The 57,671-nt window shown below is 48.3% G+C and carries 42 protein-coding genes (1 of these 42 only partly in view); 31 read left to right on the top strand and 11 right to left on the bottom strand.

What is annotated here, in order from left to right; translation table 11 throughout:
• Positions 1-258 precede the first annotated feature (258 nt).
• A complete protein-coding gene (locus tag BCF53_RS13670) occupies positions 259-1,239 on the bottom strand; it encodes a helix-turn-helix transcriptional regulator (protein WP_165901921.1) in 981 nt (326 codons plus the stop codon).
• 703 nt (positions 1,240-1,942) lie between these two features.
• Between BCF53_RS13670 and BCF53_RS13675 the strand changes: the two genes are divergently transcribed.
• From BCF53_RS13675 to BCF53_RS13730, 11 genes are all read left to right on the top strand, one after another.
• Positions 1,943-3,370: an RCC1 domain-containing protein gene (locus BCF53_RS13675; RefSeq protein ID WP_132702302.1), complete on the top strand. Its 1,428-nt coding sequence runs from the start codon at positions 1,943-1,945 to the stop codon at positions 3,368-3,370.
• A gap of 270 nt (positions 3,371-3,640) precedes the next feature.
• Positions 3,641-6,040: an RCC1 domain-containing protein gene (locus BCF53_RS13680; RefSeq protein ID WP_207902739.1), complete on the top strand. Its 2,400-nt coding sequence runs from the start codon at positions 3,641-3,643 to the stop codon at positions 6,038-6,040.
• A 78-nt stretch (positions 6,041-6,118) separates the two neighbouring features.
• Positions 6,119-8,656 carry an RCC1 domain-containing protein gene (locus BCF53_RS13685; RefSeq protein ID WP_132702304.1) on the top strand — a complete coding sequence of 846 codons (2,538 nt, stop codon included), beginning with the start codon at positions 6,119-6,121 and terminating at the stop codon, positions 8,654-8,656.
• 63 nt (positions 8,657-8,719) lie between these two features.
• Positions 8,720-11,215 carry an RCC1-like domain-containing protein gene (locus BCF53_RS13690; protein ID WP_132702305.1) on the top strand — a complete coding sequence of 832 codons (2,496 nt, stop codon included), beginning with the start codon at positions 8,720-8,722 and terminating at the stop codon, positions 11,213-11,215.
• Positions 11,216-11,444: 229 nt separating this feature from the next.
• On the top strand, positions 11,445-13,919 hold the full coding sequence (locus BCF53_RS13695) for an RCC1 domain-containing protein (protein WP_132702306.1): 2,475 nt from the start codon (positions 11,445-11,447) through the stop codon (positions 13,917-13,919).
• A 232-nt stretch (positions 13,920-14,151) separates the two neighbouring features.
• Positions 14,152-16,560 carry an RCC1 domain-containing protein gene (locus tag BCF53_RS13700; protein ID WP_132702307.1) on the top strand — a complete coding sequence of 803 codons (2,409 nt, stop codon included), beginning with the start codon at positions 14,152-14,154 and terminating at the stop codon, positions 16,558-16,560.
• Positions 16,561-16,963: 403 nt separating this feature from the next.
• Complete coding sequence (locus tag BCF53_RS13705; RefSeq protein WP_165901922.1) at positions 16,964-19,444, top strand: RCC1 domain-containing protein; 2,481 nt, start codon at positions 16,964-16,966, stop codon at positions 19,442-19,444.
• 90 nt (positions 19,445-19,534) lie between these two features.
• The gene (locus BCF53_RS13710) at positions 19,535-21,982 is read left to right on the top strand and encodes an RCC1 domain-containing protein (RefSeq protein WP_132702309.1); all 2,448 of its coding nucleotides are present in this window, start codon (positions 19,535-19,537) and stop codon (positions 21,980-21,982) included.
• Positions 21,983-22,006: 24 nt separating this feature from the next.
• Positions 22,007-22,561, top strand: a complete 555-nt coding sequence (locus BCF53_RS13715; RefSeq protein WP_132702311.1) for an alpha/beta hydrolase — start codon at positions 22,007-22,009, stop codon at positions 22,559-22,561.
• 459 nt (positions 22,562-23,020) lie between these two features.
• Positions 23,021-24,157, top strand: coding sequence for an efflux RND transporter periplasmic adaptor subunit (locus BCF53_RS13725; protein ID WP_207902740.1), 1,137 nt, complete (start codon positions 23,021-23,023; stop codon positions 24,155-24,157).
• 9 nt (positions 24,158-24,166) lie between these two features.
• Entirely contained in the window at positions 24,167-27,394 is a 3,228-nt protein-coding gene (locus BCF53_RS13730) for an efflux RND transporter permease subunit (protein ID WP_132702313.1), read from the top strand.
• 75 nt (positions 27,395-27,469) lie between these two features.
• Here the strand turns inward: BCF53_RS13730 and BCF53_RS13735 are convergent, their stop codons facing one another.
• Both BCF53_RS13735 and BCF53_RS13740 read right to left on the bottom strand, forming a co-directional pair.
• Positions 27,470-30,175: a zinc metalloprotease gene (locus tag BCF53_RS13735; protein ID WP_132702315.1), complete on the bottom strand. Its 2,706-nt coding sequence runs from the start codon at positions 30,173-30,175 to the stop codon at positions 27,470-27,472.
• Positions 30,176-30,493: 318 nt separating this feature from the next.
• Positions 30,494-31,444 (bottom strand): SDR family oxidoreductase, encoded by a 951-nt coding sequence (locus tag BCF53_RS13740; protein ID WP_132702317.1) that lies wholly within the window; start codon positions 31,442-31,444, stop codon positions 30,494-30,496.
• Between the two features lie 332 nt (positions 31,445-31,776).
• Here BCF53_RS13740 and BCF53_RS13745 point away from each other — a divergent pair, with 332 nt between their 5' ends.
• Positions 31,777-32,142, top strand: coding sequence for a DUF4345 family protein (locus BCF53_RS13745; protein WP_132702319.1), 366 nt, complete (start codon positions 31,777-31,779; stop codon positions 32,140-32,142).
• 25 nt (positions 32,143-32,167) lie between these two features.
• Here BCF53_RS13745 and BCF53_RS13750 read toward each other — a convergent pair whose 3' ends face one another.
• Positions 32,168-33,031, bottom strand: coding sequence for a LysR family transcriptional regulator (locus BCF53_RS13750; protein WP_165901923.1), 864 nt, complete (start codon positions 33,029-33,031; stop codon positions 32,168-32,170).
• 103 nt (positions 33,032-33,134) lie between these two features.
• Here BCF53_RS13750 and BCF53_RS13755 point away from each other — a divergent pair, with 103 nt between their 5' ends.
• Positions 33,135-33,722, top strand: a complete 588-nt coding sequence (locus BCF53_RS13755) for an FMN-dependent NADH-azoreductase (RefSeq protein ID WP_132702323.1) — start codon at positions 33,135-33,137, stop codon at positions 33,720-33,722.
• Here the strand turns inward: BCF53_RS13755 and BCF53_RS13760 are convergent.
• The 3 genes from BCF53_RS13760 to BCF53_RS13770 form a co-directional block, all read right to left on the bottom strand.
• Positions 33,712-34,614 carry an AraC family transcriptional regulator gene (locus BCF53_RS13760; protein ID WP_132702325.1) on the bottom strand — a complete coding sequence of 301 codons (903 nt, stop codon included), beginning with the start codon at positions 34,612-34,614 and terminating at the stop codon, positions 33,712-33,714. The genes BCF53_RS13755 and BCF53_RS13760 overlap by 11 nt on opposite strands.
• 144 nt (positions 34,615-34,758) lie before the next feature.
• The gene (locus BCF53_RS13765; protein WP_132702327.1) at positions 34,759-35,700 is read right to left on the bottom strand and encodes a DUF808 domain-containing protein; all 942 of its coding nucleotides are present in this window, start codon (positions 35,698-35,700) and stop codon (positions 34,759-34,761) included.
• Between the two features lie 16 nt (positions 35,701-35,716).
• Complete coding sequence (locus BCF53_RS13770) at positions 35,717-36,478, bottom strand: alpha/beta fold hydrolase (protein WP_132702329.1); 762 nt, start codon at positions 36,476-36,478, stop codon at positions 35,717-35,719.
• A gap of 147 nt (positions 36,479-36,625) precedes the next feature.
• Here BCF53_RS13770 and BCF53_RS13775 point away from each other — a divergent pair, with 147 nt between their 5' ends.
• Complete coding sequence (locus tag BCF53_RS13775; RefSeq protein WP_132702388.1) at positions 36,626-36,880, top strand: YkgJ family cysteine cluster protein; 255 nt, start codon at positions 36,626-36,628, stop codon at positions 36,878-36,880.
• 24 nt (positions 36,881-36,904) lie between these two features.
• Here BCF53_RS13775 and BCF53_RS13780 read toward each other — a convergent pair whose 3' ends face one another.
• Entirely contained in the window at positions 36,905-37,738 is an 834-nt protein-coding gene (locus BCF53_RS13780; protein WP_132702331.1) for an HDOD domain-containing protein, read from the bottom strand.
• Between the two features lie 35 nt (positions 37,739-37,773).
• Entirely contained in the window at positions 37,774-38,601 is an 828-nt protein-coding gene (gene ygfZ, locus BCF53_RS13785) for a CAF17-like 4Fe-4S cluster assembly/insertion protein YgfZ (protein WP_132702333.1), read from the bottom strand.
• Positions 38,602-38,669: 68 nt separating this feature from the next.
• On the opposite strand from ygfZ, the gene BCF53_RS13790 reads away from it, so the two are divergent.
• Together BCF53_RS13790 and BCF53_RS13795 are read left to right on the top strand one after the other, a co-directional pair.
• A complete protein-coding gene (locus BCF53_RS13790; RefSeq protein ID WP_481404357.1) occupies positions 38,670-38,936 on the top strand; it encodes an FAD assembly factor SdhE in 267 nt (88 codons plus the stop codon).
• Positions 38,920-39,360 carry a protein YgfX gene (locus tag BCF53_RS13795; RefSeq protein WP_132702335.1) on the top strand — a complete coding sequence of 147 codons (441 nt, stop codon included), beginning with the start codon at positions 38,920-38,922 and terminating at the stop codon, positions 39,358-39,360. Before BCF53_RS13790 ends, BCF53_RS13795 begins: the two co-directional genes overlap by 17 nt.
• Before the next feature lie 11 nt (positions 39,361-39,371).
• Here BCF53_RS13795 and nadB read toward each other — a convergent pair whose 3' ends face one another.
• Complete coding sequence (gene nadB / locus BCF53_RS13800; RefSeq protein ID WP_132702336.1) at positions 39,372-40,979, bottom strand: L-aspartate oxidase; 1,608 nt, start codon at positions 40,977-40,979, stop codon at positions 39,372-39,374.
• Between the two features lie 193 nt (positions 40,980-41,172).
• On the opposite strand from nadB, the gene rpoE reads away from it, so the two are divergent.
• The 12 genes from rpoE to acpS all read left to right on the top strand — a co-directional run bounded on the left by rpoE (position 41,173) and on the right by acpS (position 51,471).
• Positions 41,173-41,784 carry an RNA polymerase sigma factor RpoE gene (gene rpoE, locus BCF53_RS13805; RefSeq protein WP_132702338.1) on the top strand — a complete coding sequence of 204 codons (612 nt, stop codon included), beginning with the start codon at positions 41,173-41,175 and terminating at the stop codon, positions 41,782-41,784.
• A gap of 7 nt (positions 41,785-41,791) precedes the next feature.
• Positions 41,792-42,301, top strand: a complete 510-nt coding sequence (locus tag BCF53_RS13810; RefSeq protein ID WP_132702340.1) for a sigma-E factor negative regulatory protein — start codon at positions 41,792-41,794, stop codon at positions 42,299-42,301.
• Positions 42,298-43,257, top strand: a complete 960-nt coding sequence (locus tag BCF53_RS13815; RefSeq protein ID WP_132702342.1) for a MucB/RseB C-terminal domain-containing protein — start codon at positions 42,298-42,300, stop codon at positions 43,255-43,257. The genes BCF53_RS13810 and BCF53_RS13815 overlap by 4 nt, the downstream gene beginning before the upstream one ends.
• A gap of 43 nt (positions 43,258-43,300) precedes the next feature.
• Entirely contained in the window at positions 43,301-43,780 is a 480-nt protein-coding gene (locus BCF53_RS13820) for a SoxR reducing system RseC family protein (protein ID WP_132702344.1), read from the top strand.
• 97 nt (positions 43,781-43,877) lie between these two features.
• Entirely contained in the window at positions 43,878-45,263 is a 1,386-nt protein-coding gene (locus BCF53_RS13825; RefSeq protein ID WP_132702346.1) for a DegQ family serine endoprotease, read from the top strand.
• Between the two features lie 171 nt (positions 45,264-45,434).
• Positions 45,435-47,246 carry a translation elongation factor 4 gene (lepA, locus tag BCF53_RS13830; protein ID WP_132702348.1) on the top strand — a complete coding sequence of 604 codons (1,812 nt, stop codon included), beginning with the start codon at positions 45,435-45,437 and terminating at the stop codon, positions 47,244-47,246.
• 75 nt (positions 47,247-47,321) lie between these two features.
• A complete protein-coding gene (gene lepB / locus BCF53_RS13835; protein WP_243645837.1) occupies positions 47,322-48,437 on the top strand; it encodes a signal peptidase I in 1,116 nt (371 codons plus the stop codon).
• A 15-nt stretch (positions 48,438-48,452) separates the two neighbouring features.
• Positions 48,453-48,818 carry a DUF4845 domain-containing protein gene (locus BCF53_RS13840; protein ID WP_132702350.1) on the top strand — a complete coding sequence of 122 codons (366 nt, stop codon included), beginning with the start codon at positions 48,453-48,455 and terminating at the stop codon, positions 48,816-48,818.
• A 1-nt stretch (position 48,819) separates the two neighbouring features.
• Positions 48,820-49,497, top strand: a complete 678-nt coding sequence (gene rnc / locus BCF53_RS13845) for a ribonuclease III (RefSeq protein ID WP_132702352.1) — start codon at positions 48,820-48,822, stop codon at positions 49,495-49,497.
• Positions 49,498-49,501: 4 nt separating this feature from the next.
• A complete protein-coding gene (era, locus tag BCF53_RS13850) occupies positions 49,502-50,410 on the top strand; it encodes a GTPase Era (protein ID WP_132702354.1) in 909 nt (302 codons plus the stop codon).
• 3 nt (positions 50,411-50,413) lie between these two features.
• Positions 50,414-51,103: a DNA repair protein RecO gene (gene recO / locus BCF53_RS13855; RefSeq protein WP_132702356.1), complete on the top strand. Its 690-nt coding sequence runs from the start codon at positions 50,414-50,416 to the stop codon at positions 51,101-51,103.
• Positions 51,100-51,471, top strand: coding sequence for a holo-ACP synthase (gene acpS / locus BCF53_RS13860; protein ID WP_132702358.1), 372 nt, complete (start codon positions 51,100-51,102; stop codon positions 51,469-51,471). The genes recO and acpS overlap by 4 nt, the downstream gene beginning before the upstream one ends.
• Here the strand turns inward: acpS and BCF53_RS13865 are convergent.
• Positions 51,468-54,329 (bottom strand): response regulator, encoded by a 2,862-nt coding sequence (locus tag BCF53_RS13865; protein ID WP_132702360.1) that lies wholly within the window; start codon positions 54,327-54,329, stop codon positions 51,468-51,470. The genes acpS and BCF53_RS13865 overlap by 4 nt on opposite strands.
• 273 nt (positions 54,330-54,602) lie before the next feature.
• Between BCF53_RS13865 and cysM the strand changes: the two genes are divergently transcribed.
• The 3 genes in view from cysM to relA are tightly spaced (at most 16 nt apart) and all read left to right on the top strand, a layout consistent with a single transcriptional unit that may run on beyond the window.
• Positions 54,603-55,493 (top strand): cysteine synthase CysM, encoded by an 891-nt coding sequence (cysM, locus tag BCF53_RS13870; RefSeq protein WP_132702362.1) that lies wholly within the window; start codon positions 54,603-54,605, stop codon positions 55,491-55,493.
• Positions 55,494-56,741: a class I SAM-dependent RNA methyltransferase gene (locus tag BCF53_RS13875; protein ID WP_132702364.1), complete on the top strand. Its 1,248-nt coding sequence runs from the start codon at positions 55,494-55,496 to the stop codon at positions 56,739-56,741.
• 16 nt (positions 56,742-56,757) lie between these two features.
• Positions 56,758-57,671, top strand: the beginning of a protein-coding gene (relA, locus tag BCF53_RS13880; RefSeq protein ID WP_132702366.1) for a GTP diphosphokinase. It continues 1,330 nt past the right edge of the window; only the first 914 of its 2,244 coding nucleotides appear in the window; it begins with the start codon at positions 56,758-56,760; its stop codon lies beyond the right edge, outside the window.

Here is a 57,671-nt window from a genome sequence, read left to right on the forward strand (position 1 = left end):
TTTGCGCGTCTGGTAAGTTGAGTGGTCATCTCTGGGCCCCTGGAATTAACGCCAGGCTTTGAAAGGTGCTTCAAAGGAGTAGTCCTATTTGTAAAAGAGCCTACTGTAAATACTCTAATCTTCTGGTATGTCGTTGGAACGCTTTTCATTGACTTGGCATGGCGTTTTCGCGGGTAAGCGTGTGTATTGCATTAGAAAATATATAAATGTGGTGTTAGATACGATGGTTGATCACGTGGCTCGGTGCAGGCTGTTTTATCATGACAGAGCTCTGTTATCTTCTGATGAGTTAGCTATTGGTATGCGCTTTTGCAATTGAAGAATAAGCGTGCTGGGTGTTATGCCAAACTGTTTTTTAAATGCAGTCACGAAGTTAGATGCATGGGTGTATCCAGCAAGGTACGACGCCTCACCAATACTCAGGTTGTTAAACAATAGGCCAGACCTGGCCATTTCCAGTTTCTGCGCTCTTACATACTTAATGACAGTAATGCCATGTTCTTGTTTGAATCTTCTTTGTAATGTACTGACACTCAGTTTGAGTTTGTCTGCAATGTCTTCAAGATTATCGCATTCGGGAATGCAAGTATTTACAGCTTGCTTTAATGTTGTTCTGCCTTCTTCCAGAAGGTCTCTATTTGATGTAATGATTTTAGTTTTCTGTTCTTTTAACGAATCGATAAGAATTTTGACACACATTGATACTAATTCAATAGCTCGATATTCGTTTTGGAGGGTTTGCTCTATATCGATATCATCATTGTTCATGAGTAGGTTTGCGAGTTCAATAACGCGGTTGCATGCGGGCCAATGATGAATAACGGCATGTTGTTTAAATAGTTTATTAATTTGTTGGTGTTGGTGTTCAGAATGACATCTGGATATCAGCCAATCGTAGCCAACTGAGACATTCATTTTTGAGATTGTCATACCATCTTTTAGATATCGTGTGAACGTTTCCTCCCGTTCTAATACATAAGCTGAACACTCTACAGCATGATTATAGCGGTTTCCTATGTGGTGTATTGTGCGGCCTAAGGAAAAATCTATTTCACCTTCAAAGAGAATGCTAAAGCTTAGCTGAGGTGAAAGTTTTGATGATATGCTTAAATTCTTTATTTCGGTTGATCTATTTATGTGTATTTCTACTCCACCTAAATGATAGTGGAGGTTGAAACTGCCAAGAATCGTTTTTTTATTGGGGTCCTTGCTCTTTAAGCCTTTGAATGGAGAATCCATCAGGCTTGATTCCAATATAGGCGTTAGGCTCTTCTCGTATTTTATCTCGGTCATAAAGTGTCTACAGTGATTTCGAATCAACGCACTAACTTGAAAGGACCTTCCAATAAGTCACTCTTAAAAACTATTGAAGACTAAACTTTAGTTACTTCTTGATGGATAGGGGCGTTAGTAGCTTTCTAATATAGAAAATAATCTAAAGATGGGCTATCTCTGGGGTCTTCTCAAAATATTTAAAAATTACTTCCATTATATTCTGATTAAATTTCTATCGTACAGCGTTATTTGTTCTTTTTCTTCCTAAGCGCCTATTACTTCACAAAAAAGTTTGCCTTGGTGATCTTATAAGTCATGTGATTGCTTGTCAGTCATAATCTTGCCCTTCTTGCGCTGCTTGATTGTTTTTTTTGAAATCACCCTTCAAATTACAAGAATTTAATGAGGTGTTTAACTGCTATGGGCTGATGACCCTATTTTTAGTCGCTTGTGGGTATTCCTATTGAAACCTGTATGCAACATCCAATGCGATAATTTTATAGGGTTTATTTATGCGAGCGCGAATTATTTTGTGATCTGACGATTTTTAATAATAGATTGCTGATTTAGCATAGCATTCTCTTCATCTTCACGTGAAAACATGCCGTATTATGTTTTTATTTGATGTTCATGTAGATAGATTATTGAAAGCTTTGGAGTAAACCGTATGAAAAGGGTGATTGGTTTCTTGTCACTGAGTGCATTACTGGTTGCATGTGGTGATGTGGGTACATCGTCAGGCTCAACAGAGGGCGTTGGAGATACAGGCGGTACCAATGAAGACTCAGGCGAAACTGAGGCGGCTTCGCCCTCTATCTCGTCAATATCGGCAGGGTCATTCTATACCGGGAAGCGTGTTGTTATATCGGGTGAAGCTCTCGCTGAAGCAGAGCTTATTATTAATGGGGAGCCTGTGGCGGTCTTGTCTCAGTCAAATGATAGCTTGAGTTTTTTAGTCCCGGATTGGCCTGCAGGTGAATACAGCTTGGTTCTTGAAAATACATACGGCTCAATGACTAGCGCAGTCTCTTATATAGATGCCCTGAAAGTTGATAAGCTGGTATCCGGTGGTTATTCCAGTTGCGCCATCGTGAGTGATTCAGGTGGTTCTGTTGCTTGTTGGGGCAAAAATAGCAATGGCCAGCTTGGTGGGGGCAGTTATGATGATATCCAAACCCCTGTGTTTGTTTCAGGTTTAACCAATGTTATTGATATTGATGTTGGTTATGTGCATAGCTGCGCAGTTATGGGCACAGGAGAGGTCGTTTGTTGGGGCGATAATCGGTTTGGGCAATTAGGTAATGGCACTGAGTTGAATTCTTCAACTCCTGTTACTGTATCAAGCCTTAACGACGCGGTGAGTATTAGTGTCGGTTTTTTTCATAGTTGTGCTTTAAAGTCAGATGCTACCGTTGTTTGTTGGGGCCAGAATGATAAAAATCAGCTGGGTGATCGTACCCTGATACATAGGGATGAACCGGTTGCCGTTGATGCGCTGAGTGATGTTGTTTCCTTTCATTCAGATGAAAAAACAAATTGTGCCGTAAAGACAGATGGATCAGTTGCGTGTTGGGGGCAAAACTATCAGGGCCAGTTAGGGCGAGGCCATAACGATCAATATGATTATATTCTTGCCGATGTGAGTGCGTTAGGTGATGCCACAGCGGTAGATGTTGGGTCATCTCAAGCGTGTGCTATTAAAGCAGACGAATCTGTCGTCTGCTGGGGTGATAACGGAGATGGCGAATTAGGAGCGGGCTTAGAGGCGTCCAAAAGTACGGTCCCTGTTCCTGTCGTAAATCTAGACAGTATTGCTAGCGTTAGCTTAGGTGCAAACGTGAGTTGCGCATTGAGTGATGCGAAGCAAGTATTTTGCTGGGGTAGCAATGCTTATGGTCAGCTTAGAAACGAGACAACAGAAGACGAGATGAGTGTTCCTATTGCGATTTCTAGTATAGAAAATGTTGAATCGATCAGTGCGGGTGCTTTTCATATTTGTGCGTTGCATCAAGGCGGTGCGGTTTCATGCTGGGGAGATAACCAATACAGTCAAATTGGTACGGATACAGATGGTGATTACGTATTAGCCCCTTAACTTATTGATTTGTTTTTAAATAGCCTCGAGGCGCAAAGATTTCTTTGCGTCTTTTTTTTGCCCTTCTTTTGACGATTCCTAATAGCAGATTGACGATTGAGCATAATACTTAGACCAAAAAAAATCCCTATATAGCAGTATCATTTGGCGCTTAAATTTCTGGTTACAAGCATCACTTAAAGGGTTCGTTTAATGAAGTTTAGTAGGGTTTTAGTTCTGATTTCACTATTTGTTATGGGTTGCAGTAGCTCATCTTCTGATTCGAATCACTTGGATTCCAATTTAGGTGATGACTCTGGTAAAGATAGTCCGGTTGAAGTCATTGTTCCCGTAGCAACGTCCATTACTCCAAATACGTTGTATACAGGTGTTCAGGTTAAGGTTTCTGGCAGTCATTTAGGTGATACCAGTATCACGCTTAACGGCGCGCCTGTTGAATTAACCTCGCAAGCTGAACACGAAATTATATTTACCGCTCCTCAATGGCCGGCAGGTGAATACAGCATAGTGGTAGAAGGGCCTGAAGGTCATTACATTCAAATGCTCGAGTACGCTGATAACTTTAAGGGTGTTTCTGCGAGCCCAGGCAACAATCACACGTGCGCTATAACAGAAGATACCTCTGTTGCCTGCTGGGGCGGCAATAGCTTTGGCCAATTAGGCGATGGTACCGGCGTGGCTTCAGTAAGCCCAGTTGCGGTATCTGGGTTGACCGATATTACAGCAGTTAGTTCATCACAATATTTTACCTGCGCACTGAACAGTAGCGGTTCTGTTTACTGTTGGGGCCGTAATAATTACGGGCAGCTTGGCGATGGTGAAGTTATTTCCAGTTCAGCAAAAGAGTTGGCTCCTGTTCAGGTTGCAAACCTAACCAACGTGAAAGAAATTAGCACGGGTTACTCGCACGCTTGTGCGCTGACTACTGACGATGACGTATTCTGTTGGGGGCAAAATAACATCGCTCAATTAGGTAATGGCAGTGGTGAGGATACAAGCACGCCGAGTTTGGTGCAAAACTTAGGAGAGGTCACCTCATTAAGTGTGGGTTTAAGTCATAGCTGCGCACTCATTAGTGACGGCAGTATGAGCTGTTGGGGATCAAATTATTACGGTCAGCTTGGTGATGGTACTAAAGATTATCCGACTACAGCCGTAGCTGTTGTAGGTCTTACGGATGTCAAAGCGGTTAGCGCTGGCTCAGTTCATAGTTGTGCTATTAAGAATGACGATACCGTAGCCTGTTGGGGGTATAACAATCCTGGAACATTGGGTAATGGCACAATAGTCGATAGTTTAACGCCTGTTGATGTTATCAATTTAACGGATGTGACTGCTCTTGAATCCGGTAGGTATCATAATTGCGCACTTAAAAGTGATGGAACCGTTGCTTGCTGGGGTAAGAATATTGACGACCAACTGGGCGACGACACGATACGCAGCTATAGCACAGAGCCTGTTGTTACTTCAAATTTGAATAATATTAAAAGCATTCATGTTAACCAGGAGCACAGTTGTGCGGTTACGAATGACAACGATGTGTTTTGCTGGGGTCAGAGTTCAAGTAATAGGCTGGGTTACGAGGCGGTTGACTATCCTACCGCCACCAGCGTTAGCGGTTTGACAGATGTTAAAGACGTTGGCTTGGGAGGTGCTCATAGTTGCGCACTTCAAGACGATATGAGCGTAACTTGTTGGGGCGATACTAGGTATGGCCAGTCAGGTAATGGCACAACCACGGGTACATACACGCCTACTACTCCTGTTTTAGGGTTAGACGATGCGATTTCTGTTCATGGCGGTTTATATCATACGTGCGCTTTACGCGACACTGGAACGGTCGTCTGTTGGGGTCGCAATGATGTTGGTCAGCTTGGTAATGGCTCAACAGAAGATGCTTTATTCCCGGTTGAAGTGTTGGGTCTAAGTAATGTTATCGCGGTTGATCTGTATGAATCACAGGGTTGCGCCCTAAAAGATGACGGAACCGTGTGGTGTTGGGGTGATAACGAATACGGCCAGCTTGGTGATGGTTCAACTGACGGCCAATTAACTCCTGTCGCGATTGATGGCTTGACTGATGTTGTTGATATTAGTGTTGGTGGTCGACACAGCTGTGCGCTCAACAATGACGGAACAGCTGCTTGTTGGGGCAGCAATAGTTATGGTCAGCTTGGTAATAACTCGTTAATCGATGCGTTAACGCCAGTTACTGTATCGGATTTAACTAATGGGGTAAATATTGACGCAGGCGACTACCACACCTGTGTTTTATATGAAGACAATACAGTTGGTTGTTGGGGGCGCGGCAGTTCTGACCGTTTACATAATGGCTCGACAGATGACGCCTTAACACCAACGCCTGTTTTAGATGTTTCCGATGTTTCTTCAATCAGTGTCGGTGGTAATTTTAGTTGTGCATTACTGCTTGACGGTACTGCAACTTGTTGGGGGGATAATAGCGATAGCAGTCAACTCGGCAATGGTTCGGATGGTTTCACGGATATTCTGTTGCCAGTATTTGAAGTAGAAGGTATCACGGATATTTATGCCAGTTCTTATTTTGCCTGTGTTCGTTATGTCGATGAGTCGTTAGCTTGTTGGGGTAATAATTCAGCAGGGCAGTTGGGGCAAAATTTTATAAAGTCGCCTGTGTTATTAACTAATTAATTAAATTTTTTCAAATATATAGAGATCATCAAATTAATTTGATGGTTTTTAATTCTTATTGAGTGAAAGGTTTAACAGATGAAACAAGTTGTAGTATTGCTATTGCTAAGTATTTCTTTAATCGGTTGCAGTGGTTCAGCTTCTGATTCTGAAGAAGTTGAAGTACCTGATTCTGATGAAGAGGTTGTAGATGATGATCTGAGCGGTGACGACGACGGTATAATTTATACCCAGGCTCCGTTGCTGGCCAATATTAATCGAACACTTTTGTTTGGTGGTACAGAAATTACTATTTCAGGCTCATACTTTGAAGATGCAACGGTATCTCTAAATGGCACTATTATCGAAACCACAGAGCAAACCGATAACATAGCGGCTTTTATTGCCCCTGATTTAGAAGCCGGAAATTATATATTGGAGCTGCGTAACGACTACGGCAGTATTGAAATTGATGTTCAATACAGTGACTACATCTTAGCTAGCGATGTTGCGACAGGTGAAAATCATGCTTGTGCTGTCACTAAAGATAGTACTGTTCTGTGTTGGGGTGAAAACGAGTACGGTCAGTTAGGTGATGGCACCCTTATCAATTCAACGACGCCTGTTGCGGTAACAGGATTAACCAATGTAACCCGTGTTGCGGTAGGTGACCTTCATTCTTGTGCTTTAAAATCAGATAAAAGCGTTGCTTGCTGGGGTAACAATTCTTATGGCAATTTGGGGAATGGTGCAGACCTTGGTGATGATATTAATGATGATTCTACTGTACCGCTAACGGTAACTGGCTTAACCGATGCAATCGGTATCTCGGCTGGCGATATTCATACTTGCGCCATAAAAGAAGATGCCACGGTTGTGTGCTGGGGGTTCGGCGGCTATGGGCGTTTAGGCAATGGCGGATCAACATCGACATCTGTGCCATCGGCAGTGGTTGGTTTATCTGACGTTGTTCAAGTATCCGCAGGTAGGCTATCTACCTGTGCGGTTAAATCAGATGGAAGCGCAATGTGTTGGGGGAATAACGGTTACGGTCTCTTGGGTGATGGGACGTCGGATAATTCTTTGGTACCCGTCACGGTATTGGATTTAGACAATGCCGTTTCAGTCGCGACAAAGGGAGATCATGCTTGCGCGTTAAAAGATGATAATTCCATTGCTTGCTGGGGGCACAACGGGTACGGCCAGTTAGGCGAGGGAACTGACATAACCCAATCAGCTACACCTATTGCGATGGCTAATATTGATAATGCCATCAACATTAGTTCTGGCTATCGACATAGTTGTGCCACATTGGCCGATGGTACAGTTAAATGCTGGGGTGCTAATACTTATGGTCAATTAGGTTCTTCTGACTTTGTCAGTTTTAGTGCTCAACCTCTGGATGTGGTTAATTTAACCGGAGTGTCATCCGTTAGTAATGGTAAGTATTTTAATTGCGCGTTGTTAGAAAATGAACGTATTAGCTGCTGGGGTGACAATAATTCAGGCCAATATGGTGATGGAACGATAACAGATGATTCATTACCGTCAGCTGTCTCGGGTGTGGAAGCGGCTGTTTCTATAGCCGCAAATGAAAACAACACCTGCGCTGTTAGCATTGGTGGCACGGCTGATTGCTGGGGCGAGAATCTGAACGGTCAGCTGCTCAATGGCAGCACGGATTCTTCTAATGTGCCTGTTACTCTCTCAACTATTGGTTCGGTCAGTCAGATTGATATGGGTGGTATTTACGATATCAATGGTTGCGCTGTTACCGAAAATAAAACCGTTATGTGCTGGGGCGATAATGATAGGGGTCAGCTTGGCAACGGCACGACTGAGGACGTTTCTGAACCCGTTGTGGTTAGCGGTCTTACTAATGCCATTGATGTGAGTCTTGGTATTGGATCTTCTTTTGCTTGTGCGTTGAAAGATGATCAGACAGTCGCCTGTTGGGGTCGTAATTACAATGGAGCGTTAGGAGGCGATGTCTTTAATGATTCTTCAGTGCCTATTACGGTGAGTGAGCTTGATGATGCCATCGCTATCACCACAGGTAATTTCTTTGGTTGCGCATTAAAAGCAGACGGCACCGTCGCATGCTGGGGAAATAACAGTAATGGTGAATTAGGTAATAACAGCACAACTAGTTCTTACACGCCAGTGCTCGTTAATAATTTGGATGACATCGTTAATATCAGCGCCGGAGAAAATTTTGTCTGTGCCGTACATGCAGACAAAACCGTGAGTTGCTGGGGACGAAATAGTTACGGTCAAATCAACGATAGCGCTGACGCAAGGGTTCTGACCCCTGTGCTTATCGATAGCTTAAGTGATATCACCAGTGTTCATCTGGGTGAGCAGCATGCTTGCGTTTTGCACGATGACAAAACCGTGAGTTGTTGGGGGCGCAATAATTATGGTCAATTGGGCAACGGCACAACAGTTGATACCAGCACGCCATCTCCCGTTTTAAATTTGAGTAACATCGTGGATGTCTCCGGAGGCGTTCGTCATACCTGTGCTCTTTATGAGAAAGGCACCATGGCCTGTTGGGGACGTAATAACAGTGGTCAATTAGGTTTGGGTAATCCGTCACCTACCTATGTATTGCAAGTTCCTACTAGCAGTCTTTGAAGGTCGTTATATTTAAAGGTGCGCTTGACGCCTTCATTTTGGAATAGATAAGGAAACGTTTTAATGAAGCCTTTCATTGCTTTATTGTTTGTTAGTGTATTGTTAGTGGGTTGTGGTAGCTCAAGTTCTGGTTCTAATACGAATGAAAATAGCGAACCAGAAACTCCGGTTAATGAAGTAGATGATCCGGTTGAAATAGATGACCCAGTAGAGGTTATTATAGAACCGTCCACGTTTGAGCCAATTATTAGTTCATTAAATCCAAGCCCATTGTACTTTGGCGCAGAAGTTAAGGTGTCAGGCTCAGGATTATCAGACGCACAAATCACGCTGAACGGTGCCTTGGTTGAAGCCACTTCGCAAAGTGCTCACGAGTTTCGTTTTATCGCGCCGCAATGGCCTGCGGGTGATTACAGTTTGACCATTGAAAACCCATTAGGTCAGCTTACTGAAACAACTCAATATATTTCGTTATTAAATGCAGAAACAATCCATTTAAGTGAGCGTTTTGGTTGTGCGTTAGAAGTCAGTGGTTCGGTTGCTTGCTGGGGGGATAATTCTCGAGGTCAGCTAGGCGTTGGTACGAGTACAAGTTCTGCCAGTCCTGTTCATGTTACAGGATTGAGTGATATTCGTGCCGTCAGCACAGGTTCGGCACATGCGTGCGCACTTAAAAACGATGGCACGGTCGCGTGTTGGGGATACAACTACCGAGGCCAACTTGGGGATGGAACAAACTATAGCGTTTACACGCCGAAAGATGTCCCGAATCTAGAAGGTGTCATTGATATTAGTTTAGGAGATCAGCATAGCTGTGCATTAAAAAATGATGGTACGGTGCTTTGCTGGGGGTGGAATGCTTTAGCTCAACTTGGGAGCGGTGATACAAGCTATACCGAATCAAACGTGCCTGTCAGTGTTTCTGGTTTGACAGATGCGGTTTCAATCAGTGCGGGTCCAAACCATAGTTGCGCTATCAAAAGTAACTCAACTGTTAGTTGTTGGGGGTTCAATGGAGAAGGGCGACTCGGTGATGGCACGGAGACACAAAGCTCAGTGCCTGTTAATGTTCTCAACTTAACGGGCGCCACTAAAGTTGCTCTAGGTTATGATCACAGTTGCGCAATTAAAAACGATGGTAGCTTGGTGTGCTGGGGGAGTGATGATTATGGAAAAGTCGGTGATGGATCTAATCGAGACACATTAACCCCAGTGAGTGTAACAGGATTGAGCAATGTCATAGACATGAGTTTAGGTGAGTATCATACCTGTGCGCTAACAGAGGATGGTTTGGTTTATTGTTGGGGCCAAAACTTAGATGGACAGTTCTATAACGCCATTGATAGGTTTGATGATACGAATGTTCCCGTGCTTATCTCTAATTTATCTGACATCCGAGAAATTGAAGCTGGCGACAACTATAATTGTTCAATCAATACAAGTAACGCAGTAACTTGTATGGGTGAAAACGATTATGACCAACTAGGCGCTGCCATTATTGACTACGTATCAACACCTGTAAGCGTATCGTCAATTAACGATGTTTCTTCAATGAGCCAAGGCATTTCTCATGCTTGCGCCATTCAAACAGACGGAACAGTTTCTTGTTGGGGGCGAAACAATCTAGGAGCCTTGGGTGATGGAACAAAAGTAAATAGTGCTACACCTGTTTCGGTTTTGAATTTGACTGACATTCAACAGATCGACTCAAGTTATCATCATAATTGCGTGCTGGATGTGAATGGAGCCGTCTCCTGTTGGGGTTGGAATGGATACGGCCAACTGGGTAACGGTGAAACGCGCAATACTGGTTTATCAATACCCGTGAATGTAGTAGGCGTTAGCGACGCATTGGCTGTTGCTGTTGGCTTTGGGCACAGTTGCGCTATTACAAGTGACACCAATGTTGTTTGCTGGGGCAATAATGAATACGGCCAGCTTGGTAATGGCACAAGCGAAGACTCATTAACACCCGTTCAAGTATTAGATTTAACCGGAGTAGTTGCTTTAAGTCTTGGTGATCAGAGTTCATGCGCCGTTAAAAATGACGGGACAGTCGCATGCTGGGGTGATGATGAAGTGGCCACCACATCCTTGACGCCAGTTACTATTGCGAACCTAGAGAATGTAATCGATATAGATCTTGGCTCTGGTCACAGTTGTGCGTTGAAAGAAGATGGCACAGTGTCCTGTTGGGGACGCAATAATGATGGGCAGCTTGGTATCGATTCACGTATTGATGAAACAAGCCCTGTTAGTATTTCGAGCTTAAGTAATGTTCAATCGATTGCTCTTGGCGAAGAGCACAGTTGTGCGCTGACAAATGACGGTCTTACTTATTGCTGGGGAAATAACAATCAAGGTCAACTGGGTAATGCCACTGCTGGTATTTTCCTTAACCCTGTTCTCGTTAAGGATCTTGCCAATACGGCAGCAATTTCCGCTTACGCTGAAAACACCTGTGTGTTATACGAGGATGGTATCCTGGCTTGTTGGGGAGCTAATTCTTATAGCCAAACAGGTGCTGTTAATCGGTTGGCGTATATTGTAAGCCCTTAGCTTGATACCTTTGATATGAATAATAAAAGCGTCGCGTTAACCTGCGGCGTTTTTATTTTTGTAAACAATTACCTATTGTTCATGAATTGCTTTTCTTTCTCTCTTTTTTGACGATTTCTAATAGTAGATTGACGATTTATCATAGTAGCTTTGTCAGTCTCAAGCTTATCCTTTCTCTATAATACGCCACTGATTTTTAAATATTTCGTGATGAAATAAGGAGTGCACAATGAAGCACCTAGTTGCTTTGTTATTGGTGAGCGTATTTATGGTGGGATGCAGTTCTGGTTCTGGGTCTGAATCAGAGGCAAGTGAGCCAGAAATAACCGAACCTGAAGAAGCTATTAATGAGCCATTGGTACCATCAACCACTGAGCCCTTAATCAGTTCTATTTTTCCCAATAGCTTATTTAGCGGTGCCAGCGTTAAAATTTCTGGCACAGGGCTATCTGATGCGCAACTAAGCATTAATGGCGCGCTTGTCGAGGTTTCATCGCAAAATACTCACGAACTTTATTTCACCGCGCCACAATGGCCAGCGGGTGACTATAATGTTGAGATTGAAACGCCTCTTGGTAGTGATACACAAACGATTTCCTATGGCTCTCTCTTAGTCGCAGAAGACATTGGGTTGGGTTTCGAGAATGCCTGTGCCCTCACAACGGCTGGTGAAGTTGCATGCTGGGGTCGTAATAACTTTGGCCAGCTTGGTGATGGTACGACAATAGATTCGCAAGTTGCAGTGCTCGTTCCTGGTTTGACCGATGTTATTGCTGTAGATGCGAGCGGCTACCATAGTTGTGCTGTTAAAAGTGATGGAACGGTTGAGTGCTGGGGTCGAAATGGCCAAGCGCAACTGGGTGATGGGTCAACCGAGGATGCGTTGACGCCACAACCGGTGAGCAACTTAAGCAATGTAGAATCCATTAGTTTGGGTGCTAGCCATAGCTGTGCACTTAAAACGGATAGTACAGTCGCTTGTTGGGGGCGTAATATCGAAGGCCAAATAGGTGATGGATCGAATGACGATGCACTCACACCACAGACGGTTAGTGGGCTTACTGACGCTGTTGCTATTAGCATTGGTGATTACCATAGTTGTGCTATTAAATCAGATGCTAGTGTCGTGTGCTGGGGTTCAAATAGCAGCGGTGCATTAGGCAATAATAGTGAGGTTGATAGTGCTGTTCCGGTTTCGGTATCTGGCTTAACCGATGTAATAGAGGTTGCTTCTGGATATTTTTTTAATTGTGCATTAGAAGCCGATGGCTTGGTGTCATGTTGGGGAGAAAACCATGAGGGTAACCTTGGCAATGGTGGTTTTACCAAAAGCTTAATTCCTGAACAGGTTGCCGGGCTTTCAGGTGTTAAATCCATTAGTGCGGGAAGTCAACATAGCTGTGCATTGACGCAAGAAGATGCCGTTTTTTGTTGGGGCAGTAATTATTACGGTCAACAAGATAATGGCGTTTCTTCATCAAATCCAACACCAATTGCCGTTGCATCATTTACGGATATAGGCGCCATTGAATCTGCAGGTAACTACAGTTGCATACTTAATAAAAGTGGTTTAGTTAGTTGTCGAGGTGCAAATAGTTATGGTCAGCTAGGCGGAACTGATCCGCGTGATGCTTATATTTCTCAGCCGGTAAACCACACGAATGTAGCGGATGTTACAGCCAGTAGCATAGGGCGAAGACATAGTTGTGCTGTGAATTCTGATGGCATAGTAAGCTGTTGGGGGGCTAACACCGTTGGTCAGCTTGGGAATAGTACAACCAGTAACAGCACGACACCTGTAGACGTTACCGGCTTAACTAACGTGACGGCTATTGCTTCAAATTGGGATCATAATTGCGCGGTTAACGCTGACGGAACCGCTGCTTGCTGGGGGTATAATTTAAGTGGTCAATTGGGTAATGACGATACTCTATACGGTGGAGAGTCAACACCGGTTGATGTCGAAGGACTCACTAATGCCGTTGATATCTATACCGGTTATAACCATAGTTGTGCGTTAAAAAGTGATGCAACAGTCGCGTGCTGGGGTTCGAATAGCTTTGGCCAGCTTGGTAACGGTTCCATCGAGCGTTCACTCACGCCAACACAGGTGACGGGGTTAACTGATGTGGTTGCTCTTAGTTTAGGTAATTACACCACTTGTGCATTAAAAGATGATGGCACTTTGGTATGTTGGGGTCGGAATAACCTAGGACAGATCGGAGATGGCACAACGACAGATGCACTAGAGCCGGTTGATGTATTAACTGAGGTTATTGATATTAGCTTAGGTGCTGAACACAGTTGCGCAGTGAAAACCGATGGTACGGTGTCATGTTGGGGTCATAACGATTATGGCCAGCTGGGTGATGGTTCTGAAACAGATAGTTTACTGCCGATTGCTCTTAACTCGCTTAGTGACATCAGTGCCATCAGTTTGGGCAACGATCATAGTTGTGCATTGGCTGAAGATGGCGCTGTATCGTGCTGGGGATTGAATAGTTCTGGGCAACTGGGTGATGGCAGCCTAGAAAATTCAAATGCGCCACTGGGCATTCAAGGTTTAAAAGATATAGTTGCGATTAGTTCTGGTGTGAGCAATAGTTGTGCGTTATATGATGATGGTGCTCTAACTTGCTGGGGAGAAAATATCTATAGTCAAGTAGGTACCATCAGTTCATTAAAGTATGTTGCCAGCCCTTAAATTAATTTGTTGATATAAATAATAAAAACGTCGCGTTAACCCGCGGCGTTTTTTTATTTTTGTGAACAAGTCTCCATTGTTCATTAATGATTTTTCTTGCTCTCTTTTTTGACGATTTCTAATAGTAGATTGACGATTTAGCATAATAGCTTTATCAGTCTTAATATCGGTTTTTCCCTATAATACGCCACTGATTTTTTAGATATTTTGTAATTAAAATTAGGAGTGCACAATGAAGCAAATGGTTGCTTTATTCTTAGTGAGTTTGTTTTTAGTTGGTTGTGATAACTCTGGTTCAGCAGACTCGGTAGCAGAAGTTTCTCAAAATCTTCCAATAGTAAACAATATGTTGCCCGCAAAGCTGCTTAGTGGCGATGAAGTTACTCTGACGGGTTACAATTTAGTAAACGCTACGATTACATTAAATGGTGCACCGGTTGATGTGATCGAACAATCAACCTATGCACTAACATTCATGGCACCTGATTGGCCTGCTGGGCAGTATTCTCTTGAAATCACCAACAGTGACGGAACAAGCCAACTTGATGTGGAATATGGCACGGTTCTATTAAATACTGGTTCCGTGAGTATAAATACCTCACATGCTTGCGCATTGATGGATGACGGCACTATTCAGTGCTGGGGCAGTAATAATAGTGGACAGCTTGGTAATGGGTCGACAGAGGAGACCTCTTCTTCTTCGGTGCTGGTGTCAGGAATAACCAATGCGATTGATGTGAAGGTTGGCGGCGGGTTTAGTTGCGCGCTATTAGAGGATGCTTCAGTTGCTTGTTGGGGGTCAAACGATAGCGGGCAGCTTGGTAATGGTTCTTCAGTCGATTATTCTGCAACTCCTGTCGCAGTAACCGGTATTGATAATGCAACGGCTATTAGTCTGGGTATTAGTCATGCTTGCGCGCTTTTAGAAGATAAAACCGCCGTGTGCTGGGGCGTAAATAGATTTGGTCAACTTGGCAGCAATGAAGCCCCAGAGGAGGCGACACCTGTTACTGTTTCTGGCTTAGCCGATATATCCATGCTGAGTGCAGGATACCAATCAAGCTGTGCAGTACTAACCGATGGTACTGCAAAGTGCTGGGGCTATAATCACGTTGGTCAGCTTGGGGATGGTACGACAGCATCCTCCTCAGTGCCGGTAACGGTAACGGGCATTACTGATGCAAGTGCGATTAGTATTGGTGATAGGGCTAGTTGCGCCCTCATTGCAGACGGTACTGTGAAATGCTGGGGCGCAGACTGGGATGGCACATTGGGTGATGGTGTAGATGAAACGGAATCTACCGTCCCCGTTGTTGTCAGTGGGCTAACAACGGCAACGTCAATTTCATTAGCGTACCGACATGCGTGCTCTGTGTTAGAAGACGGTTCAGCCGTATGTTGGGGGAGTAACACAGATGGTGAGCTTGGGAATAGCTCTATTGCTGAGTCTTTCGTGCCTATCTCTGTGCCTGAATTAACCGATATAGAGAGTATTGTTGCAGGTAATAACGTTACCTGTGCACGTCTTAATAGCGGGCAAATAAACTGCTGGGGTGATAACAGCTCGGGCCAACTTGGGCAGGGGGCAGCCGATACTTTTCCGTTATCAATTGTTGATGGGATAACCGATGCAATGGCTATCGATACTTTATATAGCAATACATGTGTGCTCAAAGAAGATGGCACAGTGGCCTGTTGGGGTGAAAATGTCTATGGCCAATTTTTAAATGGTACAACAGATAAAGTAATAGCTCCTATTACGCTTGATGGTTTCATCAACATAACTGAGATAGGGGTAGGTGCATTTAGTGTATGTGCTTTAACTGAGAGCCGCGAGGTGAAGTGTGCGGGTCGTAATATTGAAGGGCAGTTAGGTGATGGCACTAATGATAATGCAACAGAGACCGCTGTTACGGTCAGCGGGTTAAATGATGCAACTTCAGTTATTAGTGGTGCTGGCTACAGTTGTGCCATTAAAGCAGACGGTTCGCTGGTGTGCTGGGGTTATAATCTTGATGGTCGTTTGGGCAATGGTACAACGGAGAACTCCAATGTTCCGGTCCCAGTGACTGGGTTAACAAACGTCGCCAAGGTGGCGTTGCATTTTAACAGTTGCGCTATATTGGAAGCCGGTACCGTTTATTGCTGGGGTGATGACTATGGTTCAACACCTGTTTTAATCGACGGCATAACCGATGCGATAGATATAGATATTGCGTCTAGTCATAGTTGCGTACTTCTCAGTGATGGTCATGTGAAATGTTGGAGTGATTCTTATGGTAATGGTTCAGGTCAATTAGGTGATGGTACTGATATTTCTAGTTCTACACCGGTAGACGTATTAGATGTTGATGACGCCGTTAGCGTTGAGCTAGGCATCAATAGCAGCTGTGCGGTCAATGCTGATGAAACGGTTAAATGCTGGGGTGACCTTTATTATGAAAATAGCGGCGTCTCAACAGAAACTACATCAACTGCCATCGAATTTTTAGAAGGTGTGGCTGATCTGAGTATGGGCAGTAGCCACCGTTGCGCACGCTACTTAGATGGTGCAGTTGCCTGTTGGGGTAAGAATGATGATGGCCAGTTAGGTTCAGGTGAAAATAATGATGTAATAACACCCGTGTTTTTATCAAATTAAATAACATGGCGTTATCAATAATGGTACTCAGTAGCAGAGTGTTATTAAGAATCGAGTAAAATTAAAAAAACCAGCTTTTGCTGGTTTTTTTAATTGTTAATAAACTCTACCTTTTCATCGCCTCGTAGGCTGCGTACCTTTGTTATCAGTCTGAAACCAGCTTAGGAGTGATTCACTGAGCAAGGCAATAAGCTTGGTTGTCAGGTAAACGCCCTTACCACATGGCTGTGATTTCTACTCATGCTGATAACCATTATATAGCTAACTTATCGTGTGTCTTTTTTGACGATTATTAATAGTATATTGACGATTCAGCATAGTAATTCCAACAAATCTTTCACTGAGATATCCGTATAATTCGACTCACTAAAATTTAAAAAAATCTTTGGAAAGGGGCGTGTTTGTGAAGCATTTTTTTGCTTTATTATTACTGAGTGTATTTATTTCAGGGTGTAGCAATTCTGGTTCTGATAGCTCAGATTTTGAGCCTGAGGAGGGTTCTTCTGAACCGGATACGAGTGAGCCCGAAGCAACAGTTGCACCTTCAATTACCACCGTCTTTCCTGATGTTTTATTCGCAGGTGGTGAAATTCAGGTTTCTGGTAGTGGGTTAGATGTTGTCGATGTCATTCTCAATGGTGAACTGCTAGATGTTGCATTGCAAAGCGCCCACGAACTGACGTTTATAACCCCTGAGTTACCGGCCGGAAATTATGAATTAACAGTAGAAAACTCATTAGGTTATCAAACTCAAACGCTTGAATACGCCAATAAACTACAGGCCAATTCAATGGCGACAGGTGAGTCGCATAGCTGTGCTATTAAGTCAGATCAAACAGTTGTTTGTTGGGGACATAATGATTATGGCCAGCTCGGTAATAACAGTGATGAAGATTCAGGTGTGCCAGTACAGGTTGTTGGTCTGACTAATGTTGCCGCATTAAGTTTAGGCGCAAGCCACAGCTGCGCCTTGAAAGATGATGGCACCGTTAACTGTTGGGGGCAAAATGCATTTGGAATGCTTGGTAATGGTTCAACCGATGAAAGCTGGGTGCCGGTTGTTGTGTCTGGTTTAACGACTGTAACTGTTTTGACTTCAGGTGCAACGTTTAATTGCGCTTTAAAAACAGACGGTACAGTGGTGTGTTGGGGGTATAACAGAATTGGTCAACTGGGTGATGGCACGACAACTAATGCACTCGAGCCTGTTGAAGTGTTGGGCTTAACCAATGTAATTGCCATTAATTCAGATTCGGGGCACACATGTGCATTAAAAGATGATGAGACCATGGCGTGTTGGGGCTATAACGCTGAGGGCCAATTAGGTGATAGCACCACAACAAACGCTTCAACCTTCGTCTCTATTGCAGCAGAAAATGTGCAAGCCATTGAGGTAGGTGGTAACAGTACTTGTGTCATTAAACTGGATGGAACCGTTGATTGCTGGGGTGATAACAGTGACGGAAAACTCGGTAATGGTACGCTAGATTCGACTCTAACGCCTGTGGCCGTAACCGACTCCACAGGTTTAGCGCCTTTAGAAAATGTCGCAACGTTGAGTATGGGAGATTATCACACTTGTGCTACGACCCATGATAATAAAGCCTATTGTTGGGGTTATAATGAGATTGGACAATTGGCTAATGATTCACAATTAAATTCAGCTACGCCGGTTTTAGTGACTCAAGATACAGACTTAGATTCAATGCATGCAAGTATAGATCACACCTGTGGATTGAAAAAGGACGGCTCAATTGCTTGCTGGGGGTATGACTTCTACGGTCGTCTGGGTTATGACTCAATTTCAGAAATTCCAAGCCCAGTTTCAATTCCAGATCTCAATAATACGATCCATCATGATTTAGGCAATGACCATAGCTGTGCGGTAGAAGATAACGGCACAGTAGTGTGCTGGGGAAATAATTTTAAAAATAAATTAGGCACGGGGAGCACTATTTACGCAAGCCATGAGCCAAGCCTTGTTATCGGTTTAAGTGACGTAAGCCAAGTGAGTCTAGGGGAACATCACAGTTGTGCAATGCAAAGCACAGGAGGTGTTTTTTGCTGGGGCGATAATGGCACAGGTCAACTAGGAAATGGCAGTGAAACCGATTCAAGTACGCCAGTTGAAATATCAAATCTTACGAGCGCCACTGCCGTTAGCTCTGGTCGTGATCATAATTGTGCATTGAAAGAGGATGGAACAGTCGTTTGTTGGGGCTATAACTATTATGGTCAGCTGGGTAATGGTACCGAAATAGATTCTTCCACTCCTGTTGTTGTCTCAGGCTTGACCGATGCGGTGGCTATCGGCTTAGGTGATGTTCATAGTTGCGCAATTAAAAGTGACGCGAGTGTTGTTTGTTGGGGGAGCAATCGCAATGGTGCTTTAGGTAATGGTTTGAGTGATGACTCTTCTATTCCTGTTGCCGTTGTCGGCTTGGTTGATGCAGTGGATATTGACGGTGGCAACCTACATACCTGTGCAGTTAAAGCCGATGGTACAACTCAATGCTGGGGTGATAACTCTTATGGTCAATTGGGTAATGATCAAATGATTGAATCTGAAGAGCCCGTCATTGTCACTAACTTAACCGATGCAGTGAAAATCAGCTTGGGTAATAACGACAGTTGCGTAATAAAAGCCGATGGAAGCGGCCAATGCTGGGGCCAGAATAATTATGGCAAGTTAGGTGACGGAACATTAACTGACTCATCTATTCCGGTTGATATAAAAGGACTCACCGGTGCCAGTGATATTAGCCTGGGTGTCTACCATAGTTGTGCCCGTTATGAAGATGGTGCATTAGCCTGCTGGGGGCACACGGGAAGCGGTAAATTAGCCAGTGAGTTTTCTTATCCTTATGTGCTTGAACGTGATTAACGCCAAGCATGCCTAAGTAATACTTTCTAATTTTTATTGATCGTCACCAAACCTGAATGCCTTATGCGTTCTGGTTTGGCAGGAGTATAAATGAAGCAGTTTATTATTTTATTGTGCATTGGTTTACTTATTACTGGTTGTAGCGGCGGTAAAAGTTCAAACCTAGATGATGTAGCCGATGTTATAGAAGAAGAGATAGATTCTGAATCGCCGATATTATCAACGACGGCACCATCTGTGACGTCTCTTTCTCTTGGTGATTTGTATTCCGGTGCGCAAATAAAGGTATCAGGCATTGGTTTGGCTGATGCCGAACTTTCATTAAATGGTGCCTTAGTTAATGTGGACTCACAAAGCGCACATGAGTTGTTTTTTACCGCACCACAATGGCCTGAGGGGCAATATAGCTTAGAAATTTCCAACCCGCTGGGTGATCAATCGCTTGATGTAAATTATTTGCCTTTACTCGAAGCCCAGCAACTTTCGGCAGGTGATAATTTTAATTGTGTAGTGACTATCGATAAAAAAGTCGTTTGCTGGGGTTGGAATGGATCGGCTCAGCTTGGTACTGGCACAGGTAGTCAAGCAAAAGCATCTGTAACGGTCGTTGGTGTGGAAGATGTCAAACTTGTTCGTACTTCTGAGAATTATGCTTGTGCACTGAAAGAAGATTCGTCTGTCACTTGCTGGGGTTCAAATACAGATGAAATATTAAGTGAGGAGTTGGGTGTAATCACGGATATGAGTTTGGGGCTAAAACATATTTGTGTGCTTAAGAGTGACAACACAGTGAGTTGTTGGGGGGAGAACGAATACGGGCAATTAGGTAATGCTTCTTATGATGATTCTGACGTTCCAGTTGATGTTCATAATTTAACGGGCGTTGTGGCCCTGAGTTCAGGCAATCATCATACTTGCGCTATAACAAGCGACGGTAACGTATCGTGTTGGGGCTTGGGCTTACAAGGTCAGCTAGGAAATGGTGTAAACGATAATTCAAACGTCCCGGTTGCTGTGACAGATTTAACCGGCGTGACAGCTTTTGCTGCAGGGTATAGTCACAGCTGCGCGCTTACTGAGGATAAAACCTTAAGTTGTTGGGGGAATAATAGTAAAGGGCAGTTGGGTAATGGCACCAATACGTCATCTTCTGTTCCGGTTGACGTGTTAGAACTAAACGATGTTGTTGCAATAGCAGGAGGAGGGCAGCACTCATGCGCAATATTAACCGACAATTCTGTCTTTTGCTGGGGCTTGAATAGTCATTCTTACGGCACATCATGGGCAGGGCAACTTGGTGATGGTACATATAATGATTCCGCCACGCCGGTTCAAGTGACTGCTGTGAACGAAGCAATCGCAGTGAGTTTAGGTGAGGCACATAGTTGCGCCATTAAATCTGACAATACCATTAAGTGCTGGGGCAGTAATGTCTACAAGCAGAAGGGTGTTGATGTATTGCAAGCGACAAGCCCGACGACGATTTCTGCTTTAGTGACTACGCCAGTTAATCACTTTGACATTGCTGGCAGTCATAATTGCACAGTATTAGAGGACTCCACAGTTTCTTGTTGGGGCCGAAACAATTATGGGCAACTAGGTGATGGTACATTCGGGGATAAGAGCATTCCAACGCAAGTTATTGGCCTATCGAATGCAAAAGAGGTTGCCTTAGGTGAACGTCATAGTTGCGCACTGAAAGAAGATGGAACGGTTTCGTGTTGGGGGAGCAATTATGGTGGTGCGTTAGGCGATGGTACAACCACTGCCTCAGCGACTCCGGTTAGCGTTAAAAATTTAACCGATGCTACGGCCATCTATGCTGGCGGTGCATACTCGTGTGCCACGAAAGAGAGCGGTCAATTAGTATGCTGGGGGTACAATGAGGATGGTCTGTTAGGTGTGGGTTCAACCAGTAATGTTCTCACTCCAGCCGAGGTTTTAAACGTCTCGAACATTATTGATATGAGTATTGGTTATCACATCTGTGCGATTAACTCAGATAGCACATTAGCTTGCTGGGGTTACAATGAGAATGGTCAATTGGGTAATGGCACAACTGAAAATGCATCTGCGCCTGTTATTGTGAATGGTTTAACCAATATTATCGATGTGAGTGTTAATGTAGAGCATAGCTGTGCCGTGAATAATACTGGAGAAGTGTTTTGTTGGGGCAATAATTCGTACGGCCAATTAGGTGATGGAACAACGAATGACGCACTGGTACCTGTGCAGGTGTTAGATCTAAACAACGCCAAGTCCGTGAGCATGGGAGAGCAGTTTAGCTGCGCGCAGACAACAAACGATAAGGTTGTCTGCTGGGGTTATAATGATCGGGGTGAATTAGGTGATGGCACAACGACGAACTCACTGGTTCCTGTAGAGGTAAAAGGGTTGATTAATGTTGCTACTATTTCCTCTGGGTATAATCACAGTTGTGTTCAATACAAGGATGGTGCATTAAGTTGTTGGGGGAGTAACTACAATGGTGAACTTGGGTTTGAAGCACCAGAGCCAAATGTTTTTGTACCAGAGTGATATTTAATTTAAGGGGGTATCGATGTGCTTACTAAAGAAAAATCATTTACTGTTTTTAAAGAAAAGTACGGTGCCGAGAAATATCAAGAGGGTGATTTGTACCTTCCTAATTTAACGGCAAGGGCAATTATATGTTTGTTTCATGGTGGATATTGGCGTATGCCATATAGCCGTGAACAGCTGGATTCAGTCGCAGAGGCGCTGGTAACGCAGGGCTTTGTTGTTTGGAATATTGAATATCGCAGGGTTGGTTCAAAAGGTGGGGGCTGGCCTGGCACATTCGATGACTCAATCCAAGCGTTAAACTATCTCCAAAAAGTTAAAAGAGACCACCCAGAACTCGAATTATTGGACATTGTATTGATGGGGCACTCTGCAGGTGGGCACCTTGCTTTGTGGTGTGGTAAGCCCAATCAGGCATCAAGTCAGTATGCCTTAAAAATAAAACCTAATGTGGTAATTGGGCTTGCACCTATCGCTAACCTGGAAGTAGCTTTCGACGCTCAATCTGGTAATCAGGCCGTATTAAATCTCATGCAGGGTGCGCCTTGTGATCTACATGAATGCTATTCGGGCTAGGGATGAAGCTGGAAGGCGTTATTACCAATTGCGAAATTGTTGGCGGCCAGATTTTGAACCATGCCATCTATGGGGTTCATAAATCTTAGTTTGCTCAGTTAACTCCATTCCCTCTGCCTCAGCAGGCTCCTACCGCTCAGCCATCCAGAGCAACTCCCGTTGCTCACTTGGCGCCAGGCCACCCGAACGGCTAATTGTATGTTTCCTGTCGAAAACTCTATATTAGTTATATTAATTACCTATTATATGTAGGCACTTTGCAGAATTAGCCCGAACAACAAACCGCAAATTAGCAGCATTAGCGGCATGTTGCGCAAGTTAGACTGCTGACTCTATTTAACATTAGAGAATACTAATATTTATCTTGCATCCTGCGCCCCGCGACTTATATTAGGGTAATCTAATGCATGCAAGGTGGATTCTCTTGCTTTGCCCGGCGACTCAAAAGGGGAGTACAAAATGCGTTCAACAAAATCTGTTATGCCTGTGTCTGCAGCGCAGCCTGGTGTCAATGCTCTAAAGCTGGCGGCAGCCGGGCTGTTTTTGGCTCTGTTAACCGGCTGTCATGCTGATGCACCCGGTGGCGAGCCGGAAAAGTCTTTCGATGCCAGTACCGTAACCACCCAGCAGGTTAAGCGCGTTGCTATTGCGACTGAAATCAATTTCGATGGCATTGTTGAAGCCGTGAATCAATCGGTGGTTTCCGCTCAGGTGTCGGGCAGGATTTTAGAGCTGCCTTTCGATGTGGGTGACTATGTTGCTCAGGGTGATGTGATTGCGCGCTTTACCGATACCGAACAACGTGCGGCTGTTTCGGCAGCACAAGCCGGGCTGGGTGAAGCCAGGGCTCGCTTTACCGAGGCCGATCTGCAACTGAAGCGAGTATCGGATGTTTACAAGCAGGGGCTGGTGTCTCAATCTGATTTTAATCAGGCTACGGCTGCCCAAAAGGCGGCTGCTGCGCGGGTTGATTCGGCCTCGGCTGCGTTGAATGATGCCGAAGAACGGCTCTCCAATACCGTGGTTATCGCGCCGTACAGCGGTATTGTAGTGAAGCGCCTCACCGATATTGGCTCTGCCGTGAGCCCCGGCTCTCCGCTCATTCAGGGGTTGTCTTTAGATCAGTTGCGGGTTCAGGTTGATATTCCGCAGCAGCACATTGGCCCGTTGCGCCAGCACAAGCAGGCGAGAATCCTGCTCGATAGCGGCGAAAGCATTGAAGTGACCGAATTGCGCATTCCACCAAGCGCCGACCCATCCACGCACAGTTTCCGTGTCTTGCTGTCTTTGCCAGAAGGCGAACATGCGCTGCCGATATTCCCGGGTACTTTGGTGAAGGTGGCCTTTGTTAATGGCAGTGAAGATCAACTATTGATCCCGGCAGATTCCGTTGCTCATCGCGGCGAGGTGACCGGCGTTTATGTGCTTTCTGAAGATGCCAGCAATCTTGAGTTTCGTTATATCCGTACCGGGCGCGAATTACCCTCGGCGGAAGTCGTGGCGTTGTCGGGCCTGAGTGCGGGTGAATTGATTGCGGCAGACCCGGTTGTTGCGGCCATGGCCTATAAAACGCAAAACTTTTCAGCTGAGAAATAGGGGCGCGCGATGACAGATTCCAATACAGAAAAGCGCCTGGGTATTTCCGGGCGTTTAGCCAAGGCCTTTCTGACGTCCGAGATCACGCCGTTACTGGCATTAGTCGGCCTGTTGCTGGGCTTATTCGCTGTTTTAATAACGCCGCGCGAAGAAGAGCCGCAAATTAACGTCACCTTTGCCAACGTTTTTATCGCGTTCCCCGGGGCGACCGCTAAAGAGGTGGAGTCACTGGTTACCGCGCCGGCCGAACAGGTCGCGTCTGAAATTGAAGGCGTGAAGCATGTTTATTCGGCCTCTTCGCCCGGTATGTCTATGCTGACCATTCGCTTCAAGGTGGGCGAGCCCCGAACGGACGCTATCGTTCGCTTATACAACGCCTTCTTCTCTAATCAGGATTATCTGCCAGCTAACCTGGGCGTTGGCCAGCCCCTTATTAAGCCGATGGGCATCGATGATGTCCCCATTGTCTCCGGCACACTGTGGAGCAAAGACCCGGATATGACATCGGCAGATTTGCTGACCATTGCGCACTCGATTGAATCGGAGCTGCAGCGTGTACCCGGCACGCGGGATATCGAAATTATCGGTGGTAACGCCCGCATAGCAAGAGTGCAATTCGATACCGCACGGCTTGCGGCTTACCAGCTCTCGCTGAACGATATTCGCATGAGCCTGGCTGCCGCGAACAGCTCCGCCGATGCCGGAAGCCTGGTGAACGGTAATGCTGAAATTCAAATTCAGGCCGGTAATTTCTTAACCTCTACAGAGGATATCGGCGAGCTGGTGATTGGTATTAAGGATAACGCGCCGGTGTTTTTAAGCGATGTTGCTGAGATTAGCTTCACCTCGGAAACACCCAGTGCCTATGTCACTTACGGTGTGGGAGCCGCCAATAAGGAAGCGCCGGGTCGCTATGCGGCGGTCACACTGTCGGTTGCGAAAAAGCCGGGCGAGAATGCGGTGGATGTCGCCAACGCTGTGATTGAGCGCTTTGAACAGATTCGCGGCGTTTACTTCCCGGATGGTGTCGAGGCAACCATCACCCGAAATTACGGCGCAACGGCTGAAGAAAAGGCGCAAACCCTGATTAAGAAGCTTATCTTCGCGACGATTTCAGTCATCATTTTGGTGTTGTTTGCGTTGGGTCGGCGCGAATCCATTGTGGTGGGTATGGCGGTGGTGGCGACTTTGGCCATTACGCTGTTTGCTTCGTGGGCGTGGGGCTTCACGCTGAACCGGGTGTCGCTGTTTGCGCTGATTTTCTCTATTGGTATTTTAGTAGATGATGCCATCGTGGTGGTTGAGAACATTCACCGGCGCATGACGCTCGACAACATGCCGCTGAAAGAGTCGATTCCGCTGGCGGTCGATGAAGTGGGTGGGCCGACCATTCTGGCCACCTTCACCGTCATTGCAGCATTGTTGCCAATGGCCTTCGTCACTGGCCTGATGGGCCCGTACATGCGGCCCATTCCGATTAATGCCTCTACCGGCATGCTGATTTCTTTGGCCATCGCCTTTGTGGTAACGCCGTGGCTGTACTTAAAATTGTTTAAAAACCATGATCACCCTAGCCATGCAAGCGATAACGAAGGCCAGGGGGGTGGTAAGTTAGATCGCTTCTTCCACAGGCTGCTTACGCCTTTCTTAAACGCCAGAGCCGGTCGCAGAAACCGGGTATTGCTGCTGGTGATTATGCTCGGTTTAATTGGTTTTTCCGTCAGTTTGGTTTATTCGCAGGCGGTGATCATGAAAATGCTGCCGTTCGATAACAAGAGTGAGTTTCAGGTGGTAGTCGATATGCCCGAAGGTACGCCGCTGGAACAAACCCACCGGGTATTGCAGGCGCTGGCCGACGATCTGGAAAGCATTCCTGAATTGCTCGATTACCAGCTCTATGCCGGCACCGCCGCGCCCATTAATTTTAATGGCTTGGTGCGTCAGTACTATTTACGGGCTGAACCACACATGGGTGATATTCAGGTCAATCTGGTCCACAAAAAGAAACGTGACCGTAAAAGCCACGATATTGCCCTGGAAGCTCGGGAGCTGATGGCTGCAACCGCAAAGCAATACAATGCGAATGTGAAGGTAGTTGAAATGCCGCCGGGGCCGCCGGTAATGGCACCGCTGGTGGCGGAAGTGTATGGCCTGGATTACGAACGCCAGCTGGATGTTTCCGCGCGAATCCAAGCCATTTTTGCGCAAACAAACGATGTGGTCGATGTCGACAGTACTATTGAAGCGCCACAGGAAAAATGGATTCTTGCGGTTGACCGGGCGCGTGCCGCTAAATTGGGTGTCAGTCAGCAGGCCATCGTTGCCGATATAAATGCGGCACTGAATGGCGAAGATATCTCTTACCTGCACGATGAACACGCCCGCCAGGCGATTCCTGTTCGGCTGACGTTGCCGGCGGCCGATAAAGCCGACCTTCTGGCGCTGCAGAATTTGCGAATTCAATCGCAAAGCGGTGCGCTGGTCGCGCTTTCGGAAGTAACTAACGTTATAAAAACCCAGCGTAACCAAACCATTTACCACAAAGATTTACTACCGGTGGTTTATGTTACCGGCGATGCGGCGGGTAAAACCGACAGTCCACTCTATGGCCTTGCTGCCATTGCCTCTGAAATTTCGGATGTTGAAATTGACGGTGCCGGCATTACGACCGCTTACATTGAACAGCCGAAAAACCCGTACAGCTGGAGCATGAAGTGGGACGGAGAATGGCAGGTAACCTATGAAACCTTCCGTGATATGGGCATCGCCTATTCTGTGGGGCTGATAATGATTTACCTGCTGGTGGTGGCTCAGTTCCGATCCTATTCCATACCGCTGATCATTATGGCGCCCATACCGCTGACGATTATCGGTATTCTGCCAGGGCATGCTTTATTGCAGCAGCAATTTACTGCGCCTTCTATGATCGGCATGATCGCGCTGGCTGGCATTATTGTGCGCAACTCCATTCTGCTGGTCGATTTTATTCAGCAACAGGTTGCCGAAGGTGAAAGACTGCAGGAGGCAACGATTAACGCCGCCGCGGTTCGTTCAGTGCCCATTGCGTTAACGGCCATTGCCGCAATGATGGGTGGCTTCTTTATTCTGGATGATCCGATCTTTGGCGGGCTGGCTGTATCGCTAATATTTGGTTTGTTGATCTCTACCATCTTAACGCTGCTGGTGATTCCGATTGTTTACTATGCGTATCAGTACAGGCAGTTTGAGGGGGAGTGAGGTTGATCTTAATGGGTTACCACCTATGAACTGGAGGTAACCCGATTTCGTTTGTTTATCTATTATTTAAGCAGATTAAAGCTCATCTAAGTACGATTGCGCGTAAAGAGCCTCTTTGAGGTCTTTGAATTCTCTTTGATTAATAGTTTTTCGAAGTTTTGCATACCATGTATTGAAGGTGAAGCTAATCCCATGTTGGTCATATAAGTCCGTAGGGTGGCTGGTTGCGTTTTGGATAATGTAGGTAAAGCTATTGATTAGATAAGCTTCATTTGAATCAATGGATCGAGCAAGGCTATTTATATACTCTGCGGATTCTTGGTCTTCTTTTCCATATAGAAAGTACTTTGTTGTTTCAAGTTTTAGCTGGTTAGCAATGCCTTCAGTTTTGATTGTATTCAGCAGATCTATTGATGCTTCGGGATCGTGATCTGAGAGTAGCCAGGCATGGATGTAGAAGAGGTTCCCTTCCAATGGCTGTTCAGTATTGCTATCTGTTTCTACCTTACCCTGCCAATTTGCTACTAGAGATTCAGCTTGGCCTTTTTTACCCCAGTAGACCAGCGAATTTGCTAGCTCGATAACATAGGTTGCCGTCATTTCCGGAGAAAGCAAGCTAGACTGAACGATTGCTTGGTTGCCTGCTTGGAAGGCTAAATCAAATTCATTGAGTTTATTGTAGATATACAATTGCTCTGAATGAAATATCGGGATTAAGTACGGTTCAGGTAAGTTGTCGATAAGCGCCCCAGCTCTATTCAGCATCGTCAATGCTTCACCTTTTTGAAGGTCGTCATATTCAGCCAGGAAATGGTAAATGTCTATAAATTCCTGAGGGAAGTCTTGTGGGCTTGCATTAAGGTTGAGAATTTCCCTTTTGTACGCTATTGAGCAGTTTTTCGTCTCGTTGTAGAGTTCGCAAAGGCTACTCATATTGTTGATGTGAGATATCTTTGTGCCAACATCTAAGCTATTACTTTGAACTAGTTCTTTGTATCTGCCCCAGTAGTAGTTCCCTTTTTCGATATTTTCATAATGTAGTCTGGTTAGTAGCTCAGCCAGAGCTTCTATTTTCTGCAGATCAGTCGTTGCTTCTATATAGCGTTTTTCGAGGTCCTCGATAGCTACCATTTCATAGGAGCTACCCATAAAAATGGAAAGAAACTGAGTTGCTAATAGTCGTTGATTGGTATCCGTTGTTAAATACACCGGCGCAGCAATCGATGCTCCCCATAAGCATAAAATAGCGAGCATCGTTACTGGATTGCTTTGAGCGTGCTGAATGCGGTGATTGAGAGAGTCTAAAATCTGCCATCGAGCCGCGCCTGTCGTACCTATCCATGCGGGTCTGGTTGATATCGCCTCAATAATAGAGAGAGGGCTGGCGTAATTCAGATGAGCTTTTTGAGATAGTAAATAGCTCATAAGCTGAGTTTCTTTGACGAAAAATGGCAGTGAAATAAATAATATAGCAGCAAGTATGTAGGCTACTGTTTCGCCCCACCAGCCAATTATTGTAAAGGAGATCAGGCTCAATATGTAAAACGAAAGCTGTAGCTTTGGTAGCTTATTGAATAACGCTAAGTTCAGGATTTTGCCACCATCCAACGGCATAAAAGGGAGTAGATTTATACCGTTTAAAATTACTGAGATTAGAGCGTACTCGAATACCCATTGAGGAGTTGGGCCAGAGTATTGTAGCAACAGGTATAGCCCTAAGATATAGCCGGGAAGAGGACCTAGCACAAGTATGATAGCTTCCTGCCAGGATGATATTTTCTCTTTCTTTCCGCTTGCCAGTGCTCCCAAAAAAGGAACGAACAACATATTTAAGTCTCGATATCGAAATAGCATCATACCTATGAGGTGGCCGGCTTCATGTACGAATATCACTACAACTAAAATAATTAAAGACTGTATGGAAAGCCCAAAGCCAAATTTAAAGCTGGCAGCGAATAGAATTGTACTGGCAACTAATAATATAGCTTTTAATGATTGGCTGGCTTTCTGTGTTTCCTTTAGTTTGTGATGGGCCTTGTACTCTTCATATAAGTCGATGGCTGAAAGTGAGCTATTTTTATTGCCTATTTCCTGGCTTTGCCTTTTCTTTTTTAGCTTTATTAGTTTCTGGTTTTTTGTGTTGGAATACTTAACTATCGTAAATGCAGACTTTAGGGTGAATTTGTAGTAATCCCCCTGTTTCTTTAAGGCGCCTGAATCTTTCATGCCAGAAAAAAATATCTTTTCCAGCAATATTAGAAGATCAGTCATTTGTAATTCGTTGCCAGTCTTCTCATTCACTTCTGATATGAGCTTTTTATGCGAATTCCATTGTTCTTCAAAGGTAACGGTCATTGAGTCGTGAATGATAAGTTCAGGGTTTGGTTCTTTGTTAAAAGTAATAGACCCGGAAAGGGTAATGTATTTTTTAGAACCAAAATAATTGATTAGGTAAAGTTGATGGTCAAGAGCTGGGTGCCCAAATGGCTCAATAAAGGCAAAAGCATATGTTTTAGTGGATGAATTATAGTAGATAACCCCATAAAGCCCCCATTCCTGATCCTGCACTGTTTTCTGCCGAGTGACATTTTTGAGTCGTTTGAAGCCAAGTTTGTGAAGCTGTTTTTCGGCTTGAATGATTTTTTCAACCTGGGGTTCCGGAACGTCTGTCGGCGATATTTCAGTAATTGGACTATCGAGTAGTCGGATGGACAGTATTTTGAAAATGTTTAATCCGATAAACACTGTTGCTAATGTTAACAAAATGATTAAGACGGTCATCCTAAATCCCTTTAAGTATTTCCTTGAGTACCAGCTGCTCAAAGGCTTCAGCAGTTCTATGTTAATTGAAAAGTTTAGGTTCGGATGTTAGCGGATAGCTTATGGAATAGGAAGGCGAAGGGTTCCACTATGGAATTCCAAAAGATGTATAAGAAAGTACTTGAATTTAGTATTCGTAATGGCTATGGGAATAGTACAGATTAAAGTAAGTTTGGTGCTTAAAATATTTTCTGAGTTAGGTCGCGTATTAAAGTGTGGAATGCCCTTTGACTAATCTATCCCCTTAATACGCGCCTTACTGAGCTGTTTTTAGTGAGCTTACAGCGGCCAGGCAAATGATGTCTGCGCCTCAGAAAGCCCCCAAAGTTTTTTCAGAACTTTGCTTTCCAGTACAAAGTCTTCCAGTTTACCTTCGCCCACCGGGCCGCCGAAGTTCATAAACCCAGTTGGGCCATAGTAGGCTCGCTCTTTCAGGTTTTGTTCAGTGGCACACATCACTTCAGGGTAGGCGCCTTGCTCAGCGGTTTGCGCCAGGCCAATTTTAACCATGAAGCCCCAGCTGGCTCGGGTGGCAAAACTGGCGGAGTCGCGAATAAGCGATGTATTGGAAGCCCCAGGGTGACAAACATAAACCTTGACGTTTTTATTGGCCGCCTTCACTTTATTTTGCAGCTCGTAAGCGAACATCATCTGTGCCAGTTTACTCTGACTGTAAACTTTATTCGGGTGATAGTTTTTATCCCAGTTCATGTCTTCAAACTGCATGGTGCGCAGCCCCATTTTATGACCTTCGCTGGAAACAACGACGATACGCCCTTTGGATTCTTCAAGGCGCTCAAACAGCAGCCCGCACAGCAGGAAGTGGCCGTAGTGGTTGACGCCCAGCTGGCTTTCAAAACCGTCTTTGGTGAATTCCTGTTTGGCAATTTGCGCAATCGCACCGTTACACATCAGGGCGTCGATCTGCGGTACTTTCTGTAATATCTCGGTCGCGGCTTTGCGTATGGAAGCCAGATCCGCTAAGTCCATCTGAATGAAGCTGACCTCTGCCTTCTGGCCGAATTCTTTTTTCAGCTCGGCAATCGCAGCCTTCGATTTAGCTGGGTTTCGGTTCAGCATGACCACCTTTGCACCCTTGCTAAGAAGGATGCGCGTAGCCTGGAAGCCCGCACCGGTGTTTGCGCCGGTAATAAGGAAGGTTTTACCTGCCTGAGGCTTAAGAAGTTTAGGTGTCCAGCCTTCAGGGCCAAATTGAGTGTCTTTCGCCATTGTTTTAATTCCTGTGTTCATATTCTGTTTTTGTCGCTGGGCAGTGTTTGTTGCCGCCAGCGGCGAAGGGTTAGCTGTGGTGCTTGTGTATTTTGTATGAGAGGTACTATATATATCGCTTGTAACTATAAATAGGCGCTATAGTCGCTAAAATATGCCTAATTGTATCAGTCGGTAGTTTGGTGCTATTTGGGGTGCTAATTTGAATGCATCAGTAAGGCGCAGTTAAAACGCTTTAAAACAATCAGGTAACCCATGTTGTGAGAGCCGCTATAGCGATGAGCGGTTCGCTAAGCTGCGGTTGCCTCACAGATTCAAGTCAGGAGTGATCAATGGAGAGCAGCGTTATTTTACGGTTGGTTGGCGGGGTGTTGATTCTTGCGGGCATTTTGCTGGCCGCAAACCCTGAACTGGTCAGCAATAAGCCCGTGCCGGAAGATACCTTTGCAGCGGTAGAGCGAAGAATATGGTGGGGCCTGATCATTGGCGTTGGTTTTTTGCCGATGTTTCACCAGCAGTGGGGGCCTTGGGGAGCAACCCTTGCTGCGACAGGTTCGTCACTGATGCTAGGTCTGTTGGTTGCCCGCCTGATCGGTATTGCGCTGGATGGCTCAGTGGCTAAGCAATGGCTAAACGTGGGCATCGAGCTGGTTATTATGGTGCCTTTGGTATGGTGGTATTTTAGGGCGCGCGCATGAGCCTTCCGCATCTGTTGCTCGCGAGTTAACCCACCGTAAATAGCGACTGCTGTTCATTTTTTTCCAGCACGAAATCCCAGAACGCTTTGATGCGGGCAGATGAACGCAGCTCTTTATGAGTCAGCAGCCAAATCCCGGCGCCAAACTCATCCGGCAGCTGGTACAGCTCTTGTAAGCCTTCTGTTCCCGAATGAGGGAGCAATGCGATGCCCATTCCAAGTTTTGCGCAGGCGAGGGCGGTTTCAATACCTGAACAGGTTACCGCTTTAGGAATCCCTTTGAATTGCTGGGCGTACCAGCGCGCAGCCGGCGCGTTGAAATCGCGGTAGCCAATCAGCGGCAACTGGGCGAGCTCTTCCAGTGACGATGTATTTACCTGCATAGAAGGCTGTGCGTATAGCGACCATCGGGAAAACCCAAGCTTTCTTCCAATCAGGTTTGCCGGCACATTGTTGGTGGCGCGGATGGCAATATCGGCCTCTCTGCGCTCGATATCCAGGGTGTTGTTTTTAGACAGTATTTCAAACTGAACGGCCGGGTGCTGCTGTTGAAATTCCTGCACTAACGCGGGAATGGTTTGACTGGCCATTAACAAGGGCGCAGTCAGGCGGATCAGTCCTTTCATTTCCGTTGTCTTGCCGGACGTAATTCGCCCGATGGCATCGACATTTGCCGACATCGCTCTGGCGTAGGCGATCACTTCTTCGCCGGTATCGGTTAAGCGATAGCCTTGTCTGTCGCCGATTAGCAGCTGACTGCCAATAGACTTCTCCAGCGCCTGAATGCGCCGCCATACGGTCGTGTGGTTTACGCCTAGCTCTCTTGCCGCAGCCTGCAGCGTACCCTGTTCGGCCACGGCCAATACAAACCGAATGTCATTCCAATCCATTATATGCACCATTGCAATTTTCAATTGCATTTATAAGTATTTATATGCAATTAAGCAATCTTATACTGGTGCTACACGATCAAAAACAGTATTGGAGTACCCTATGAAAAACATCCTTGCCTTGTATACATCCATCAGCGGCGACAACTCTTTGTCTACCCAGCTGGCCAAAGAATGGCTGGCGAAACAGGATGCGAAGGTCATAGAACGAGACCTTGCGACCAACCCGGTGCCTCACCTGACTATGGAGACCTTTTCCGGTTTTATGACACCGGAAGAGGGGCGTTCAGAATCACAGCAGGCGCAGGCGGCACTTTCCGACACCCTGATTAAAGAGCTGAAAGAAGCCGACACGCTGTTGATCAGTATTCCGATGTATAACTTTGGCATTCCAAGCACGCTGAAGTCCTGGATAGATTATATCTCCAGAGCGGGTATGACGTTTCAGTACTCCGCAAATGGCCCCGAAGGCTTGGTGAAGAACACCCGCGCAGTTGTGGTTTTAACCCGTGGCGGCCTGTATCAGGGCACCGAGGCCGACGTTCAGGCGCCTTTCATTAAACTGGTGCTGGGCTTTATCGGCATTACCGATGTTGAGTTCATCTATGCAGAGGGCGTGGCAATGGGTGAAGAAGCGAAGCAGGTGGCCATTTCCTCTGCCAAAGAGAAGCTGACCGCCGTTACTGCATAGCCATTAAACCGGCGGGTATTTGCCGGGCCTGGCTCCATTGCCTGGGTGATTGCCCGTACATACGTTTGAATTCGCGGCTGAACTGGGAGGAACTGACATAGCCTACTTCCATCGCCGCGACGTTGACGTTGGTGCCTTCGGCAATCTTCATTGCTGCATTGTTAAGCCGCATCGACTTCATGAATTGAATCGGTGACATGGTGGTTGCCTGCTTAAACTTGCGATGAAACACCGCCCGGCTCATGCCAACCTGCGAGGCCATATCGTCAATAGTGACGGCCTCGCTGATATGGGAAGATAAAAATTCAATGGAGCGGGCTATTTCATTGCCGACGCCAAATGCGCGCCGGGCAGATTCACCGGCGTCGCCTTTTAACACGGCATAGTAAAGCTCGCGCAACCGGCTGCTACCCAGAATTGCGGTGTCTGCCGGGCTGTTGGTCAGTTGCAGCAGTCTGTACAGGGCATCGGTGAAGCTATCATCCCAGCGGGCCAGGGCAACCCCTTGCGGCACCGGGCCGTTTCTCGGCTTGCGAATGGCGGCACGGGTGCTTTCCATTTCAATGGCCAGCTCGGTCATGGCGCGGGTATCCAGAGCGATATAAACACCCAGCAGTGGGTTCTCCGGTGAAGATAGCGGTGTACCGGCTTCAATCGGCATCGACAGGGTACAGCACAGGTAATGGCTGCTGTCGTAATGGTAATTGCCGCCTTCGAGAATGGCTTCTTTGGTACCGCTGACAATAGCGGTGACAGAAGGCTCGTATACCGCCGGGGCACAACGAATAGACTCGGTGACGCGGAACAGCTTAACGCCTTTGATTCCGGTTTCGATCATGCCGTCTTCGCTGACTCTGCTTTCGATCAGTTGTTTTATCTGCTGTTTATCCATGCAGGAAAATTAGCACCGGAAACGGGCCTTTACAACCCTACTGATACAATTGGGCAAGTTTTAGCGATCATACGGCCTGCTTTGATTGCCGGCTGATAGCTATTCTGCTGTAGCCGGGGCGGGTGGTGTCGGTTGGAGTGCGACTCAGGCGTGTGCTTTATTGCCACGAACCTTTTGAGCAAGCTCAGCAATCAGCACCAGTACACAACCTGCGAACAGACCGAACAGTGCACTGCTCAATGAGCCAATCAGATGCGCCGACCAGCTAATGGCTGCGGAGCCATGAGCCACTATTTCTTCCATCTGTTCAACGGCATGATGCAGGCCGCTGAAGCCGTGAACAAGAATGCCGCCACCCACCATAAACATGGCGATGGTTCCGGCGATAGACAAGAACTTCATCAGCTTGGGCGCGGCGTTGATCAGCGCTAAGCCCGTTTTCTTTTTCAGTGCACTGGCGTTTTCGGCATTGAACAGGTGCAAACCAAGATCATCAATTTTCACCAGCCCACCGACCAGGCCATAAACCCAAAGGGTGATGACAACGGCAATAATCGCAAGCACTGCAATCTGAGAGCCGATTGGGGCTTCGGCAACCGTGCCCAGCGTAATGGCGATGATCTCTGCAGACAGAATGAAATCGGTGCGGATTGCACCTTTGATTTTCTTTTTTTCATAGTCCACAAGGTCAATATTGGGGTTGGCTACTGCTGCCAGTTCCTGCTCGTGCTGATGACCTTCCTGTTCTTTATGAAGAAATTTATGCGCCAGTTTTTCGGCACCTTCAAAACATAAATAAGCGCCACCCAGCATCAGTAGTGGGGTGATTGCCCAGGGGATGAACAGGCTGATCAGAATAGCGGCCGGTACCAGAATGGCTTTGTTCACCAGAGAGCCTTTGGCAACGGCCCAAACGACGGGGATTTCCCGCTCGGCACTGACGCCGGTTACCTGCTGAGCATTGAGTGCTAAATCGTCCCCCAGAACGCCGGCGGTTTTTTTAGCCGCCACTTTCGACATAACCGAGATGTCGTCTAGCAGTGTGGCAATGTCGTCGATGAGGGCAAGTAGGCTGGTGCCGGCCATATCTGGGTTCCGTGGTTTATTGGCTTAAAAAATTAGCGAGAATTTTAATGAAGGCTGTGGGTTTTTCTGCGTGTGGCCAGTGGCCGGCACCTTCAATCACCTTTGCCTGCGCTTTCGGGAACAGTTCCATAATCAGGCTGCGGTCTGCTTCAGTAATGTAATTGCTGTTCATCCCTTTAATGAACAGGGTGGGCTTTTGCCACGGTTGGGTGACTGTTGGTGCACAGGCCACGGCCTGATACTTTTCTTCCAGAGTCTTAAAATTAAACCGCCAGGCCAGTTGGCGGTCTTTTTTATACAGGCTTTTCAGCAGAAACTGGCGGACGCCGGTATCGGTGACCAGGTGTGCGATGGCGTCATCAACCGCTTTTCGGTCTTTCAGCTGAGAAAGGTCGGCTTCGCGCAGGGCTTTGAAAATATCCTGATGGTGCGGTGGGTATTCTTTGGGAGAAATATCAACAATGATCAGCTTTTGCAGCTCGCCATCGTGTGGGTTCAGTGCCAGTTGCATGGCGACCTTGCCGCCCATGGAGTGACCGAGCAGGTGGTACTGCTGAATGCCCTGTTGCTTAATCCAGTCGTTGACGATGCTGGCCAGAGTGCTCAGTTCCGGTTCGTCCAGCCAATCGGAACGGCCGTGGTTGGGCAGGTCTATCAGGTGAACCCGATAGTGCTCACTGAGTGCGCGGCCAACCGAACGCCAGTTGTCACCGGCACCAAACAGGCCGTGAAGAAAAATAATATCGGGGCCGCTGCCCAGGGTTTCGGTGTGTAACATTGTATCTTTAGCTTTCTGAAAGGGTTGCCGGAGTTTATCGGTGAGGCAGATTAAATGCTATTGGGGCGGTATCGTTATTTCTTCTGACTGATTCTATTTTCGCAAGTTATACTGTTGGCCGTTTCTTATCAGAGTATGCCTGCCGATATGCAATGTCGCGATAAATGCGGTGCCTGCTGTATTGCACCTTCCATTAATAAACCTTTTTACGGCATGCCACAGGGCAAGCCCGCCGGCGTTGCCTGTATTCATTTGGATAAGCATATGCGCTGTGTGCTGTTTGGTGACCCCAGGCGGCCAAAGGTGTGTGAACAGTTTACACCGGAGCCCGATTTCTGCGGTGAGAACCGCGAGCAAGCGCTCGCTATTATGCTAGATATGGAAGGCGTTCAGGTTAAGTGAGTGGCAGGTTGATTCAGTCATGACTCAAATACCAACTTTATGGGCCTGAACTTTCTCGGCCAGTTCATCCCACAGTTCGGCATCTCTGTCCATTGGCAACTGAAAGGTCTTGAACATAGGGACCTTCTGCCAATCGATACTGCCCCAGCCGGTCGTCTGGTCTTTGTTTGCTACCAGGTTGGCAATGGTGATCAGCCCGGCACAATCTGGTTCCAGAATTTCGCGGTCGGTTTTACGGTAGAGCTTGGGCACTGCAGCCAGGCCTTCAGAGAACTCCCATTTTTCCAGAATGGCAGTGCCCAGCGGGCCATGGAGGCGATCGATGATTTTACCTAGGGTGATGTTGTCCTGAATCAGGTCGTCGCGTTCTTCGGCATACGTCAGAATAGGCAAAGCGCCGATCCGGTGAATCAGGCCGGCGAGCATGGCTTCATCGGTAGGCATCAGTTTGGTGTGTGCGGCGATCACCGAGGCCCAGCTGGAAATTTGACCGGTCAGCTGCCACAGCGAGCGCATGCGTTTCTCGATCATTTCACTGGTTGCCTGGAACATCTGCTCCATGGCCAGGCCAATGGCCAGGTTGGAGGTGTAGTTGATGCCCAGCCGGCTGACGGCCATGGGCAGGCCTTTTACATCCTGAGCAGCACGCAGCAGCGGGCTGTTCACAACACGGATAATTCGGGCAGAAAGCGCCGCATCGCGGCTGATGACCTGAGTAAGCTGAGCAACCGTTGAGTCTTCCTGTTCTGCTATATCTCTAACCTGTAAGGCAACCTCAGGCAGGCTCGGCAAGGTCAGCTGATCATTTTTCAGTGCCTGAATAATATCGTTTGAAACGGTTTCTACTATCGTGCTCATGTTGCCGAAGGTTTCCTTTGAACGGTTGTTGAAGCTCAGTTTAGCAGCTCTACTGTAACTTGACGGTTTTCATCTGCGAACAGCTTATCAATACTGCTGGTCTTTATCACTGCCAGCGCTACAACCTGATCACCGTCTGCTGCGGATTGTACAACAGTGCCGGCTATTCCCTTATCGTCGTAAAGATTCGCATCTGATTTGTTGGCAGATTGCGGCCAGCTAAGCTTGTATAGCCGCTTTTTACTCTGCCCCTTGAAGTGTAGTCGCGCAATCACTTCCTGGCCGGTATAACAGCCTTTTTTATATGAAATGCCGCCCAGATCGTCCAGGCTGAAGTTCTGGGGAATAAACTCTTCTGCCATGTCCGCGCTTAGCCAGAGAACCCGGTTCAGAACATCCTGTTGCTGCCATTGGTGTGCAGGCTGCAGTTCCAGGCCGTCGATGGGCTCAGCGTATGCGGCAATGCTGCGGCCATCGGGCAGGTCTGCTGTAAACATGGGCTCTGCAGGCGTTGCTGCGGAGGTCTGTTGGTTGCTGCCAATCAGGGTAACGGTGTCACTCAGGTCGGTGATGGTGGTGCCGCGGAAAAACGGAATGTACTTTTTAAGGTGCGCCAGCAGCAGGGCGGCACTGGTTCGGTGGCACAGCAGGTGAACGCATTCATTGCTCTGAGTTGGCCTGACCAGCCAGACATTTGTTACGGTGCGGCCTTTGGCTGTACAGAAGGCGCCGGCAGTTAGCTTTGCTGTTTCCAGCTTGCTGATATCCTGCGTGCACTGGCCCTGCAGAAACTTAACGGCATCTTTACCGCTAACACTGAGCAAGCCCAGGAATTCGAGATTGGTGTAGGTAATTTGGCTCATAGATGTGGCCTGGCTTCATGTTACTGTTAAACTTCGAACCATAATAAGACTGAAATGGATAATTAAAAGTGGATGCTACCGAAAAACAATTAGAAGAGCTGCGTCGTCTTACCTGGCATAGTCACCGTGGCATGCTGGAGCTGGACATTCTGTTGCTGCCATTCACCGAGCAGCAGTTTTTAACGTTGAGTGAGGACGATAAAAAGGCTTACCGCCGGCTGATCGACTGCGAAGATCAGGATCTGTTCAACTGGTTTATGGAGAAATCCACCTCGCCGGATGCTGAAATTCAGCGCATGGTGCAAGCTGTTTTAGCACATGCCCGTCAGGGTTGATGCAACCCTCAAACCTTCCCGCTGGCGCTGGTGGGTGCTATTTATTTTTTGTCTTACCGGCGCTGCAAGTACCTTTATTATCTCGAAAAATATCTGGCTGACCCTGAGCTGGGTTCTGTTGGTTTGGGTGATTTATGCAAGCCGCCGAAGTGAAGAAGATATAAACCGAGTAACCTTTGAGGCCGATTACTTTGCCTTATGGAACCCGCAGGGTGAAAAACAGGAATACCGTTGGCAGGGCGAAGGGCGGCTTTCCAGTCTGTTTATATCGTTTCAGCTGCACAATGAGGCATGTGAAGCTCTGAAGCTGATAATCTGGCGGGATAGCCTAAGCGATGCCAGTTGGCGGGCGTTGAATATGGCGTTTCGGGTGGCTCAGCCTTCACTGCTGAATGAACATTCCGGCAATGAAGGCTCAGGTTAGAGGCCGGCTGATCAGGCCTCCGTTTTCTTCGGTGACAGCACGGTAATTTCTACCCGGTCGCTGGTTTCAGGGTGGCTGCGGGTATAGTGCAGGCCGCGGCTTTCCTTACGCGCCATTGCAGATTCAATCATCAGCTCGGCAACGACCACCAGGTTTCTCAATTCCAGCAGGTCTGCAGTAATCTTGAAGTTTGAGTAGTACTCGGTGATTTCCTGCTTCAATAGCTGGATGCGGCGTTTGGCGCGCTCCAGTCGCTTGTCCGTGCGAACAATACCGACGTAATCCCACATAAAACGGCGCAGTTCATCCCAGTTGTGGGTAATAACGACCTTCTCATCAGAGTCGCTGACGCGGGATTCATCCCACAACGGCAGGGTGTTCGGGTCGAACTGTTCTTCGCTGCTTTGCGAGATGTGTTTGGCCACGGCCTGGGCGTAAACGATGCATTCCAGCAAGGAGTTAGACGCCAGTCGGTTTGCGCCATGCAGGCCGGTATAGGTGCATTCGCCGGCGGCATAGAGGCCTTTCACATCGGTAGCGCCGTTGTTGTCGATACGCAGGCCGCCGCAGGTGTAGTGTGCTGCCGGTACAATTGGAATAGGCTCTTTGGTCATATCGTAGCCATATTCCAGGCAGCGCTTATAGATGGTCGGGAAGTGACTCTTAATAAACTCCGGTGATTTGTGGGAGATATCCAGATACAGGTTATCGGCACCCAAGCGCTTCATTTCATGGTCAATGGCACGGGCGACAATATCACGCGGGGCAAGCTCGGCGCGTTCATCAAACTTAGGCATGAAGCGCTCGCCGTTTGGCAGCTTCAGCAGGCCGCCTTCACCGCGTACGGCTTCAGAGATCAAAAATGACTTGGCCTTCGGGTGGAACAGGCAGGTTGGGTGGAACTGGTTGAATTCCATATTGACGACCTGACAGCCGGCACGCCAGGCCATGGCGACACCATCTCCGGTTGCACCGTCCGGGTTGGAGGTGAACAGGTAGGCCTTACTGGCACCGCCGGTTGCCAGCATGGTGAACCGGCTGCCGATGGTGACGGTTTCTTCGGTTTTGCTGTTTAGGGTGTAAGCGCCGACACAGCGGTTTTCCTGCGTTGTGTCACCCAGTTTTTCGGTGGTGATCAGGTCGATCGCGATGTGGTTTTCAAGCAGCTGAATGTTCGGTGCCTGGCGGACTTTTTTGATCAGGGTGTCTGAAATAGCAAGCCCGGTGGCATCGGCGGCGTGTATGATGCGGCGCTGACTATGGCCACCTTCACGGGTTAAATGGAGCTTTACATCGGAACCATCGACGTGGGTAAAGGGCACGCCCTGATTAATCAGCCAATGCAGTGCGTCGGTTGAACGTTCAATGGTGTAGCGCACAGCGGCCGGATCACACAAGCCTGCACCGGCGGTGAGCGTATCCTGAACATGCTGATCAACCGAATCAACCTCGTCGAGAACCCCGGCAATACCGCCCTGCGCCCACGATGTAGAGCCGCCGCCGATCTCGCCTTTGCAGAGAATCAGCACGTTAGTGGTATTCGGCAGGCTCAATGCAGCGGTTAAGCCGGCAGCTCCTGTTCCTATTATGAGGACATCTGTTGATAGGCGAACGGACATAGTAGATCCTTGCAGTCGTAATTTTTAGATTTCTGGTCAGTGACTTTATCACTCAAAGCCCAACATTCAAGGTTGATAATATTTGAAAGAAACCGGAACTTTTTTAGCCGAATACTATCTGAACAAATAACTGTAATAGCGTTAGCACCCAATTTAACGGTAGAGCTGAACCGATCTTATCAGGAGAGCCGGAATGGAACAGACCGCCAACGCAGATTTAATGTTGGTTCAACGAGCTCAGAATGGAGACTCAAGAGCCTTTGATCTGCTGGTTTTAAAGTATCAACACAAGGTGGCGTCAGTGATCGCCAAGTATGTGAGTGAGCAGGATATTATTGAAGACCTGGTTCAGGATTCTTTCATTAAAGCCTACCGGGCCATTGGTGGCTTCCGCGGAGAAGCGGGCTTCTTTACCTGGATGTACCGCATTGCGACGAATACCGCGAAAAACCATTTGGAATCGATGGGGCGCAAGCCAAGCTACCGCGGCAGAGATATCGATGAGGTTGTTAAGGTGGAAACACCTGAGCGCCTGCGGGATTACGATACCCCGGACAACCTGCTGGCGAAATCCCAGCTTGATATGCGTTTGCAGGAAACCATAGCCGGTCTGCCTGAAGATTTACGGGTAGCGATTACGCTGCGGGAGTTTGAAGACCGCAGCTATCAGGAAATCTCCGATATTATGGATACGCCTATCGGCACGGTGCGATCGCGCATCTTCCGAGCCCGCGAGGTGATTGAAAGCGAATTGAAACAGTTGATGTCCGGTGCGAATCGCACTGAAGCGTCACATGTGGTTTGAGGTAGTTATGAATAAAAAAGCGAATGAATCTTTTTCTGCATTTTTAGATGGTGAAGCCAGTGAGCTGGATGTTCAGCGCATGCTTAAAGAGCTGGATAACAACCCTGAAGCCTTTGGCCAGTGGCACAGTCTTTCCAAGGTTAAGGCCGTTACCCAGGGTGATGTATTGGTGGATGCTGCGCCAAAGATGGCCTCGGTTGAGCAACCGGAAGAGGTTAAAGCGCCTGTTGTTAAAAGCTGGCGCGCCCGCATCATACAGGGCTCAATAGCCGCGGGTGTTGCGCTGGTGGTGGTAGGTTCTTTCAACCTGATGCAGCAGGAACAGGCACCGGAAATTCCGGTGGTTCAGGTGGATGTGCCGGTACAGACCAATCAAACACTGCTGGCTGAGCAACAGTTGGAAGCGCAGGAGCGTCTGGAGTTCTATTTACGTGAGCATGCCGAGCAGGCTTCATTTACTTCCGGTCATGTGGTTGTGCCCGCTGAGTTCAACTGGCAGGAGGTTGCAGGCGAATGATGTTGCTCAGACTGGTGCTGGTCGTCATAGCTGTGACGGGAGCATCGTTACCGGCCAGTGCGATGGAATGGCATTGGCTGGAGCAGATGAGGGTTGCGGTTCAGCAAACCGATTACCGCGGTGAGTTTGTACATCGCCGGGGCGACACCATCAGTGCCTACAGTATTGTGCACCGCTATGATCAGGGTAAATCGCTGGAGCTGCTGCAACAGCTCGATGGCGACATGATTGAGGTATTCCGCGAAGGCGAAGAGCTGGTGTGTTTCTACCCTGAAGGCAGTTCATCATCGATGAACCATCCAATTCCGGCGGCTCCGTTTTCTCAGGTGTACGAGCTGGATCTGGATCGTATCAGTGACAGCTACATGGCAACCACCGTTGGTGAAGAGCGTGTGGCCGGCTATATCGCCAGGGTAGTTTTGCTTTCAGCCGATCAGTGGCGCTACTCACAAAAGCTGTGGCTGGAAAAAGACACCGGCCTGTTGTTGCAGTCTGAAATGCTGGATACCGATGGTAAGGTGCTTGAACAGTTCCGCTTTACCCGGCTGGAGATAAACGCTGAAATAGCCGAGTCTGAGCTGCAGCCCAAACTTGAAGGCAGCGCGCAGCGCCAGCAGTCTACCTTCCGGATGAAAATGAATCAGCCGGATGACGAAAGCTTTAATTCGCAGTTAACCTGGCTGCCAGAAGGCTTTCAGCTGACCCATGCCTTTGCCGGTATGCAGGCCGATAAGTGGACTGAGCGACGCAGCTATTCCGACGGACTGACCAGCTTTACGGTGTTCGTGGAAAAGGGCATGGCGATGAAGAATAAAACCTCGTTAGCTAAGATGGGCGCCACCAATGCGCTCATGGCGGAACAATCGGGTTATGCGATTACCGTTGTCGGAGAGATACCGACCGTAACCGCCAAAAAGCTGGCCACTCAAATTGAGGTTACAGCCTGGGCTATGTAATTCGCTAGAATAGCGGTTATTTTTACAGTGAAATCAGCAGATTATGGTTAAAGAGCAAGGCACAGTTGTCGCCGTAGAACAGGAAGAACTGATCGTAGAGGTTGTTCGTACTTCCGCCTGTAAGAGTTGTCAGGCGCGGCAGGGCTGTGGTCAGGCTGTGTTGTCTGAATGGGGTGATTCCTCCAAGCAACAGGCTAAGAATCACTTCCGTGTTCCGGCCGGCGATTACAAGGCCAGCGTCGGTGACAGGGTTGAGCTGGCTATGGCACCGGATACCGTATCAAAGGTTGCGGCATTGGTTTACCTGCTGCCGCTGGCCGGTGGCTTTGCCGGGCTGTTTATCGGCCAGTGGCTATTGGAAAGTGAGCTGTTGCAACTGCTGCTTTTTGCTGCTGGCGTATTGCTCAGCTATGGCCTTCTGAGCCGTTTGAAACTTGAAAAAAAGTCACATCTCATACCGCAAATTATACATTTGTATCCCGCCGGTAAAGGCTCGGATGTTATCGAGTCAATATCTCTCTGAAGGGTGTAAAACAGGCGTAAACGGGCAGTTTTAGCGGAAATTGCACCGTACGCTTAGGTCCTATCAAGTACCCGAAGAAGTATTGGAGAACAAATAAATGAGAAAGTATCTGGCCATTATCTGGACGATGAGCATGACGCTCGTGGTCAGTTCGGTAGCAACGGCAGCCAACTTAGCACTGCCTGATTTTACCGAACTGGTCGAAGAGAACTCCGGTTCTGTCGTTAAGATTGTTACCGAATCTCAGGTTGAGCCGGTAAATCAGGCAGACGTGGAGCAGCTTCCGGAGCTATTCCGGTATTTTTTTGGTGATCAGCTACCAGAAGACTTTGATTATCAGGCACCACAACCCAGCGAAGGCTTGGGCTCCGGCTTTATTATTTCCGAAGATGGTTACATTCTGACCAATAATCATGTGGTTAGCGGGGCGGACAAGGTGTCTGTGCGCATGACCAATGGCGATATTTTTGATGCCGAGGTGGTTGGTACCGACCCGGGAACTGACATCGCCGTGTTGAAGATTGAAGGCAAAAATTTGCCTGTGGTCGAATTCGGTGACAGCGATGAACTGAAGGTGGGTGAATGGGTATTGGCCATCGGCTCGCCGTTTAACTTTGAATACAGTGTTACTGCCGGCATTGTCAGTGCGAAGGGCCGTGCACTGGGTGGTGCTGACCGTTACGTGCCTTTTATTCAAACCGATGTTGCTATCAATCCGGGTAATTCCGGTGGCCCGTTGTTCAACCTCGACGGTAAGGTCGTGGGTATTAACTCACAGATCTATACTCGCTCAGGTGGCTTTATGGGCGTGTCATTCGCTATCCCGATTAACATTGCCATGAAGGTGGCCAAGCAGCTGCAGGAAACCGGTGAGGTTCAGCGTGGCTGGCTGGGTGTAGAGATGTACCCTCCATTCAATGAAGATCTGGAGCTTGCGCGCTCTATGGGCCTTGAACGTGCCGATGGTGCTCTGATTGCCCGTGTATTCCCTAATAGTCCTGCTGAGGCCGCTGGCCTGAAGGCAGACGATGTATTGATCGAGATTGATGGTCACAAGGTACGCCGTTATGCCGACGTGCCACCATTGATTGGTGCTTTCAGCCCGGGCGATAAGGTTGACCTGACTGTTATCCGTGGCGGTGACAAGAAAGAGTTCCGGGTGGTGATTGGTTCGCTCAGTAATGCCCAGCTGGCGCAGGCAGAGCAGGGCGCGCTGCCAGACCATACGGCTGATAACCCTCTGAATATCATCGTTTCCGATGTGTCAGGCGTGAACGGTGTTCGTGTTGAGGAAGTTCAGCCCGGTCCGGCCCAGCGAGCGGGTATGCGTAAGGGCGATATCATCACCATGATGCGCAACGAGTTTGTTGAATCGAAGGGTGATTTTGACCGTATCGTCTCTAACCTGCCGAAGAACGGTGCGGTTGCCGTGCGGATACTGCGTGGCAACAATATTGTTTACCTGGCCATTCCGACCCACTAAGCCGGAATCGGTAGGTAAACATGAAAAGGAGCCTGAGCGGCTCCTTTTTTATTGATTAATTAATAACTTAGCTTCGCCATTGGCACCGGGCATGTTCAGCAATAGTCCGGCAATAGGATAGAGTTAGCGGGCGTTTTGGTTTAAACTCGCGTCCCCTTTTTTTAGCAAGTGATGACGTACGTGAGCAGCGATTTATCTCATATCCGCAATTTCTCAATTATTGCCCATATTGACCATGGCAAGTCCACGCTGGCAGACCGCTTTATTCAGTATTGTGGTGGCCTCACCGAGCGTGAAATGGCTGAGCAGGTGCTCGATTCTATGGACATTGAGCGCGAACGCGGCATCACCATTAAAGCCCAGAGCGTAACACTTAATTACACAGCTGATGATGGAAAAGTTTACCAGCTGAACTTTATTGATACCCCCGGGCACGTTGACTTCTCTTATGAAGTCTCCCGCTCTCTGTCTGCCTGTGAAGGCGCATTGCTGGTAGTCGACGCGGCACAGGGTGTGGAAGCGCAATCGGTCGCCAACTGCTATACCGCCATCGAGCAGGGGCTGGAAGTTGTCCCTATCCTCAACAAGATGGACCTGCCACAGGCCGAGCCGGAGCGGGTCGCCTCAGAGATTGAAGAGATTATCGGTATTGAAGCGCACGATGCTGTGCGTGCCTCTGCCAAGAGCGGTATTGGCATTAAAGAAACCCTCGAAGAGATCGTAAAGATGGTACCCGCGCCGGAAGGCGACATTAACGGGAATCTGCAGGCACTGATTATTGACTCCTGGTTCGATAACTACCTGGGTATTGTCTCGCTGGTGCGTTTGAAGCATGGCACGCTGAAGAAGGGCGATAAAATTACGGTACTCAGTACCGGCCGTTCTCACGTTGTCGACCGCGTGGGTATTTTTACCCCGAAGATGACCGATACCGGCATCTTAAAAGCCGGTGAAGTGGGCTTTTTGTGCGCCTCGATCAAAGAAATTACCGGTGCGCCGGTGGGCGATACCATTACCCTGTCCAGCACACCGGAAGTTAAACAGTTGCCCGGCTTCCAGAAGGTTAAACCACAGGTTTATGCCGGTTTGTTCCCGGTCAGCTCGGACGATTACGAAGCCTTCCGTGAAGCGCTGGAGAAGCTGTCGCTGAACGACGCCTCGCTGTTCTTCGAACCGGAAAGCTCGGATGCACTGGGCTTTGGTTTCCGTTGTGGCTTCCTGGGTATGCTGCACATGGAAATTATTCAGGAACGTCTGGAACGTGAATACGACCTAGATCTGATTACGACCGCACCAACCGTGGTTTATGAAATTCTGAAGACAGATGGTCAGGTGGTCTATGTAGACAACCCATCCAAGCTGCCGGCCGTAAACAATATTGAAGAATTCCGCGAACCGATTGTGCAGGCCAATATTCTGGTGCCACAGGAATACGTCGGTAACGTGATTACCCTCTGTATTGAAAAACGGGGCATTCAGAAAGACATGCAGTATGTCGGTGGCCAGGTTTCCCTGCGTTACGACCTGCCCATGGCGGAAGTGGTACTCGATTTCTTCGATCGCCTGAAGTCGGTCAGCCGCGGTTTTGCCTCGCTGGATTTCGCCTTCGACCATTTTGAAGCCGCCAGACTGACCCGTCTGGACATTCTGGTGAATGGTGAGCGGGTGGATGCACTGGCAGTGATCATGCATTCCGACCTGATTCAGCGCCGTGGCCGAAGCCTGTGTGAGAAGATGAAAGAGTTGATTCCGCGCCAAATGTTCGATGTCGCCATTCAGGCCGCTCAGGGAAATAATGTGGTCGCGCGCACAACCGTGAAGGCGTTACGTAAAAACGTGACTGCAAAATGTTATGGTGGTGACGTTTCTCGTAAGAAAAAGCTGCTGCAGAAGCAAAAAGAGGGTAAGAAGCGTATGAAGCAGGTCGGTTCTGTTTCTATTCCGCAGGAAGCCTTCCTGGCAGTGCTTAAGGTCGATAATTAATATTTGCTGGGTTCAGCAAGTTCCTGAAGTCATATGGTGAAAGCTTGCATGAATGCTTGCGCTTAGGGAGAAAAAATGAGTTTGTATGGGCTGTCCGCAATTGTTTTGACGTTAGCGGCCGTGTTATCAGTGATGGTCTTTGTCAGCTACCGTAAGCGATTGGCGGAAGTGGAAGCCGCCTCTGAAGCCGGTACCGATCTAACACTTGAGCAAATAGAGCAAGTATTCTCGTCAACGATGGTTGAGCGGACGGTGGGTTATGTGCTGATTGCTGCCATTGCCTACCTGATATTTCAAACCATTCAACAGGGTTTTGATTTTGCCCTGTTGATGATTGGTGCCACGCTCTACACTGGCTTGATCTTTCTGGCCGACAGGCTGATTACCCGCAAGCAGCGTGAAAAACTGCTTAAAAAAGCTGGCCGGGATCTGCCGAACTTTGAAGAGCAGACCGATAAAGCCGCTTTAGAGCCGGGCCTTATTGAGAACAGCCGGGCCTTCTTCCCGATTCTGGTTTTTGTCTTCCTGTTGCGCAGCTTTCTGGTTGAGCCGTTTCAGATTCCATCCGGTTCCATGAAGCCAACCCTTGAGATTCACGATTTTATTCTGGTTAACCGCTTTGCCTATGGCGTGCGCATGCCTATTACCAACAAGGTAATCGTGCCGGTTGCCGACCCTGTGCAGGGTGATGTCATCGTCTTTAAGCCGCCGCACGATCCGGATAAAAACTTTATTAAGCGCGTTATCGCGGTACCGGGTGATCTGGTTCAGTATGATTACGCCCGTAAAATCCTGCGTGTAAACGGTGAGGTGGTTAATAAGGCATTTATTGAGAAAACCTCGGATGATGTGGCCAGCTATAACCTGTACAACGAAATTCTGCCTGAGCGGGAGCACCTGATATACACCAATCAGGGCCGTGCTTTACGCAGCCCGTATGAATGGCTGCCGGTTTCCGGTGTGGTTGTACCGGAAGGTAAGTACTTTGTGATGGGTGATAACCGCGATAACAGTCAGGATGCGCGTTATTGGGAAGGTATTCGACGGGTTGTAGAGAATGACCCGAACAATACCGGCAACAATGCCTGGGGCTTTGTTGACGAGAACGCCATTCTGGGTAAAGCTTTTGTTGTCTGGATGCACTGGGAAGGTTTTTACCCGACCTTCGGCCGCGCCGGATCAATTCAATAGAGGAAACTGACAGCTATGCGAAGCTTAAAACGTCAACAAGGTATATCACTGATTGGTATCGGGCTGTTTGCTTTTCTGGTGATTTTCTTTGGCATTCTTATTGTAAAAATGTCAGGTACTTATTTTGACCATATCTCTTTGAATAAGATGATCGAAAACGGTGTTGCAGAGCAATCGGCAAACCGCTTTGAGTTCGAGGATTTTCAGGATCGCCTGCGAAGGAATATGGACATCAACAACATTAATTTCGACATCAAGAAAGCGCTGACTTACGACAAACGTTCCAAACCGGCCAAGCTGGTGCTGGATTATGAAGAGCGCGTGCATCTGTTTCTGAACGTCGATGTCGTGATGTCTTTTAACGAAGAATACGAGTTATAAATTGAAGTCTGACTATTTCCGCTTAACCAAGTCTATCGGTTACACCTTTCAGAACGTCGAACTGCTGGAGCAGGCGTTATCCCACCGTAGCTATTCCCGTAAAAATAATGAGCGCCTGGAGTTTCTCGGTGATGCTATTTTAAGCGTCACCATTGCTCAGGCCCTTTACGATCAGTTCCCGAAGGCCAAAGAAGGGCAGATGTCGCGTTTGCGTGCCCATCTGGTTAAAGGTGAAACGCTGGCGGAGCTGGGGCGCGAGTTTAATCTGGGTGATTTTATCAAGCTGGGCAGCGGTGAACTGAAGAGCGGTGGTTACCGGCGGGACAGCATTTTGGCAGACGCCGTTGAAGCCATTATTGGGGCTGTGAATCTCGATTCAGACCTGGCAACAGCGCAGCAAACGATTCTCAGCTGGTATCAGGAGCGCCTGGCCGGTTTGGATTTAAAAGACAACATAAAGGATTCAAAAACCCGCCTGCAGGAGTACCTTCAGGCGCGCCGATTATCGCTGCCGGATTATCAGGTGGTAAAAATTGAAGGTGAAGCGCATCGGCAGGAGTTCACAGTGCATTGTCAGACCGATTCGATAGAGGATGTTGTCGTTGGTGTTGGCAGTAGTCGCCGGATGGCTGAACAGGAAGCCGCATCCGTCATGTTAAAAAAATTAGGTGAAGAGTAACGTTATGACGGATCAATTTAAACTGGATACAAAATGTGGCTTTGTAGCCATCGTCGGCCGCCCGAATGTGGGTAAATCGACGCTGATGAATCATTTGCTCGGTCAGAAGATATCCATTACATCGCGCAAGCCGCAAACCACCCGGCATCAGATTCTCGGTATCTGGACGGAAGATAAAACCCAGATGGTTTTTGTTGATACCCCGGGGATGCATCGCGGTCAGGAAAAAGCCATTAACCGTGTTATGAACAAAGCGGCCGATACTGCACTTTCTGACATTGACGCAGTGTTGATGGTTGTCGACCGGACGGTCTGGACCGAAGAAGATCAGTGGGTGCTGGATAAACTGCAGCGCATTAAGGCGCCGGTGTTTCTGATCATCAACAAGGTTGATCAGCTGGATAACAAGCAAACCCTGCTGCCGCATATTGAAGCACTGAGCAAGAAGTTCAACTTTGCCAGTGTTGTTCCAGTGTCAGCCTTGCATGGCCACAATCTGGATTCTCTGACTGACGAGCTGGTTAATACCATGCCGGCGGGGCTGTTTCACTTCCCTGAAGATCAGGTCACCGATCGCAGCCAGCGTTTTATGGCGGCTGAGATTATCCGTGAAAAAATCATGCGTCAGCTGGGTGAGGAACTGCCTTACTCAACAGCTGTTGAGATTGAGCAGTTTGCCTTTGAAGACCGTATTCTGCACATCCATGGCCTGATCTTAGTCGAACGAAACGGCCAAAAACGTATTGTTATCGGCGAGAAGGGTGCACGCATCAAGAAGGTTGGTCAGGAAGCGCGGCAGGATATGGAGTCGCTTTTTGAGGCTAAGGTCATGCTTAACCTCTGGGTTAAAGTGAAAGGTGGCTGGGCTGATGACGAGCGTGCGCTGAAAAGCCTTGGCTATTACGATGACTAACCCATGTTTCGCAGCAGCGTAACCGAGGGCTTCCTACTTTTTTCACGCCCCTTTAAAGAAGATGACACCCTTTGCGAACTCTGGACCGAAAAACAGGGCCGGGTTCGCTGCCGTATCAGCGGCAATCCTCCTGAACCTTACCGCCAGTTTGAAATTAAGCTTTCCAATAAAGCCGGGCTGCCTGCGGTCAGTAACTTCCGATACACCCAACCGGTGCTGATAGATAGCAATGCTGCCAGGCTGCTGGGTTTTTACGTCAATGAACTGCTCTATCGCTTACTGCCCGCGGGCTATGGCGACAGCTCGCTGTTTGGCCGTTATATCAGCACGCTGCTGTATCTGAATGAAGGTGAAAATATCCAGCCGGTACTGCGTTTTTTTGAGCAGGGCGTGCTCGCTTCGCTGGGGATGGCGGTTGACTATCAGCAGGATGCCAACTCGCTGCCGGTGGTCGCCGGTCAGCACTACCGCTTTGAAACCGGCCGCGGCTTTGTTGCGGATGCGCACGGGCGCTATAGTGGCGAGCGTATTATTGCCGTTAACCGGCAGGACTATAATCTGAAGGGCGCACTGAGCCTTGCCCGTGAGTGCCAGAGGCGACAGATTGATGAATTGCTCGGTGGCGGTCAGCCTATTTTAAGCCGGCAGTGGCTGGTGAACTTAATACAAACAAAAGGAGCTTCAGAAGCATGAAAGGTATTGGTACGGACATCGTCCAGGTATCGCGCATACGAAGCTCTCTGGAAAAGCAGGGTGAGCGTTTTGTCAGCCGTATCCTCACCGAGGCGGAGCAGGTGGTTTATGCCCAGCGGAATAAACCCGCCAACTTTGTAGCCAACCGCTTTGCGGCCAAAGAGGCTATCTCCAAGGCACTGGGAACCGGCATTGCAGCCGGTATCCGCTTTACTGATATAGAAGTGCTGCCCAATGAAAGGGGCGCGCCGCGAGTTGCGCTGTATGGTGAGGCGGCTGCACGGCTGACCGAGCTACAGGCAACGGATATTCACTTAAGCATCAGTGATGAAAAGGACTATGCCGTTGCCTTTGTGGTGCTGATCTAAGCCTTGACCGTTTTGGCCTTTTTCTCTTTCAGCTGGTAGGCGTAAACCCTGACCGCCTGATCAAAGCTTTTATCGACATCGTTCTGCTTGATCCAGTGGGCGATGCTGTCGATCTCTTCATTCAGGACAAACAGGCTGTCTTCCAGTGCCGAGTAGTCGCCCTGTTTGAGCACGGTTTCGGTGTGATGCGCCGCCATGGTCAGCCTTGGAACGCCACAGTAAACCGTTGCGCCGTGCAGGCGGTGCACCAGCTCCAACAGGGCTTTATAGTCGCCTTGCTGATAGTGCTGGTTGATCTGCACCTGATCGCGCTGCAGCGTTTCTGCCAGCATCGAGAACATATCCTTTGCCAGGCTGAGCTTGCCGGCGGCCTTTTCTAAGCTGTACACCAGGTCTACCGTGGGCAGGGTGGACAACAGATGGGTGTCGAGACTGGCTGATGGCTCGGTAATGACGGGCTGCTCACCCACGGCCATCGAGTCTTCATGGGTTTTGATGGTGGCGCCAGTCCACTTGAACAGGGTTTTCTGGAGCTGATCATCATCGATTGGCTTGGCCAGATAATCGTCCATGCCCGCATCGAGCATGCTCTGTTGCTCTTCGGCAAGGGCGTGCGCGGTTAGCGCCACGATGGGCACATGAACATCTTTGGCTTCGTTTCTGCGGATGTGGCGCGTTGCGGTAATGCCGTCCATGTTCGGCATTTGAATATCCATAAAGATGAGGTCGAACTTCTGGTCTCTGGTCGCCTTAACGGCTTCTTCACCGCTGCTGCAGCCGGTCGTCTGAACGCCGAACGAGTCAAGTAACGTTAGGATCAGCTTCAGGTTGGCGCTGTTGTCGTCGACGGCCAGTACGCGGATATCGCCCTTCATTTTACCCAGGCCGCGGTCTTCAGCCTCTGCGAGGGTTTCGGCCTCCGGAGACAGTATGCCGACCAGGGCATTGTAGAGTGCGTTGGATCGGATCGGTTTCGCCAGATGATACTGCGCGCCCTGCTCAACAAGCTGGGTTTTCAGGTCGCTGTCAGAGCTGTTGGTAAGTACCAGTACCGGGCAGTTGAGTTCACGCTCTATTTTCAGCAGCAGGCGGTGCAGGTCGGTATCATGGTTGCTCTGTATATCCATAATGGCAACGTCAATTGCCGGCTGAGACTTGGAGATTAGGTGTCGGTAAAGTTTTTCGGCGCTGCCGATTTCCACAACCTTAGCTCCCCAGCCCTGAATCTGATGATTGAGTGACAGGCGGGTCATTTCGCGCGATTCGATGACGGCAATAGTTTGGCCGTCCAGACCAAGCAGTTTCGGCGGTTGCTGAACCGCCGGTGCAACCTCAGCCTTGATGTTGAACCAGAACGTAGAGCCCTTGTCTTTCACGCTATCCAGGCCGATATCGCCGCCCATCTGTTCAACCAGGCGCTTGGAGATGACCAGGCCCAGGCCGGTGCCACCAAATTCGCGGGCGGTGGATGAATCGGCCTGTGAAAACGCCTGGAACAGCGCCTTTTGCTGGGTTTTGCTGAGGCCAATACCGGTATCTGTAACGCTGATGCGCACCGTAACCTTGTTCTGCTGCTGTTGTTCAATCATCGTGCGGATAACCACACTGCCTTCATTGGTAAACTTGATGGCGTTGTTGATCAGGTTGGTAAGTACCTGCTTCAGGCGCAGGGGGTCAAATACCAGCTGCTCAGGAACATCGGTATAGAACAGTGATACCACTTCGAGCCCCTTAGCAGAGGATGCCGGCTCCAGCATGGTCAGCACATCTTCAATGGATTCACGCAGGTTGGTGCTGCGGTTATCCAGCATCAGCTTGCCGGCTTCAATCTTACAGAAGTCGAGCACGTCGTTAATAATGGTCAGCAGTACCTGGGAAGACGACATAATGGTACTGACATAATCTTCCTGTTTACGGGTTAGGTTGGAGCGGCCCAGCAGCCGCGCAAAGCCGATAATGCCGTTCAGCGGGGTGCGGATCTCGTGGCTCATATTGGCCAGGAATTCGGTTTTCACCTGGTTGGCCTGTTGGGCTTCGCGCCGTGCCATATCCAGTTCAATGTTCTGAATTTCAATGGTTTCTAGGGTTTCACGCAGGTCGGATGTCGCCTGATCAACCGAGGTTTGCATATCGGTATAGGAGGAAAGAATGGTCTCCGCCATATTATTGATGCCTTGCTCCAGCTCGCCGAGTTCGCCCTTGGAGACTTCCGGCACCCGTGCATCCAGATCGCCTTCACGGATTTGCACAACCGTTTTAATCATCTCCTGTATGGGCTGAACGAACTGCTTGCTGAGGAACGAGATGAGAAAATAGTAGGCAACAACGCATGCCAGAAAGACCCCTAAATGGCTGAGAATGGTCTGGTAGATGGCGATGTGCGTCGGTCCAAAATCATACTCGAGCTCCAGCCAGCCGATCGGGCGGGGCTTGAGTGCTTTCTGCTGAATGTCTTCCGGTGACAATACCGGCACGAAGTAGCGGTAGCTCTTACCGGTTTTTACCAGGGTGATAGACAGCGTATCGCGGATAGAAACCGGGAACGCCGTGCCTTTGGGTTTGGGCCCGGAGCTCATCCATTCGCTGGCAACAAGGTTGAAGAGGCGAATTGAGCGCGCGTCTTCCTGGCTCAGGGCATCACGCAACATGGATTGCAGCAGCAGTTCATTGCTCTGATACATGGGTAGCGAGAGAGCAAATGCCACCTGAGTGGTGACGGACTCCGTGCGCAGTTTAAAGGCTTCAATCTGTTGATTGGTGTCTTTGTAGATGAACCAGCATAAGCTGACAAATGCGATTAAAACTGCTGGTATCAGCGCGATATAAGCCAGCCGATTTTGTAATCCGTTCCCTTGCATACTGTACCTTTGACGTAAATAACTGCCGGAGCCCGGTTCGGTTGAATTGAAAGTCACTGTTGCTCAATGGCTTGATTTCAGTGGTCTCAATCAGGCTCTGGCTCTATAGGCTAAATCGGGCCCTATTATGGCCCATATTGCAGGTTTATTGTTGAAAAACTCCCGGTTTGGCACTTTCTTCCATTGGATTTGTCAGAGTAAGTTAATCGTTCTGCCATACAGCTTTAGGCTGTAAAGATATACAATTCACCGCCTGACTATTCTGGAGAGCACATGCAGGAATTTCCAACCATTGAGCAGTTCGTTGGTCGCACGCCGTTGGTGCGGTTACAACGATTGAACCCAAATCCTTCCAACGTCATTTTACTGAAGCTTGAAGGCAATAACCCCGCGGGTTCGGTAAAGGATCGGCCGGCGTTGAACATGATTGCTCAGGCCGAAAAACGAGGCGATATCGAGCCCGGTGATTCGCTGATTGAAGCAACCAGCGGCAATACCGGTATTGCTCTGGCGATGGCCGCAGCCATTAAAGGCTACAAGCTCACCCTGATCATGCCGTCCAACCTGTCTGAAGAGCGGCGTGCCAGTATGCGTGCTTACGGGGCAGATATCATCTCGGTGACCCCGGAGCAGGGCATGGAATACGCCCGTGATCTGGCGATGCAGATGCAGAGTGAAGGCAAAGGTAAGGTGCTTGATCAATTCAGTAACATCGATAACCCGGCTGCGCACTATGAGACTACCGGCCCTGAAATCTGGCAGGACAGTCACGGCAAGGTTACCCATTTTGTGTCTGCTATGGGCACCACTGGCACCATCATGGGCTGCTCGCACTATTTGAAGGAGCAGAACCCGGCCATTCAGATTGTCGGCCTGCAACCGAAAGAGGGTTCTCAGATTCCCGGAATTCGCCGCTGGCCGGTTGAATACCGCCCCAGTATTTTTGAAGAATTCCGTGTCGATCAGGTCATCGATATGGATCAGAAAACAGCGGAAGAGACGATGCGAAAGCTGGCTGCCGAAGAGGGGATCTTCGCCGGCGTTAGCTCTGGCGGCTCGGTTGCCGGTGCGCTGAAATTATCCGAGCAGGTCAATAATGCTGTCATCGTTGCCATTGTCTGTGACCGCGGTGACCGTTATCTGTCGACAGGTGTGTTTTCTTAAATGAGATTTCGTCGTAATCAGCCTGCTAAAAAGCCGCTGCCGGAGCCGCTGGAACTGGATATTCTCCGGTTCAGCCATGATGGCCGTGGTATAGCCGAAAAAGATGGCCGTATTGTTATGGTTGCCGGGGCATTACCCGGCGAGCGGGTGACAGCCAGAATTGATAAGGCAAACACCAAGCTCTGGCAGGGCCATGCGATGACTGTTCACCAGCCCAGTGAGGCCAGAACAGAGCCGCATTGCGCACATTTCCGGCAGTGTGGTGGCTGTCAGTTGCAGCATATGACGCTGGCCAGCCAGCATGAGATTAAGCGCACGGCGGTGATGGATCATTTTCGGCGCAATGGTATTGAGCTGCCTGAAGCGCCGGCGATGATCGAATCTCCGCCCTTTGCCTATCGTCACCGGGCCCGGTTGCATGTGTCGGGCAAGGGCCAGATAGGGTTTCATAATGCGCAAGGTAATCAGGTGGTTCCGGTTCAACAATGCCCGGTATTTACTGAGCAGCTGGCCGCTGCCTATGAGCAGTTGCGCACGGCTGCGCCGCTGAAGGGCCTGACGCAACTGGAACTGGTTGTCGATGACAGCTGTAAGATGGGTGCGGTTGCCGTTAAGGGGAAGCCCGAAGCGCTTGAGCGCTTCCACCGCTGGGTTGAGCAGCAGGGCTGGGTTTGGAATCAGCCGTTGAGCTATGCCGCCGGCGAAAAAACAGTAACCGCCTATCCGGGCGACTTCACGCAGGTTAACCGGGCCGCGAACCTGAAAATGCTAGAAACTGGTGCGCAGTGGCTGAATTTAAATACCGGTGACCGCCTGCTCGACCTGTTTTGTGGCAGCGGTAATGTCGCTTATTTTCTCAGCCACCGGGTCGGCTCTCTGGTTGGTCTGGAGGCCAGTGAAGCTGCCATCCGGCAGGCTAAAGCGGTGCAGAACGGTGATGCTCACTGCCAGTTTGAGGTTGCAGATTTGTTTCAGGTTGATGTCTCCGGTATGACACTGGTACGCGATTTGAATCCCAATGTAGTGGTTCTGGACCCACCCCGAGCCGGAGCTGAAAATATCTGCCGGCATATCAGTAAATTGACAGGGCTGGACAAAATTTTATACATATCTTGTGATCCAGCGACCTTGGCACGCGACATAAATTTATTACAGCAAGCCGACTGGTGCTTGAGTAAGTTAGCATTGGTCGATATGTTTCCTCAGACCAAACATGTCGAAACCATCGCGTTATTAGAAAAGAAATAAAAGAGAGAGTCACGCAGTGAAAGTACGTGAAGATCAGCCGGTTTTTAGAGACGGCACGGTCGATTTAGAAGCATGGTTAGCGCGGGTGGAAAAACACACCCCGGTAGTTGATAAGGAACAGTTGATTCGTGCCTGCCGCATAGCACGTACTGCGGAAGATGAAGCTGACCACCGTGAAAATGACTGGGGCGTGGGCAGCTCTGCCTTTAAGACCGGTCTGGAAATGGCTGAAATCCTCTCCGAGCTGGGGCTGGATCAGGATGCGCTGGTTGCCGCCGTGCTTTATCGCGCCGTGCGTGAAGACGAGCTGCAGATTGAAACTGTTCAGGACCAGTTCGGTCCAAAAATCGCTAATCTTATTCGGGGTGTCGCCCAGATGGCGGCTATCAGTGCGCCGCAGAAGTCGACGCGCGCTGCTGTGCTGGGGCAAACCGAAACTCAGGGCGAGGCCATCCGTAAAATGCTGGTGGCGATGATCGATGATGTTCGGGTCGCGCTGATCAAGCTGGCCGAGCGGACTTGTGCCATCAGAGCGGTGAAAAAAGCACCGGCAGCCCGGCGCTATAAGGTCGCCCGGGAAGTTTTTGATATCTACGCACCGCTGGCGCACCGCCTGGGTGTGGGTCACCTGAAGTGGGAGCTGGAAGATCTGGCCTTCCGCTATATTGAGCCGCAGGACTATAAAAAGATTGCCAAGCTGCTCGATGAAAAACGCATCGACCGTCAGAATTACATTCAGAAAGTTCAGGATATCATTACCGCAGAGGTGGAAAGTGCCGGTATCAAGGCCGAGATACAGGGCCGCGCCAAGCATATTTATTCCATCTGGCGAAAGATGAAACGTAAAAACATTGGTTTCAGCCAGGTATATGACATTCGCGCTTTCCGTATTCTGGTGCCTAAAGTTCAGGATTGTTATGCCGTTCTGGG

The organism is Reinekea marinisedimentorum (assembly GCF_004341165.1).
In the GTDB taxonomy this organism is placed as follows: domain Bacteria; phylum Pseudomonadota; class Gammaproteobacteria; order Pseudomonadales; family Natronospirillaceae; genus Reinekea; species Reinekea marinisedimentorum.

Coding starts and splice junctions, on each gene's coding strand:
- BCF53_RS13745 (WP_132702319.1), top strand. CDS start 31,777: ATGGAGAGCAGCGTTATTTTACGGTTGGTTGGCGGGGTGTTGATTCTT.
- BCF53_RS13770 (WP_132702329.1), bottom strand. CDS start 36,478: ATGTTACACACCGAAACCCTGGGCAGCGGCCCCGATATTATTTTTCTT.
- BCF53_RS13740 (WP_132702317.1), bottom strand. CDS start 31,444: ATGGCGAAAGACACTCAATTTGGCCCTGAAGGCTGGACACCTAAACTT.
- BCF53_RS13825 (WP_132702346.1), top strand. CDS start 43,878: ATGAGAAAGTATCTGGCCATTATCTGGACGATGAGCATGACGCTCGTG.
- BCF53_RS13725 (WP_207902740.1), top strand. CDS start 23,021: ATGCGTTCAACAAAATCTGTTATGCCTGTGTCTGCAGCGCAGCCTGGT.
- BCF53_RS13810 (WP_132702340.1), top strand. CDS start 41,792: ATGAATAAAAAAGCGAATGAATCTTTTTCTGCATTTTTAGATGGTGAA.
- BCF53_RS13760 (WP_132702325.1), bottom strand. CDS start 34,614: ATGGATAAACAGCAGATAAAACAACTGATCGAAAGCAGAGTCAGCGAA.
- lepB (WP_243645837.1), top strand. CDS start 47,322: ATGAGTTTGTATGGGCTGTCCGCAATTGTTTTGACGTTAGCGGCCGTG.
- BCF53_RS13710 (WP_132702309.1), top strand. CDS start 19,535: ATGAAGCAGTTTATTATTTTATTGTGCATTGGTTTACTTATTACTGGT.
- BCF53_RS13700 (WP_132702307.1), top strand. CDS start 14,152: ATGAAGCAAATGGTTGCTTTATTCTTAGTGAGTTTGTTTTTAGTTGGT.
- BCF53_RS13795 (WP_132702335.1), top strand. CDS start 38,920: ATGCCCGTCAGGGTTGATGCAACCCTCAAACCTTCCCGCTGGCGCTGG.
- recO (WP_132702356.1), top strand. CDS start 50,414: ATGTTTCGCAGCAGCGTAACCGAGGGCTTCCTACTTTTTTCACGCCCC.
- rpoE (WP_132702338.1), top strand. CDS start 41,173: ATGGAACAGACCGCCAACGCAGATTTAATGTTGGTTCAACGAGCTCAG.
- BCF53_RS13775 (WP_132702388.1), top strand. CDS start 36,626: ATGCAATGTCGCGATAAATGCGGTGCCTGCTGTATTGCACCTTCCATT.
- BCF53_RS13840 (WP_132702350.1), top strand. CDS start 48,453: ATGCGAAGCTTAAAACGTCAACAAGGTATATCACTGATTGGTATCGGG.
- acpS (WP_132702358.1), top strand. CDS start 51,100: ATGAAAGGTATTGGTACGGACATCGTCCAGGTATCGCGCATACGAAGC.
- lepA (WP_132702348.1), top strand. CDS start 45,435: ATGACGTACGTGAGCAGCGATTTATCTCATATCCGCAATTTCTCAATT.
- era (WP_132702354.1), top strand. CDS start 49,502: ATGACGGATCAATTTAAACTGGATACAAAATGTGGCTTTGTAGCCATC.
- nadB (WP_132702336.1), bottom strand. CDS start 40,979: ATGTCCGTTCGCCTATCAACAGATGTCCTCATAATAGGAACAGGAGCT.
- BCF53_RS13730 (WP_132702313.1), top strand. CDS start 24,167: ATGACAGATTCCAATACAGAAAAGCGCCTGGGTATTTCCGGGCGTTTA.
- BCF53_RS13685 (WP_132702304.1), top strand. CDS start 6,119: ATGAAACAAGTTGTAGTATTGCTATTGCTAAGTATTTCTTTAATCGGT.
- ygfZ (WP_132702333.1), bottom strand. CDS start 38,601: ATGAGCCAAATTACCTACACCAATCTCGAATTCCTGGGCTTGCTCAGT.
- BCF53_RS13815 (WP_132702342.1), top strand. CDS start 42,298: ATGATGTTGCTCAGACTGGTGCTGGTCGTCATAGCTGTGACGGGAGCA.
- BCF53_RS13750 (WP_165901923.1), bottom strand. CDS start 33,031: ATGGATTGGAATGACATTCGGTTTGTATTGGCCGTGGCCGAACAGGGT.
- BCF53_RS13735 (WP_132702315.1), bottom strand. CDS start 30,175: ATGACCGTCTTAATCATTTTGTTAACATTAGCAACAGTGTTTATCGGA.
- BCF53_RS13875 (WP_132702364.1), top strand. CDS start 55,494: ATGAGATTTCGTCGTAATCAGCCTGCTAAAAAGCCGCTGCCGGAGCCG.
- BCF53_RS13695 (WP_132702306.1), top strand. CDS start 11,445: ATGAAGCACCTAGTTGCTTTGTTATTGGTGAGCGTATTTATGGTGGGA.
- BCF53_RS13765 (WP_132702327.1), bottom strand. CDS start 35,700: ATGGCCGGCACCAGCCTACTTGCCCTCATCGACGACATTGCCACACTG.
- BCF53_RS13670 (WP_165901921.1), bottom strand. CDS start 1,239: ATGGATTCTCCATTCAAAGGCTTAAAGAGCAAGGACCCCAATAAAAAA.
- BCF53_RS13820 (WP_132702344.1), top strand. CDS start 43,301: ATGGTTAAAGAGCAAGGCACAGTTGTCGCCGTAGAACAGGAAGAACTG.
- cysM (WP_132702362.1), top strand. CDS start 54,603: ATGCAGGAATTTCCAACCATTGAGCAGTTCGTTGGTCGCACGCCGTTG.
- BCF53_RS13675 (WP_132702302.1), top strand. CDS start 1,943: ATGAAAAGGGTGATTGGTTTCTTGTCACTGAGTGCATTACTGGTTGCA.
- BCF53_RS13865 (WP_132702360.1), bottom strand. CDS start 54,329: ATGCAAGGGAACGGATTACAAAATCGGCTGGCTTATATCGCGCTGATA.
- BCF53_RS13780 (WP_132702331.1), bottom strand. CDS start 37,738: ATGAGCACGATAGTAGAAACCGTTTCAAACGATATTATTCAGGCACTG.
- BCF53_RS13755 (WP_132702323.1), top strand. CDS start 33,135: ATGAAAAACATCCTTGCCTTGTATACATCCATCAGCGGCGACAACTCT.
- BCF53_RS13690 (WP_132702305.1), top strand. CDS start 8,720: ATGAAGCCTTTCATTGCTTTATTGTTTGTTAGTGTATTGTTAGTGGGT.